Origin of the sequence: Lacticaseibacillus salsurae (assembly GCF_045862175.1) — a bacterium.
Lineage (GTDB): Bacteria > Bacillota > Bacilli > Lactobacillales > Lactobacillaceae > Lacticaseibacillus > Lacticaseibacillus salsurae.
This window is the reverse complement of record NZ_BAAFZI010000012.1, coordinates 1-57,671: the sequence shown is the minus strand read 5'-3', so window position 1 is coordinate 57,671 and position 57,671 is coordinate 1. Positions and strand designations below refer to the sequence as shown.

Below are 57,671 nucleotides of genomic sequence, written 5' to 3'. Positions count from 1 at the left end.
AAGTGCCGTGGTCACCCAGGTGTCTGGTGACGATCTGGCTCAATTGCTCAGTCGACAAAGGTTGGTAGATCAATGACGTCATCATACCGCTTCCTTCTTTAGGGATATTGGCGCATTATCAAAATGGAATTGAATGTGGCAGATCCCAAGACGTAGACTATCAGAATGATCGCCAGCAAATGGTGCATCTGTCCGAATAAAATTATCATCCTTGGCGAGAAATTGTCAACGGAAGATGTCGTTGCCACGTCGCGCGCTGAGATGCTATAATTAAGTATGCAAAAACGCCGTGCGGTCAACACGACGTTTTCGGGACAAAGAGTCCTAGCAAGATCGCAATAAGCGCGATGGTCAGTGGAATTTAAACAAACTTAAGCCGACATCTACCGACGCTAAGCGGGATGGCGGCTTTTTGTTTGCTTAGTTTCGCCAGAATTTTCTGACTTCTTCCATCAGCTGGCGTAAAGTACGCTGCGTCTTGCCACTTCGCGCGCTGAGATGCTATAATTAAGTATGCAAAAACGCCGTGCAGCCAACACGACGTTTTCGGGACAATGGGTCCTAGCAAGATCGCTTAAAGAGCGATGGTCAATTGATATTTTACAAACTTAGGCCGACATCAACCGACGAGAAAACGGGATGGCGGCTTTTCGTTTGCTTAATTTCGCCAGAATTTTCTGACTTCTTCCATCAACTGGCGCAAAGTACGCACCAGTTTGGTCGCTTTGCGAGCACTGTATTCCAGCGCCACGCAATATTGTGCGACCATATAGATGAAAGCGATGACTGCCAGGTGGTCCCAGCAGATCATAAACAAAAGAAACGGCCTCCTTTCTTTCAGGGTGATGGGCATATTCTGCCATCGCACCACCTTCTTTCAAAGATTTGGAGACCACCGCTCATATCGCTTCTTGCTAAACCATATTTTACCGGATTATCCGTTTAAAGTACATACTAGGAAAATATTGGTATGTTAATAACTGCTACTGGCATGAAATGATAAATATTTTGATGCAGTGGATAATTCAAAAGGTCATCACCCGGTGTCAATGAGGTGATGACCTTTTTTGGTTATTCCATGATCTGACTTTTCTTGGTGACGGCGTGCATTTTGTCGATCAGTGGGCGGATCGGGCCTTTCAAAAACAGTCCCAATAAGAAGAATCCGATCCCGAATGCGGCCAAGTGCCACAGATCAGACCATAAGTTCGGCCAATAGATCCCGCCGACAGGTTCGCGCAAGGCGTTGACGGCGTAAGTGAAAGGCAGCCAAGGATTGATCATTTGGAAGAATTTACCGGATAAGACAACTGGGAAGTTCCCACCGGCGCCGGAAATCGACAACACCAGAATAATGATCCCCAAGCCTTTACCGATATTGCCAAATAACGCGATCAGCGAATACAGAATCGAGACGAACACTGCCGAAAGCCCCATGGCGATGGCGATATATAGCGGTTTGTCTACCACATAAGTGCCGATCAAGACGATATTGCCGACTGCAGCGATCAACGCTTGTGCCATGCCTAACCCCACGAAGGTCAACCAGCGGGCGACGAATTGCTGTTTGACTGTGGCGGCTTTCAAGCTTTCCGGCAAGTGATATTCCGTGATCAATATCGCCCCTAGCAATAAGGCGCCGACCCAAATACATAACGCTAAGTAAAATGGTGCCGATTGTGACCCGTAGGTTGGAATCGCGTAAAGATCGGTTTCCTTTAAGGTGACTGGATCTGCTAAAAAGTTGGCTTCTTTGCCCGCGTCTCGGCGCAATAACTTCATTAAAGCTGACAGATCGATGTTTTGTTCACCTTTCTTGATCGCGCTGGCGCCTTTTTGGATCGCAACTTTCAGCGTCGGCCAGTCTGATTGGATCAAGGTGTGTGCTTGATTTAACCCGCTGACTAACACCGGCATTTTGGCGTTGGCCAAATCAAGCGAAGCGGTGAGCTCTTTTTCCATGCCAGGCAGGTCGTTTTGCACAAAAGCGGTGGCAGTGGCGAGTTTGGCTTTCAATGTTGGGAAATCGTTTTGATACAGCTGCGCCACAGTGTTGATGCCACCAGTGATCTGGCTCATATGGCCATTCAACAAGGTGTTGGCATCGGCGAGTTCAACTTTCACTGCCGGCAGCTGCGCTTGGACTTTCTTCAGCACGCTTTGCGCTTGTTGCAACAAGGTTTTGGTGTTGGCTAACAAACTTGGCAATTGCGGCAAAACATGTTGGTTGATGGCTGACAACGTGGTGTCCGCGGAGGTCAGCGCCGCTTTGAATTGGGTGATCAACTGGGTGACGCTTTGGTCCAAGCCGAGATTTTGCAACGTGGTGACGGCTTGCGTGAAGGTGTCGGCAGTCGCTTTCAGCTGGCTCAGTTGGCTTTGCAATTGGGCCGTCGTTGCTGTTGGCGCCAAGGCGGCGAGGTTTTGCGCTTGAGTGGCGAGTTTTGACGCGATCGTGCTGGTGGCGTGTAGCTGAGCAATGGCGTGATCTAGCGTCGCATCATTGGCATCTTGATGTAGCGCGTGATAACTTGATTGCAACTGCTCAAGGCTAGTCGCCAGTTTGTCGGCATTTTGCGCAGTGGCTTGTTGCCGCGTGGCGATGCCAGAAGCGATGGTGGCGACGGCTTGTTTGGCACTGGGGTCAGCATCGATTGTGGCTAAATGTTGATTCAAGGTCGTTAAATCTTGGCTTAAGCGGGTGTTGGCTGTGGCGATCAAGGTCAACCCGGCAGTGGTGGCATCATGTACTACCGTTAAACCGGATTCGATTTGTGGCAAAACTTGATCTTTGGTCGTCGCCACTGCAGCTTGAGCAGAATGGCCGAATTGGGTGAGATCTGGCAAGGTGCCATCGACGCGATCGATCACTGACAAACCTTGTTGGGTGACAGTGACGGCTTTGGCAACGCCTGATTCTAAGGCACCAAAGTTGGCATTGACTTGTTGCAACTGAGAACCCGCGGCTTGGACTTCTGGTAATTTGGCTTGCACCTGTTCAGCCAGTTGGCCGCCTTGATCAACTAGTGGTAAGTATTGTTGGGCGTTAACTAACTTATTGGCCATTTGGTTAACGGCAGGCAAGTAAGCGACCATTTGGTTGGCAGTGTTGAGTTTTTGTTGCAAGTCAGGCACTTGCGCACGCACGGCTTCGACTTCTTTGAGATAGCTTTCGATGGTCGGCAGTTGGGCGTTCGTCGACGTTACCAAGCTGGCAAAACGCCGGATCATCGGTAAGTTATCATCCAGTTGAATGCCCGCTTGGTTGAATTCAGTCATCAGCGTTTTGGCGACGGTATCGACGAATTGCGTGGAAATCGTCGACTGCAACGTGGTAGCCCCGCTGGCGGTGATTTTTGGGGCAATGGCGTTGATTTTTTCATTCACGTAATAATCGAGTTTTGGCTTTTGCACTTTGCCTTGCACGATGGTCAACAGATCTTTGGAAAAGGATTTCGGCACCACGATCCCCGCATAATATTTGCCAGAGCGCACGCCTTTGGTGACGGCTTGTTTGGAGTGCACGAAGCGCCAGCCGAGTTTCTTGTTTTGGTGGAGTTGATCGACAAGCTCTGAGCCGATGGCGATTTGCTTATGGTTGAAAGTCGTCGCTTGATCTTGTGAATACACGGCCACGGTCAGCGCTTGGGTGTTGCTATAAGGATCCCACAGCGCCCAGACATTGAACCAGCAATAAAGACTCGGGATCACGACTAACGCCAGCACCAATAAAAAGGCTGGTGGACTTTTCACCAACCGGCGCCAGTCCAATGAAAACAATTTCCCAATATTTTTCATGTTCACCCTCCGATTTATTAATAAATATATCATGAATAATGAGGCGAAAACAGGCGAATATCGATAAAAAGCGCTTGTAACATTCATAAATAAGAATATAGTCATGGAAAATGAGTATCTGCGCACAAAAACAGCGCCGACCCAGGCTTTTTACCTGAGTTGGCGCTGCATTGAGGCATTATTTTTTCAATAACCGCACGCGATATACCGCATCGATGGCTTGTAACTTTGCCACCACGGCGTCAAAATCAAATTCGTTATTGGTGTCGATAATGGAATACGCTACTTTGTCCCGCGCGGCATTGGACATCGATTCGATGTTGACGTTGGCGCCAGCAAGGAGTGTGGCGATCTGCCCGACCATGTTGGGGATATTTTGGTGCATGATGGTCAAGCGATACTTCCCAACAAAAGGCACTTCCAAACTCGGCAAGTTCACCGAATGCATCACGTTGCCAGTTTCTAGGAAAGTCATGATCGTGTCGGCGCCTTGCACGGCCCCATTGGCTTCTGCTTGCAAGGTGGAGCCGCCGATATGTGGTGTCACCAATACGTCTTGGCGGTTGAGGATCTCCGGTTCGCCAAAGTCGGTCATGTAACGCTTCAAATGGCCGGCATCAAGCGATTCACATACAGCATGGTTGTCGACGATCCCGCCGCGCGCAAAGTTCAACAACACTGCGCCTTTTGGCATCAACGCCAGTTCTTTGGTGGAGATCAAAGCGATGGTGTCGGCATTTTTGGGCACATGCACCGACACGTAATCGGCGTGGACCAACGCTTCAGCTAAGGTAGCGGCGCGCTTGGTGGTGGTAGGGATGTGCCAAGCATCATTAGCGGATAAATATGGATCATAGCCGATCACGTGCATGCCTAAAGCCCCAGCGGCAGTGGCCACGCGGGCGCCAACATGGCCGACGCCGATCACGGCTAAGGTTTTGCCAGCCAGTTCCGTGCCGTTGAACTGGGCTTTTTCGCGTTCCGTTCGGGTGGAAATGTCGGCGCCAGAGTTTGCCGCCGCATAACGCGCCGCAGAAAATAAATTCCGGCTGGCAATGATCAACATCGCCACGACTAATTCTTTGACCGCATTGGCGTTAGAGCCTGGGGTGTTGAACACGGCAGTCCCGTTGGCAGTGGCGACATCTAGCGGAATATTGTTGAAGCCGGCGCCGCAGCGCACGATGGCTTTGAGGTTTTTGGGGAAAGGATAATCATGCAGATCCACCGACCGGATCAAAAAGGCATCGGCGTCATCGGTTTGGTTAAGTTGATAGCCAGGGCGGAATTCATCTAGGCCAGCTTGGGCGATGGCATTGAAAGTTTTAACGTTATACATTAGACGTGCTCCTTTTCAAATTGGGTGAGAAACGAGATCAACGCTTCAACGCCAGCTAGTGGCATCGCGTTATACAAACTGGCGCGCAACCCGCCGACTGAGCGGTGGCCTTTGAGATTCATCAACCCGCAAGCTTCAGCCGCATCGACCACTGCTTGGTCCAAAGTGGCGTCGCCGGTATGAAACACGACATTGGTCAATGAACGGTCAGCTGGCAAGACGTCATTGTGAAATAATTTGGACTGATCCAAAAAGTCATAAAGCAGGCGAGATTTTTCTTGATTGCGCTGTTGCATCGCGTCCACGCCGCCAAGGTCTTCTAGCCAACCTAGCGTCAAATTCAACGCGTAAATGGCAAATACTGGCGGGGTGTTATAAAGCGAATGCTTTTTATCAAACAAGCTGTAGTCTAAGGCGCTAGGAACCGCTTGAACGTCGCTTAGCAATGACCGCTTGACGATCACCACCGTGACGCCAGCAGGGCCGAGATTTTTCTGCGCGCCGGCAAAAATCATCCCAAAATCTTTGACGTTGTAGCGCTGGGCACAAATGTTAGACGACATATCCGCCACTAATGGTGTATCGCCATGTGCTGGCAAGGTGGTATACGCCGTGCCTTCAACGGTGTTGTTCAAGCACACATGCAAGTAGTCATAAGTGTCAGCTGCCAGGGCTTTTGGCAAGTGCGGCAAATGGCGGTAATGGTCGGCTTTGGTGGTGGCCAACACGTCAGCGGGGATGCCTAAGCGATCCGCTTCTGCGGCAGCGCGCGTCGCCCATTGACCAGAATCAAGCACGGCAATGCGGCGATATTTGGTGGCGAGATTCAATGGGACGGCGGCAAATTGTCCGGTGCCGCCGCCTTGCATGAACAACACCGCATAATCATCTGGGATCGCCATTAAATGCCGCAAGCGTGCTTCAGCTTGTTGAATGATCGCGTCAAAAGCTTTGGAGCGATGCGAAATTTCCATGATACTCATGCCGGAGCCATTAAGCGACGGCAATTCTTGTTGGATCTGGTGAATGACAGGCTGGGGCATGACTGCTGGCCCTGCAGCGAAATTATAAACGACCATTTTTTCCTCCTAAAAGATCGTGACAGTAAAAAAACACGCCTGACAGAATGTTCTTCTGTCAGGCGTGAATAGAAGCGATCACGGTCTCACAGAAGTTCTGTGAGACCACTTGGCGTCAAGCAAAGTTTGGTCTACACAGATAAGGTAGTAGACCAGGATGATGATTTGCGAATGTGATTGAATTTAGCCATTGCAATTCTCCTTTGCTTCGTTGTTTACTAAGATAGCACGCACCGAATATTCCGTCAAGATTAAAAAAAGATGAAAAGGAGTAATTCTTGCCAATGACCACTTTTTATTTTGTTCGCCATGGCCAAACCACTGCCAATGCCACTGGCTTAAAACAAGGCACGATCAATGATGCCCGTACCCACCTTACGAAATTAGGGCATGCCCAAGCGGCGCATTTGGCTGATCAATTCGATTTGTCGCCAATGGACGCGCTATTTGTCAGCCCGCTAGATCGCACTCAAGAAACCGCGGCGCATTTGCATACTGAGCTGACGCCACAATTAGACCCGCGTTTATTAGAGATCTCTTACGGCTCATGGGATGGCCAGCTAAACGCTGATCTAGAGGCGCGCTACCCGCAAGTCTTTGATCCAACGCTGCATGACGTGTTGCCAACATACACCCAAGTCGCTTTAGATGGGGAAACGTTTACGCATGTGCAAGCGCGCGTCGCTGATTTCATGACTGACGTTGAAAGCCGCTACCCGCAAGGCCATGTGGTGTGTGTCACCCATGGTTTTACCGTGAAATCAGCGGCTTTAGTGGCGCTGCAAGCGCAAGATCCCATGACGTTGCCAGAGCCAGATAATACGTCAGTGACCAAGTTGAGCAAAGTCGGCGACCACTATTATTTGTGGTATTACAATCGCTTTGACGCCCAAACTTACTGACTTCTGACAAGACAATCTCGCACAATTTTCATTGTGCTTTAAATCTTTCTCATCAAATTTCAATTAAACTGTTGACAAGTCACATTGACGGCGGTAAGCTCAATTCAACAATTCAGAAAGGATCTCGATGATATGACTCAAAACGTCTTTTATGCCTGGTATGCGTATTTTCTCTAGCGAGTAGGAGCACTCGAATGTGTCCTTACTCGCGAGGGATACATTCGTCTGCATACCAGGGATCATCGAATCACACGGTAAGCACACGGATGAAGCAATTTCAGCCGGGTGCTTTTATTTTTCCCCAGGGGAAATGAACGCTATCGGCTGACCGATAGCGTTTTTTCGTGCCTTACCTGTCCAGGAGGATAATATGAAATTTGATGCAATCGACCAACAAGCAGTTAACACCGTGCGAATGTTAAGCGTCGCGCAGATCCAAAAGGCCAACTCTGGTCACCCAGGTTTGCCACTAGGCGCTGCGCCAATGGCTTACGTGTTATACCGCAATTACTTGAACATCACGCCAAAAGATTCTCATTGGTTCAACCGCGACCGCTTTATTTTATCGGCTGGGCATGGCTCGGCGATGTTGTACAGTTTGCAACACTTGGCAGGGTTCAATGTCACCAAAGACGATTTGATGCATTTTCGCCAATTCGGTAGCCGTACCCCAGGCCATCCAGAATACGGGGTCGTCGACGGCGTTGAAGCCACCACTGGGCCTTTAGGGCAAGGCTTGGGGATGGCGGTAGGCATGGCGATGGCTGAACGCCACATGGCCGCGCGCTTCCAGCACATGGTCGATCACTTCACTTACGTCTTATGCGGCGACGGGGATTTGATGGAAGGTGTTTCCCATGAAGCCATGGGGTTGGCCGGCCACCAAGCATTAGGCAAGTTGATCGTGTTGTTTGATTCCAATGACGTGTCGCTTGATGGTAACAAATCCCGCGCTTTTGGAGAAGACATGCACAAGCGCGCCGAAGCAGAAGGCTGGACTTACCAAAAAGTCGAAGATGGCAATGACCTTAACGCTATTGATCAAGCCATCACCAAGGCCAAACAAGACCTTGACCATCCTTCGATGATCGAAGTGCGCACGGTGATCGGCTTTGGGGCTAACGGCGCTGGTACCAATGCGGTGCATGGCAAGCCATTGGCCAAAGAAGACTTCGCTGCGTTGAAAGTGACGTTAGGCTGGCATTTGCCAGACTTTGAAGTGCCGAATGCGGTGCGTCAGCGTTTTGCCGAAACTGTTGGCCGGCGCGGCAACACCGCCCATGCGGCTTGGGTCGCTAAAACCCAAAGCTTAAAGCCATCAGAATCAGCAGCCTTGACGCGCGCGGCGGCCAACTTGTTGCCGCAATTGCCAGAACAGCCAAACACCTTGATTCCAGAAATGTGTTCCGGGCGTGATGCCGGTAAGATCGCGATGAACGCGTTTGCCAAGTTGGCCCCAGAAATGTGGGGCGGCGCCGCAGACCTAGCGTCATCCACCAAAACGGTCATCGACAACTCACCATTGTTCACGCCAGAACATCCTGAAGGCCGCAACATCGCCTTTGGGGTGCGGGAATTCGCCATGGGTGCGGCGCTTAACGGCATGGCGCTACATGGAGGATCGCGCGTATTTGGCAGTACTTTCTTAGTATTTTCTGACTACTTAAAACCTGCGATCCGCTTGGCAGCGATGCAACATTTGCCAGTGACTTTCGTGTTCACCCATGACTCGATCGCTGTTGGCGAAGACGGGCCGACGCATGAACCGATCGAACAGCTTACCATGTTGCGCTCGATCCCCAATACCGTGGTGTTGCGCCCAGCAGATGGTCAAGAAACAGCTGCCGCTTGGCGCGTGGCGTTGACGCGGCAAAACGGGCCAACTGTGATCGTGTTGACCCGCCAAGATCTGCCGCAACTGTCTCACAATGTGCCACCAGTCAACCGCGGGGCTTACGTGGTATCGCCAGTGCCAGAAGGTAAACGCCAAGACGGGATCTTAATGGCCAGCGGATCTGAAGTGCATTTGGCGATGCAAGCGCAAACTGAGCTGGCCAAATCTGGTCGCTTTGTCTCAGTGGTGTCGATGCCATCGTTTGAACTGTTTGCCCAACAATCGCGCAGCTACCAAGAAGCCGTATTGCCGCGGGCGATCACTCACCGCGTGGCGATCGAAATGGCCAGCCCATTAAGTTGGGGCCGCTTTGTTGGTTTAGACGGTACGGTGGTCGGCATGGAGACTTTCGGGGCTTCTGGCGATCCGGATCGGGTGATGATGCATTTTGGTTTCACCCCGCAACATGTCGCTGATGTTTACTTGCAACTTGATTCAACGGTGCTTAAGCGCGCCGCTTCACAGTTTTAACTCACATCCCACTCAATTTAAAGGAGAACTTACACTTATGATTATTCAATTCAAAGAAAACTCACCATTGATCCAACAAGTCGCCGAAAAGCTTCGCGCCGTTCCTGCCCATGTCGAAGTCGTCGGCACCCATTTAGCCGCGATCGGTGTGAAAGCTTACACGCCAACGGATGAAGAAGCGGCAGTGATCTCAAGTATCACCACTGATGACAAGTCTTTTGTGTTAGGCTCATTGGAATTCCAACCAGAACCGACGATCATTAAGTTGCCACATACCACGATCGGCGCTGGACATTTTGTGATGATGGCAGGGCCTTGCTCCGTTGAATCAGAAGAACATGTGCGCCGCATGGCCAAAGTCGCCAAACAAGGCGGCGCGACGGTATTGCGTGGCGGGGCGTTCAAGCCGCGCACGGTGCCATATTCTTTCCAAGGCTTGGAAGAAGACGGGTTGCGCTTCTTGCGTGAAGCCGCAGATGCAGAAGGCATGGATGTGATCACCGAAGTGATGGATGTGCCGCATGTGGAAATGGTCGGCAAATACACAGACATTTTCCAAATCGGCGCCCGCAACATGCAGAACTTCTCCTTATTAAAAGCCGTGGGTAAAACCAAGATCGCGGTTGGGTTAAAGCGCGGGATGTCAGCGACGATCGATGACTTGTTGAACGCCGCTGAATACATTCGCGCCAACGGCAACCCGAATGTCTTCTTGATCGAACGCGGGATCCGGACGTTTGACAACAAATACACTCGCAACACCTTTGATCTGGCGGCGATCCCAGTGCTCAAGAAGTTGACTCACTACCCGATCATCGCTGACCCAAGTCATGCAGTCGGCGTCCGCGATTTGGTCACCCCAATGGCAGTGGCAGCGGCAGCGGCTGGTTGTGATGGGGAGATCGTCGAGATCCATGATGACCCAGCGCATGCATTTTCTGATGGGCCACAAGCGTTGACGCCAGATCTGTACTTAAACATGACCAAAAAAGTCAACGCCGTGCGGCAGGCTTTGCAATGAGTACGGTACATGTTGGGTTAGCCGCGCATCCCTATGACATTTTGATCGAATCAGGCAGTGTGGCCCACTTAGGCACGCTGGTGGCAGGCGTTTGGTCACCGCGCAAGATCATGGTGGTGTCTGATTCCAACGTGGCCCCGCTGTATTTGGCGCAGACTTGCCAAAACCTAGAAGCGGCTGGCTTTACCACTGCAACGACTGTGATCCAAGCCGGTGAAGCCAGCAAAACCCTGACTGGTGCCCAACAAGTGTATACCGCCTTGATCAAAGCCGGCTTTTCCCGCTCTGACGGGGTGTTGGCGCTAGGCGGCGGGGTAGTTGGTGACTTAGCCGGGTTTGTGGCGTCGACCTTCATGCGCGGCTTGGCTTATATCCAAGTGCCAACCAGCTTGTTGTCGCAAGTGGACTCGTCTGTCGGTGGCAAAACTGCCGTTGATTTTGGCTCTGGGAAGAATTTGATCGGGACGTTTTATCAACCAGACTTAGTGGTGATCGACCCTGAACACTTGCGCACGTTGTCCCAGCGCAACTTAGTCGAAGGTTACGGTGAAGTGGTCAAAATGGCTGCAATGTCTGACAAGCCGGCATTTTGGCAATTGATCCAGCGCATCGATCACCCTAAAGACTTGTTATTACATGCCTCAGAATTGTCGCAGTTTGCCATTTCAGCAAAAGCGGCTTTGGTGGTGGATGATGAACGCGACACTGGCGCAAGGCGGCTGTTGAACTTCGGCCACACGCTAGGTCACGCGGTAGAATTGTTGCGGCCAGACACGTTGCATGGTGAAGCCGTGGCGATGGGGATGATCGCCATCACCAAATTATGCGAGCGCCACGGGTTGACGCAAGCCGGCACCGCTGAGGCGATCACAGATCGGCTCAAAGCGGTGGGATTGCCCACTGAATTTCCTGATTATTCGATCGATCAATTAGTCGCGCAGATCCGCATGGACAAAAAAGTCAAAAACAACACCGTGGTTTTAGTCACCTTGCCTAAACTTGGGCAAACGCGGCTTTACCCAGTGGCGTTAGCTGATCTGCCAGCATTTTTAGCCAAGTGAAAGGAACCACACGTGAAATTCGTCCAAGCCTTGCAACAAGCAAAACCCGCCATTGCGGTGCCGATCTCGGCAGCAGACCCAACAAGTTTTCTCACGCAAATTGATGCCATCAGTCAAAATGCGGCAGTGCAAATCGTTGAATGGCGCGTGGATACTAGCAATACGCTACCAGATGCCACGGTACAGCAAGGTGTCGCTCGGCTACATCAAGCAGGCAAGCTGTTATTGCTGACGTTGCGCACGAAGGCTGAAGGCGGGGCGTTTGCTGGGGATGGTCAAGCCTATTTGGCAAAATATTCGCACTTGTTAGCGTTGATCACCCCAGATGCGTTGGATGTGGAAGCCAGCTTAGCGTCTTCAGTGCGTGAAACTTGTGTGCAGTTGGCCCACAAGCAAGGCATTGCCGTCGTCGCCAGTGCCCATGATTTTCAACACACGCCAAGCTTGGCTGACGCCAAAGCGGCGTTGCGTGCGCAAAGTATTTGGGCGGATGTGGTGAAATTAGCGGCAATGCCACAAACGACAGCTGACACCTTGAATCTGTTGGCGCTGTCAGCTTGGGCGCGGGCGAACTTGTCGCAACCAGCGATCGTGATCGGCATGGGCGCTTTAGGCCAGCTGACGCGCGTGGCTAGTGGGGCGTTTGCACCAGGATTGACATTTGCCACATTGGGGCAAGCTTCAGCGCCTGGACAACTTAGCGTCCAAGTGATCCACCAACTTCAGGAGGAATTATCATGATCGATGGTCACACCAAACTTTACGGGCTTTTGGCCCATCCTGCCGCGCATTCCCTGTCGCCGGCGATGCATAATTTTGCGTTTGACCAACAGCAACTTAACGCCCGCTACTTGGCTTTTGACGTCACATTAGCCACTTTGCCTACCGCCGTTGACGCGATCCGGGCGCTACATATCGGCGGCGTGAATTTATCCATGCCGCTTAAACAAGCAGTGATCCCGCTACTAGATCATGTGTCGGATTTTGCCCAAAAAGCGCATTCCGTCAACACTATCGTCAATCGCGATGGGGAACTTTATGGCTATTCCACAGATGGCGTTGGTGTCGTGCAGGCGTTGCGCACGCATGTCGAGCTGCCACAAGCCAAAGTCTTGATCTTTGGGGCTGGTGGGGCGGCAGAGTCGGCAGCTTTAGCCTTAAGCGACGCTGGCGTTGGCCAGTTGACTTTGTGCAATCGCCATGTGGCTACGGCACAAAGTCTCGCTGAGCGTTTAGGCGGATCTGCCCAGGCGCTGGCGTTAGCGGATGAAGATGCAGTATGTGAAGCGGTTCGCATAGCTGATGTGGTGATCAATGCCACTAGCTTAGGGATGCAGCAACAACGAGCGCTCACACCGCTGCCAGCAAAAGCTTCGCTACAAGCGGATCAAGTGGTGTTGGATATGGTATATGACCCGTTGACCACCACATTTTTGACTCAAGCCCAACAAGCCGGCGTCAAAACTTGTTTGAATGGTTTGTCGTTGTTAGTGGCGCAAGGCGCTGCCAGCTTTGAGTTATGGACAGGTAAGCAAATGCCTGTGGCGCAAGTTGAAGCGCTGTTGGCCACGTTATTGTAAAGCGGACAACAGCTGGCTGATCAGACTTATGATTGGGATACGCAAAAGAGGCAACGACAAATGATGTCGTTGCCTCTTTTTAAAACGGTGCGCCGGAAACTAAGCCGGTTGCAAGTCTTTGTTGTCAGCTTCCGCGTTAGCTTTTTCTTGTTTCGCTTTTTCGTCAGCGTCTTTTTGCGCTTGCAGTTCTTCGTCTGTCATCATGTCTTTAACCGTCAATTTCACGGCGGTTACATCCATGCCAGTCATTTCTTTAACGTTTTTACAAATGGCATCGGTGACTTGGTCGAATACTTCTGGCGCTTTGGTGCCATATTTCATGATCGCGTCGAGCTCGACGGTGACGCGTTTGTTGTCTTCGATATCGACAGAAACGCCTTTTTTAAGGTTGTCAGTTTTGCGGAAGCGGTCAGTCATATCTGAAAAAATGTTTCCAGATAAGTCCATCACGCCGTCGATTTCACTGGCAGTTTTGCCGGCAATTTTTTGTAGCACACTGTCATCAAACAACAGATCTTTCTTGATCTCCGGTTTTGCCTCTGGTTTTGGCTTGGTATCATTGGGACGGTGCAGGTTTTGGTTATCCATGTTTACCTCCTGGTATCAGTCATCACTAGCGATTTAGTTGTTGCCATTCGCGGCGCGTCAACACGTCAGCGACATGCAAGTTGAGCTCGATGACTTGCAAGCCGGTCATGCGGTTGACGGCTTGGGCAACTTTGGCGGCTAAGACATCGTAGAGCTTTTGGGCGTCGGCGTCGTATTCGATCACTGCCGTCATGTCAATGGCGACTTGTTGTTCACCGACTTCTACTTTGATGCCTTTGGAAATGCGTTCATCACGACCCAGCGTTTCAGACACTTTGTCGACCACGTTGCCATCCATGGATAAAATGCCTTCAGTTTGTTGGGCACAGATCCCCGCGATTTTTTGGATCACATAGTCGTCAAATGTTAAGCGACTGTTGGCTTTTAAAGTTTCTAATTGGTCAGTTGGCATTGGTTCACCTCCGATCAAGATCTGTCTTTAAGTTGTTGCTTGCCTTGGCGTAGCCAGGCAAGCAAGTCAGTTTTGTTTGGTAGCAGCCAGCGTTCGATCAAAAACCCTGCAATCGCCAAGATTGCGATCAACAAAAGGCCTAAAAAGCCCCACTGTAAAATCGCCGCTGCCAAAAGCGCGCCAATCAGCGCGCCGGTTACTCCTAGTGGCATCAAGATCCTCCTTTACAGCTAAAGCACTTTGGCGGCATTGTTCGACGTGGCTGTGGCTGGATGCAACCTCACATGAACGCTTTTCGTGGCAATGCCCAGTGTTTGCGTCAGCTTTTGCTTGGCGGTCGCTTCAATGCGCGCCGCTTCTTGTGTTAAGTCGCGGTCATTGAGACTGTTGGCTTCAACAAACACCGTGGCGGCTTGCTTGCGCTTGAGCATTTTGACGTCGACGTTGACGTTTTTGACGGGATGCTCACGCGCCACCGCTTTGGCTACGGTGTTGGCGACTGCTTGGCGCGATAGCGAAAGGTTGCCTTGATCTGACTTCACAGTCAGATGCGTGGTGGTGGATCGGCGCAATAACGCGACCAACAACATCCCGATAAAAGTCAACAACACGACTGCTGTTAAACCCAATAATCCCCAGCGTAAATACTGGTTGCTTGCCAGCAGCCAAGTGGCAAACGGGTCAAGCGGCCAGGTGATCGCCGCGACTAACAAAGCTTGCAAGATCCCGAGAATCGCCACAATGCTCAGCGCCATTTTGGTGATCGGCCGCATAGTTTTCCCTCCTCACTTAGGCGCGACGGGTTTTGCCCATGGCACCGATCACCAGTGAAACGATGAAAACTAAAACGACCGCACCGATGATCGATGGCAATACTGCCATCCCACCAATGACTGGCCCCCAGCTTCCCAGCAGACTGCCGCCGATCCAAGCCCCGACTAAACCAGCAATGATATTACCGACCCAGCCGAATGGCATATCCCGACCAACGATCAATTGACCAATTACGCCGATCACGGCACCTACGATCAAAACCCAAATCAGGTGTAGCATGTTGAGCACTCCTTTCAGTTCAGAGCAGTGTTTTTAACCGACGAGTACAAGGGTGTAGGTCACATCACATCCTAGGATGACACGTGTATGATGTAACCGCTATCCCCTTATATTAAGCATAACGAATTGGCCAAATAACTGTCAAATGTGAGTCCCAAACGCCGCTATGACGCCAAACCTGGTCATGAAAAAAGCACCTGAGGCAATAGGCTCAGGTGCTAAAGTTAAACTTAATCACGATTTTTGGCAACACTAGTCGCCAGCCGCATGATCAAACCGAATGCCAGCAAGCCGCCAACGATTTTCCAAGTTTTGGTCGGCACAGCCTCGATCGTTTCTTTGATCGCCTCTTTGGATGGTAGCATTTGCATTCACTTCCTTTCTACCTTAATCATATCAACTTGATCCATTCACTGACAAATTTCAGCCCCTCAATTGACTTGTTGGGGGGTCAAATTGGCGTGGTGTGGGGGCAATGTTGTATGCTTAAGATAAGGGAGGTGACAACGATGGCTGACTTGAAATCAACGAAGGACAAAGCCCTTGGCAAGATCCAAGAAACCACCGGGAAGTTGCTGAAGGATGACCAAATGGAAGCAAAAGGCAAGGCGAAACAACTGAAAGGCGAAGTAGAAGCCAAGGTTGATGACGCTAAAGATACAGTTGCTGGCAAAGCCAACGACTTGATCGACGACCACAAATAGTGTCAAAGGGGGCTGACTAAAATCAGCCCCTGTTTTTGTGTGACAGCCTAAAAAATAGGCACTGATTCAACGTTTGGTTGAAAAAGTGCCCACTGACCCAATTTAGGTGCCTTCAAATTCGTTTGTGAAGTGTGACCTCAAAGCAAGGTCACACGTTGTCATGCCCGTGGGCACTCGAACAGCCACAGCACAAAACTCACTGTGGGTAAAACGGTGGCGCAGGTGGATCCCGGGTTTTGCACAATCCGACGCGTCGTGATGAGGTTGTTGCGATAAAGATCAGAGATCGATCGGACGAAACTGGGCGACAGTTGTCTCGATGATCCACTGATCCGTCGCGAAATGCTCAAACACGGCGGGCCGCTTCTGTGACTCACTTTTGTCGAAGTGATAGCTGACAATTTTCTTCGGTACCCCAGCGACTTTTTGCCCACGGAATGCGCATCCCCACGCTTCGACGCCATGGGGATGTTTGCTGCCACAAAGCGCAGACGATGTACCTAACCGCGCGGCTTTGCTTCGTGCTGTTGCCAACAAAAGCCAGTCCTGACACTTACTTTTTGTTGGTGAATGAAGCATAACACCGCCGGTCAAAAAATGCAAGCGCTTTTTTAAATTTGCCAAGAAACCGCCTGCAAAGCCAAAAAGTCCCTCACTGCCAACGGCAATGAGGGACGAGCTGATTTAATATGTTTTCATCTGCGTTAATGGCCAATAGCGCCACACGACGACGGATTGGATCGAAGATTTTTTGATAAAGCCAAAAGCACGGCCGTCATGGGATACGAAGCGGTTGTCGCCCATGACAAAGTATTCGCCTTTGGGCACGCGCTGCGATTGCGTGGCTTTATTGGTTTTAAGATCGAAATCTGACGTGAATTGCACGCCGGTGGTGTTTTTGTTGTACGCTTTGCCCCAATCCATGATCTCTTTGGCCATAAAGCTGGATTTCAAGTAAGGCTGAGGGGTGAGCTTGCCGTTGATGTACAGTTTCTCGTTTTTCACGGCAACGCTATCGCCTGGCATGCCGATGACGCGTTTGATATATAACTCACCAGCCACGTCAGGCGCTTCCAAAACAACGATATCATTGCGTTTAATGCTGTGGTGGCGCAGGGAGATCAGTCGATTTTTGTCATTTAACGTCGGCTGCATCGAATCACCGGAAACGGTGTCGTTGGATAACACTTGGGTCATCAACAAGCGCGCTCCGGCAAAAGCGACCACCATGATCAATAAAAGTTGTGCGAACCATGGGATTTTTTTCATTGCTTGTCCTTCAATAAGTCGCGGATCTCAGTCAACAACGCTTCTTCTTTGGTGGGACCAGCAGGGGCGGCAGGTTTTTTAGGCAAAAGCTTATTGGCACCTTTCACCATTAAAAATACCACAAAAGCCACGATCAAAAAGTTGATCACATCATTGATAAATGCCCCGTAAGTAAACTTGGCACCAAGTAACGTCACGCTTAGGCTTTGTAAGTTAGAACTTTGGGTGAACAAAGCCAAGATCGGGTTGATCAAGTTTTTGGTCAAGCTGGTCACTAAGCCGGTGAAGGCACTGCCGATGATCACGCCTACAGCTAAGTCTAAGACGTTGCCGCGCATGATGAATTGTCGAAATTCTTTCCACATAAGTTGTTGACCCCCTTTTGCAATCAGTATATCACAGCCACTGCACGCCCATCACACCCAATGCCAACAAGGCGATCAGGCCAAACACGATCAAATGCCGGCGCTTGTGCAACACCACTAACGCCAAGTATTCGCGGATCACCGCATTGGGCAAAAAGTAAAAACTCGTCGCCGCACCTTTGCCATTAGCGTTTAAACCGGCTTGTTTGGCATAGATCCCAGCGCGAAACAGGTGATAGTTATTGGTGAAAAATGCGACCGATCCGCCACCTTGTTGGTCGATCAATGCTTTGGAGAAGCGCATATTTTCCAAGGTGGTGGTGGAGCGGTCTTCGACTAAGGTGTCTTCAGCGGCGACTCCTTGGCTTAAAGCGTATCGTTGCATCGCCAAGCCTTCAGGTAACTTCTCGTCGCCGCCTTGGCCGCCGGAAAACACTAACTTTGGCGTGCGCCCTTGGGCTTTTTCTTGGCGGTAGAATTTGATCCCCGCATTGATCCGCGCCGCCAGCAATGGGCTGACTGTGTCGCCATTGATCAAGCCGGCGCCTAATACCACCAAGAAGTCTTTGTTATGCCGCAGTGGCCGCAAGTTGTAAAGCACCAACACGGTCAAAAAGTTGTACAGCGACACCAGCACATAGCCGATACTTAAGGTAAATAATACTGCTAAGCCGTTATACAGTGGGTCAGGCAGAAACTGACGGCCGAAGCTGGCCCCGATCTCCAGCAGAAACAAAAATACTGCCAATAACAGCGTCAACATATTCCCCAAGCTGTGGCCTTCGCGCCGCCATACCACGATCGCGTTCCATGCTAGCCACAATAAGTGTAAGGCGAAAATGGCCAAGATCACCAGCAAGAAGATCAAAAACAGCGTGGCAAAAACGGCGATCAACAAGCGATTTTTGGAACTTAAGATCATGATCGCTGCAGTGGCAGCCAGCAAGATCAGCCAAATGTTAAACAAGACACCGTTGAATAAGCGGCGCGGTTCAATGGTAAAGCTGGCGATAAAGACCCCAGTCATCACCAGCAATGGCAGTGATACCGCTAAAAGGGCAGTGGTTTCCAAACGAGCACTTCCTTACTTGAATTGCATTTTAATTAGGGTATAATGAGAAAAAATCGGAATTTTAACTTGGGGGATAACAACAATGGCACATGATCCAGTGTTTGGTACCAAAGATCCCACGCTTGATTATCACAAGCGTGTCGGCGTTTACGCCGTGATCCCAGATGCCAGTGGCAAACGGCTTTTGATCTTAGGGGCGCCAAATCACGCGTTATTTTTGCCTGGTGGTGAAGTCGAACCTGGTGAAACTGATGAAGAAACCATCAACCGCGAATTATTAGAAGAATTCGGCGTGACGGTTACCATCGGCGAAAAGCTAGGCTCAGCGGCAGAATATTTCTATTCCCACCATCGCCAAACGGCCTATTACCACCCAGCGACGTTCTACGCTTGTACCGACTTGAAGAAAGTCGCCGAACCATTAGAAGATTTCAACACCTTGATGTTGATGCCGATCGCCGAAGCCGCCGCGCAACTCAAACGCCCAACCCATCGCTTCGGCGTCGCCCAGTGGTTAAAATTACAAAGGCTGTGACATCAAGCGCTTTTAGCCCACAGTACAGGCGCCTTGGGACCCCGATTCGCATTTTGAATCGCGGTTGCAAGGCGTTTGTACTGCTGGGCGTTGCTTGCTGGAACGCAACTAAATCAGGCTGTGATATCAAGCGCTTTTAGCCCATAGTATAGGCGCCTTGGGACCCCGATTCGCATTTTGAATCGCGGTTGCAAGGCGTTTGTACTGCTGGGCGTTGCTTGATAGAACGCAACTAAACCAGGCTGTGACATCAAGCGGTCTTAGCCCAACGCATAAGCACCTTTGCGCCTCGCATTCGCATTTTGAATGCGTGGTGCGAAGGTGTTTTGTTTGCTAGCTCAGCCACCTGATTAAAAGGCGTATTCCTTGATGGCTTTGGCCACGCCGTTTTCGGCGTTGGTGGCAGTGATCACTTGGGCATGGGCTTTAACTTCTGGAATCGCATTGCCCATGGCCACGCCACATCCGGCAGCTTGGATCATCGGCAAGTCATTGGCTTGATCGCCAATGGCCATCACGTCATCTAAACTGTAGCCGAGCTTTTGGGCGAGATCTTTGACGGCGTTGCCTTTGGAGGCATTCTTGTTTAAAGCTTCTAAGAAGAAGGGCTCAGAGTTGACGAAATAATAGCGGTCAAAATAATCTGCTGGGATCTTGGCTTTGGCTGCAGCTAGCAAGTCTGGTTCATCGATGAACATCACTTTGGCAAATTGCTTGTCATGCGGGAATTGGTCTGGCAAGCGATAAAACATCGGCATGTTGACAAGGTATGATTCGCGCACAGAATATTTGGAAATATCAGCGTTTGGTGTGTACATGTAATTGGCGTCTTCAGCGTGAGAGTGGACGTTAAGGCGCTCAGCTAGTTGGGTCAAGTCAAGAAAATCGGCGTAACTTAATGAATGTTGCAACAAGATCTCTTTGGTGTCGGCGTGTTGGACCATGGCGCCGTTATAGGTGATCGCATAATCGCCTGGGTCAACTAAACCAAGTGGGGCGAAGAATTGTTCCAGCCCAGTCAAAGGCCGGCCGGTACATAACACGATTTTAATACCATGGGTTTTGGCCGCTTTGACGGTTTCGATCGTTTCTGGCGTGAGTTGTTGGTTAGGGTCAAGCAAGGTGCCATCCATATCGATGGCGATCATTTTAATCGACATAAGTATCCTTTCTTTAGCGCGGGTTGATCAGCGCGCCATTAAGCAAGTAGTGTTGGAATTTTCGATCAGTCGGAACAAATAAGTTCCCACTGGTTTGAAGCATCGCTTTAGGGAAGTAGAAGCGTTTGTCGCCAGTCATCCGCCCAGAGATCGCCGCCACCAAAGGCGATAGTGTGGATAATTCTTCCAGCGACCCGTCTAGTTGCATGATCTCGATTTGGGTTTTAGGGTTGGCGCTTGATGGGTCATACGCATCATAAGGCAGATCAAAGGAATCATTTTCAGCGGTGTAATACTCAGGATCAAAGCCAGCTTGGGAAACTAACGCTTTGAGCTCTGGCAATAAGGCTTGGGTCGCTTTGGTGAAGGTGACAGATTTCAGCGGACGCCTTGATAAGAAGCGATTGGCGAAATCTTGCAAGATCGGATCTGGATAATCCAGCCAGTAAGTGAAGTAAGTGTCCAACACGCCATCGTCGAGTTTGAGGTAGTCTTTAAGATCAAACTTCCCTTCAAAAAACGGGATCAACAAGCGTGGGTTATACGCTGCGTCAAAACGGCCAGCTTCATATAATGCTTTGGCGCGTTTGAGCAAGTGCATCAACACCACTTCCATGCCGCGAGATACTGGATGAAAATAAACTTGTTGATACATTTGAAAGCGACTGACGATGTAATCTTCAACCGCATGCATGCCGTTGGCTTCAAAGGCGATCCCGTCAGCGTATGGCCTCATCACCCGCAAGATCCGTGTTAAGTCAAACAAGCCATAGTTGGTGCCAGTGTTATAAGCATCGCGCAACAAGTAATCCATGCGATCGGCGTCGATTTGACTAGAGATCATTTGCACCACTTGCGGATTGGGATAAGTGTGATCGATGACACTGGCGACTTTTTGTGGAAAATCAGGGGCGACACCTTTTAACACGTGGTTGATCTGCGTGGAGTCATCGCACAAGATCCGTCGGGTGATGGCTTCATGATCCGTGTGAAAAATATGCTCAAACGTATGTGAATACGGGCCATGCCCGACATCATGTAATAACGCGGCACATAACGCCACTAAGCGCTGTGAGTCATCCCATTGATCTGGATAGTTGGCTTCAAAGGAATCGCAGATCTCGCGGGTGATCTCATAAACGCCAAGTGAATGGGTGAAGCGCGAGTGTTCGGCGCCTTGAAACACGGTATTGGCCACGCCGAGTTGTTTGATGCGGCGCAGGCGCTGAAATTCAGGCGTATTGATCAAGTCCAAGATCACTTGATGGCGCACGTGGATATAATTGTGCACGGGATCGCGGAAGACTTTTTCTCTTGGTAACATCGTGTTCACGGCATTTCCCCCTAAATGATAGTCACTACTGGCATATTTTGGCCAACAGTTTGGATGACTCTATTATACAATAGTAGGCGAAGTTTTTTGCCAAGCGTTATAATAGGATGAAAACCACTGAAAGGAAGGATCGCATGGACTTATCACGCGGGATCCCAGTTTCGATCCACTTAGAAACTTATGTCACCCAAGAAGGGGACACCGAAGAACATGTCTTCAACGAGCCTGGCAGTATCGTCGAGCTCAACGACACGTTATACATTCGCTATCACGAGATCAACGAAGAAGAACACACCGACTATCCAGTGACGTTGAAGTTACGCAGCGACGGGGATGTGCAACTCAGTCGAGGCGGCAGTAGTGACGACATGCAGTTACGGTTACATTTTGCCAATGAGAAACGGATCTTGACGCAATATCGCACGCCGTATGGGATGATCCCAGTTGAAACCATTACGCCGCGCTTAGATGTGCGCATCACCAATGAACCGCTAGCCGGCGAGATCTATATTGAGTATCAGTTATTTGCCAATGGCGAAACCTTGGGAAATTATCGAATGCGATTGCTTTTTAAAGCTTAAACGGGTATGATTTGAAATAGACTGTGGAAAGGGCGTGTACCGGTTGAAACTAGACGAAGTATTTGCCGACGCGATTAAATCAGAACTGTCCATGATCGAGGTGGCGCACGCCATTCTCGAACAAAAAGGCGAAACGATGGCTTTTGTGGACATCGTTAACGAGATCCAAACCTATTTGGGTAAAACCGATAGTGAGATCCGCGATCGTTTGTCCCAATTTTATACGGATTTAAACGAAAACGGGGCCTTCATTTCTTTAGGCGACAACGTTTGGGGCCTGCGCGCTTGGTACCCATACGAATCTGTCGATGAAGAAGTCAACCAACATGACGATGAAGAAGACGCACCGCGCCGCAAAAAGCGCAAGAAGGTCAATGCCTTCTTGGCTGATGCTGGCGACGATGATGATATCATCGACTACAACGATGACGATCCAGAAGACGATGACTTTGATGACGACGCTGACGATGACGCGGCTGACGACTTCGATGATGACGAAGACGCTAACGCAGACGGCGACGACGAAGAAGACAGCTTGCCAGACGGGATCGAAGGCCAATTGGCTGAATTCTCTGATGACGATGACGATGATGACGACGCCAGCACCCCTGACGTTGCCACTGACGACGATGATGACGACGAATAAAACAATTGCCTGACTGCTTGCAGTTGGGCTTTTTTGTTGCGCAAATTGCTGGCTCAGGCATGCTTGTCGCTTCAAGTGCTTGATCATGTTCGATTTTTCGGCTCGGCTGATAGATAAAATGACGTGCCACAAAAACTCAGGTACAATCAAGTAAGCGATTACACGATCTTGGAGGGATGGGGATGACAAGGCGTCGACGCATTGTGGTGGGATTTTGGGTACTGGCGTATTTAAGCGATTTTTTGGTATTGCCGGCGTTGTCAGTTCCTTATGGGTCAAGTCGCTGGGCTTTAACCAATGGGATGTTTGCGCTGGTGGTTGCAGCGATCTGGTATTTTGGAATTCGTCGCCTTGCTGCCAGCACGCATGACTCGAAGCTGATGCAAGGCGCGCACAAAGCGGCAGAATATTGGGTCGTATTGAATGTCGGCTTTGCTTTGCAATTTGTAATTGGGCATTTTGTTGATCCCAGTAGCCGGATCTGGGTCCGCTTGGTGATTTTAGGGATATTGCTGATCTGGTTATGGCGTTCTCTTCGCGTTAAGCTGTCTTAGCACAAATGTTTTCGCCGAGCTTGAAGAAGTTTGGCATGATTAACAATATCGCTTGACGCAAGTGGGGATTTTAGTTATTATACTGCTTGGGCGCTTTACGATTCGTCGTAAAGCCAAAACGGTTACAAGCTCCCTATCGATCGATGGGGAGCTTGTTTTTGTTTTTTCCCGTCAACTAAAATAAAAGGAGTTATCACATGACCAAGTATATTTTTGTTACCGGTGGCGTTGTGTCTTCACTTGGCAAAGGGATCGTCGCAGCTAGTCTTGGACGACTGTTGAAGAACCGCGGCTTGAAGGTAACGATCCAGAAATTTGATCCTTACATCAACGTCGATCCAGGCACGATGAACCCATACCAACACGGGGAAGTCTTCGTTACCGACGATGGTGCCGAAACGGATCTTGACCTTGGCCACTATGAACGCTTCATCGACATTAACTTAAACAAATATTCTAATGTCACGACTGGGAAAATCTATTCTGAAGTTTTAGACAAAGAACGCAAAGGTGAATACCTTGGCGCCACGGTGCAAGTGATCCCGCATATCACCAACATGCTCAAGGAAAAGATCACCCGTGCCGCTAAAACCACTGACTCTGACGTGATCATCACCGAAATCGGTGGGACGGTTGGGGATATCGAATCGCAACCATTCTTGGAAGCTATTCGCCAAATGAAAAACGATGTTGGCGCTGAAAACACCTACTACATTCACGCCACCTTGGTACCATACTTGCGTGCCGCTGGTGAAATGAAAACCAAGCCAACGCAACACTCTGTCAAAGAATTGCGTAACATCGGCATCCAGCCGAACATGTTGATCTTGCGGACGGAAAAGCCGGTAACGGAATCCATGAAGCAAAAAATTGCCTTGTTCACTGATGTTAAAGAAGATTCCATTATCGAATCTCGCGATGCCAAATCCTTGTATTCCATTCCTTTGGCCATGCAAGCACAAGGTATGGACCAACGCGTCATTGAACATTTTGGCTTAGATGTGCCAGCTGCTGACATGACCGAATGGAGCAACTTGTTGCACAAGGTTCAAAACCTTGACCACAAAGTCAAGATCGCTTTAGTCGGCAAGTATGTGGCGTTAAAAGATGCCTACATTTCAGTTGCAGAAGCGCTGAAGCATGCCGGCTACTACTGGGATTCTGATGTTGAGATCGCGACTTTCCAAGCTGAAGATGTCACCGATGACAACGTCGACGAATTATTAGGCGATGCAGACGGTATTTTGGTTCCTGGTGGTTTCGGTGATCGCGGCCTTGAAGGTAAGATCGCAGCTATTCGCTATGCCCGGGAAAACGACGTGCCATTCTTAGGCATTTGCTTAGGGATGCAAATGGCTTCCATCGAATTTGCCCGCAATGTGCTGGGCATTAAAGATGCGGCCACTGCTGAAGTGGATCCAGATTCCAAAAACCCTGTGATCTGGTTGATGCCAGACCAAGTTGACGTGACTAACCTTGGTGGGACATTACGTTTGGGCTTATACCCTTGCGAATTGAAGGCAGGCTCTGTGGCGGCTGCCGCTTATGACAACGTGCCAGAAGTGCAAAAGCGTCATCGTCACCGTTATGAATTCAACACCAAGTACCGCGAAGCCATGGAAAAAGCTGGCATGGTATTTTCCGGTGTTTCTCCTGACAACCGGTTGATGGAGATCATCGAATTGCCGAAAAACAAATTCTTCGTGGCTTCCCAATATCACCCTGAATTCCAATCTCGTCCCACTAAGCCAGAAGGTTTGTTCAAGTCCTTCATCCAAGCGGCTGGCGACTTTAAATAACACCGCGCATTCAATCAAAGGCACCTGCCGAGCAGATCCTAACAGATCTGCTTGACAGGTGCCTTTTGTGTCAAGATGTGGGGGATTCAGGCGCTGAAACTTAACGAAGTCCCAAGAATTGCGAATATCTCTAAGCAAGCGCATGATTTCGCTAATCACTGCTTGTTTTTTGCCCGTAATTTCATTAGAATTAAACGATGAATGTGTTTTAATTGTCGGCGGATAAATTTTTTCGAGCCGACGCCTACCAGTGAACGATATCAGCGTACCAATACGCTATGAAGCCTAAATGTGGTCAGCTTCAGCCAATTTGATAGTGAACGCGCAAGTGAGGAATAAATTACATGAAAAAAATGCTGATTCATGGGGGCAAAAAGCTCTCAGGTTCGGTGGTTATCGGCGGGGCAAAAAACAGTACAGTCGCTTTGATCCCAGCGGCTATTTTGTCGCGGACCCCAGTGACCTTAGATTCAGTTCCACAGATCCAAGACGTTTACAACTTAATGGACATTCTTGAAGCGATGAATGTCCATTCCACGTTCGAAGATTGTGTGCTTCACATTGATCCCACGCAAATTAAAGAAGTGCCGCTACCAGAAGGTAAAATCAAGTCACTGCGGGCGTCTTATTACTTTATGGGGGCACTGCTGGGGCGTTTTGGTAGCGCCAATGTGGCGTTGCCTGGTGGTGATGATATCGGCCCACGCCCGATCGACCAACATATCAAAGGCTTTGAAGCGCTTGGTGCCACAGTGGCCAATGAACATGGCGCCATGGTGATCCATGCCCCTAAAGAAGGCTTGCATGGGGCGCGGATCTACTTAGACATGGTTTCAGTGGGCGCGACGATCAATATCATTTTGGCTGCAGTCACTGCCAAAGGCCAAACTGTGTTGGAGAATGCCGCCAAAGAACCTGAGATCATCGACTTGGCGACGTATTTAAATAACATGGGCGCGACGATCCGCGGGGCTGGGACTGACGTGATCCGTATCGAAGGCACGCCAGAATTGCATGCCCATAACGCGCATACGATCATCCCAGATCGGATCGAAGCTGGCACATATTTGTCGATGGCCGCAGCGATCGGCGATGGCGTGAACGTTAAAAACATCATCTCTGAACACTTGGATTCCTTCTTGGCGAAACTAGAAGAAATGGGTGTGGTAATGGATGTCGGCGAAGACAGCATTTTTGTGTATCCATCAGGGGACTTGCGCATGGTGCAGATCAAAACCATGCCATATCCGGGTTTTGCCACTGACTTGCAACAGCCGATCACGCCATTGATGCTTAAAGCCCAAGGCGAAGGCATTATCGTGGACACACTTTATCCCAAGCGCGTGCGCCATGTCCCAGAATTGATCCGCATGGGCGCTGATATCACGGTTGAAAATGATGTGATCATTTTGCATCATGCCGACAAGCTACAAGGTGCCGAAGTCGCCGCTACCGAGATCCGCGGTGGGGCGTGCTTGATGATCGCCGGTTTAATGGCAGAAGGTGATACCACCATCACCCATGTCGGGCACATTCTGCGTGGCTATGACCGTGTGGTGCAAAAACTGCATGGTTTAGGTGCTGATGTTGAGATCGTCGATGATGTCAGTGCAGATGAACCGATGAACGTGTGAATTGGTTGCAATCGCGCTTTTGGCATGCTATAATTTTGCGGTTGACTATAAACAATATCTCTCTAGGTCAGGCAATGGCTTAGGGCAAAGGAGAAAAACATTATGAAGCAAGGTATCCATCCAGATTATCACGCAGTTGTATTCATGGATTCTTCAACTGGGTTCAAGTTCTTGTCTCGCTCAACTGTTTCTTCTGCAGAAACTGTTGAATGGGAAGACGGCAACACTTACCCATTGATCCGTGTTGAAACTACTTCCGATTCCCACCCATTCTACACTGGCAAGCAAAAGTTCAACAAAGCCGATGGCCGTGTGGATCGTTTCAACAAGAAATACGGGCTTACCAACAAATAAAGACCGCTTTGCCACCATGCCAACGCGTTTGGCGGGGTGACCACGATCTTCAAATTTGGCTTAATAGCAAGGCACTTGGAATTCATGCGAATTCTGGGCGCCTTTTTGTTTTGGCTGAGTATTTGATGAACATCGGTGGCAGGTGGCTTTGGGACAAGCCGCACTTTTGAATATGATAACCAGGTATATAAGAAAGGTTTTTCACGCCTTGCCGTTGGTGTGGCGGCTTAAGCGTCCTGAAATAGAATATTAGCGACTCAACACAAGTGACATCAAGGGTTTAGTTTGGATTAGGACTTTCAAACTTCAGTCAACAATAAGTGTCGTACTTGTGCTGTAACGATGGTTAAAAGGCACGTTCTTGCTTGAACGCTGTAGCCTCAAGCTCAAAGTTAAGGCGTGGATAAAAGTTCATTGCGCTTGGTGCACTAAGCAAGACGATCGAAATATTTTCTCCAAGTTCTGCGTGGAGCACCTTAAGTAAATTAGAACCAATACCTTGGCGTTGGTATTTGCGGGCAACCGCTAAGTCGGAAACAAAGGTACAGTAAGACATGTCTGACACGCCGCGTAAAACGCCGACTAGCGCTTGCCCATCCCAAGCACTCAGCAAAACGTTGGCATTGTTAAGCATTCGCTGCATGCGATCAATATCCTCGGTTGGTCGCTGGATACCCGATGAAACGAATAATTCAGCGAGTTGCTTGCCTGTGATCTTTGTATGCTTGATTTCAATCATGGTTAGGCCTTTCTGTGGATGCGATACATATTGTTAGCCGAATGGATGCCCAACTTTTGATAAAACCCAGTTGCCTTAGGATTAGCGCAAAGGGATAAGGTGACTCGTGAGCCAAGATAATCTTGCAAAGTCGTGACCAGTTGACGGCCAATTCCTTGGTGTTGATATGCCGGTAAGACGAGCAAGTCACTCAGGTAGCAGAAATATTCGAAATCTGTTAAACAACGGGCCATGCCCACTAACTGATCCTCATCAAATGCAGAGACAACAAGCGGGGTTTGGCCGATCATGGTCGCCAAGCGTGAATCTGAAGACACAGGCTTGCCAAAATCTGTGTCGAGGTACAATCGGCGGACTGCTTCGAGACTTAATGTTGCGTTGACTTTGATCACGATAGACAAGTGGATCACTTCCTAAACTAAGATATGATGTCGTGACAATGAATCACGATACTGCGCTGTTGAAATTCCCATCCGTTCCAAAATTTGCAACGAATCCGTGACTTGTTGGCGGCCAATGATGGGGTGTGTGCCGTCGAGAATTGCTAATGTCCCTTGCAGGTATTGGCACAACACTAACCCAAAGACGCTATGTCGTGAAGTCGCTTTTGTCTGGGCTTGCTTGAGGGCGATGCGGGCGTGTGCAAGGTCACCATAATTGACGAAACACTGAGCAGTGTTGATAAACATATAGATCAAGTCTCCGCCAAATGCAGGATAATCGGCAAACGATTGCCAACGTTTTGCTGCAATCGTACTTAATTCGACCAAGACCTCTGGCGTGTAGAGATACAAGGTGTTGGTGTATAGCCGTAATTCGTATACGCCCCAAGTTTCGACGCGGATCAGATGCGCCCGCACGTTTGCCAAGGTTTTGGTGGCGGCTTTCAATCCGGCTTCTGGTGTTGTTGCCTCTTGAAGCTGGATGCACGCAGACGCAAGTGCTTGTAAGTGCTGATCTGCTGGCGTTGGCTGAGGTAGACTGGCAAGCTGTGCGCCAAGCGAGCGAATGGTATCGAAGTCACCGATATTATTAGCGGCAGTTAGGGCTTCACGTATCCTAGTTTGCTGATCCATTTGATAGCCATTGGCGATAAACAAGAATTCATCAGGGCTGACGTTGATTTTTGCTAGCAGTGTAAAAAATGTGTCAACGCCTAGCGTGGTCACGCCACGCTCAAATTTTGAAAGTGCAGACTGGGTGAATCCACCATCACATAATGATGCTTGAGTGACGTGGCGTTCACGGCGTAATTGACGAAACACTTTACCATAGGCTTGCATTGACTTTACCTCGAAAAAATTGATTGCCTTTGATAATAGTCGGATTCGACTATTTTGTCGAGATAACGTGAGATTGTTGCGGGGACATCAAGGCTGAATGTTGCTCAGTTTTGAGTTTCTTTGCAGTAGGCAGGAGTCGTTAGAGCAAGCTTTGTAAGACAATTCGGGATCAATCCGCGTTTTAGTTTGATTTGAAATGTCAGGCAGATTGACGAGGATTTCATAAAAGAAGCGATGTTGAATTTGAAAACAGCCGGATGGGATCGAGTTGCCACCGCGCGTGGCAAAGGCGTGCTGGAAGATGATTCCTCATCACGAGGGTTAGGCCCTTTTAGATAACAAAAAGGCATCTAAGCCTCCTCGTGTTATGCTTTCGGCGGCTAAACCAAAGATAAGCGAGGGAGGAATAGATGTCTTCGTGTTAAACAATGATCAAGCAGAATACGCAGAACTTTTGGCGACATCTGGCACGGTACTCGGATTCAGTTGGGCAAACCGTTCAAGTGCTTGGTTAAACCGGTCGATGTAAGCAGGAAACGAGAACTTGGCCACGCTGTGGATGATTTGCGGCTGTTGCAAGCGGGTAAACAACTCAGGTTGATCAAGTAGTGTGGTCAAAGCCTCAGGGTCGCTTGCATCAAACAGTTGACCGTTTGTGCCAGGTTCAACCAAGTCGTCAGAGCCTGATGCCAGGTGAGGACAGATCACTGGCAGTCCGCGTTTTAATGCTTCTAGCAAAGCCATGGGGAAGCCTTCGAACTTGGAAGTCAGCACCAAGGCATTGGCGCAGTGGATATGTGCCCAAACATCGTTGACCCAGCCGTGAAAAGTGACTTGAGCAGCAATGTGCAAGCGGTGTACCAACAGCTTAGCTGCAGGTAATTCGGGTCCGCCGCCGTACACGTCCAGGTGGATCGGTGCAGTGGTTTTGGCCAAACTGTTGAACAGGTAACTTAAATTTTTTTGGCCATGTAGCTGAATGCGACCGACATAAACCAGTTTGAAAACAGGCGACTGGTCTAATGCGACGCGCTGAGTGGTTCGGTCTGTGGGGTTATAGGTGAGGCCGATGCGATTAGCAGGCACGCCTAAGCGTAAGTATTCATCTTGGATCCCGCTTGAAATAGCGATGTGGGCATCGGCTTTGAGCAGATCATGAATGTGTACACTTGGCGCATCTGACAGCGAGAAGTGGATCCAAGACACCACGCGGTAAGTTTTGTGCAACAAGGCGCGTAGGTGAGTAGCCAACTTGATGCTGTAGGAGTCAACGGCGATCACGATATCGGCGTCACTGTGCGCTAGCCGCCAAGCATAAAGCGGCTGCCAAGGGGCACCAGCGCGCATGCCGCGCAAGATCTTGACGCGCGGATCGATACGCTGCAACCAAGTCTGGTCGGCTGAAGCGATGCCTTGCACAAACGTCATGTCATTATCTTTGGCCAAGCCGGCAAAAGTTTTGGTCATGACGGTTTCAGTGCCGCCGTTGCCTGATTGATACTTGGTAATAAATAGAAGCTTCATAGAATCCCATCCTTTCGAGGCGATGGGCGCGGCTATGCAGCTGGGAAAATTAAGACGCTCAGAGTTCGGGCGTCCATCGTGGGTTTAGCTTAACACATTATGTTAACTTCATCTCTATTCTAACACTGTAAGTTTGAATGAGACAGGATCGCCTTAATCCGATACACTTTCTAGGAATTGTTGGGCACCATCCCAATAATTTTAGCGTTTCAGCGCTTTAGTCGAAACACGAAACGTTTGGTTCGCACATTTGACGTTTTGGTGATGCCGAAGTCTGGTAGGAAACGCTTTGATGGCCTGATGATGACCAGTAGATTCCGCCTTTACACAAAGCTGTAAGCCTTGCGGGGCAAGGGCTGCAGAAAGTATAGATGTTTGCGGTAGATTGCATTGACACACTTGTAAATTAATGTTTTAATGGGAGCGTAAGATAATGTAAATTAAATATAAGTATTAGATTTGATTGTTTGGTTAATGGCCTGAAATTAGCGGGTCATCGCTTGGGGGCAAACAAATATGAAACGCAAAAATAACCGTCCAGACGTGGAAACAAAGCTCCATTACAAGTTATACAAAGATGGTAAAAATTGGGTCACAGCGACAATTGTGACTGGGGTCATGATCCCAGTAGCATTGTTTTCTGCGGCCTTTTTGATGCCTCAACAAACCACATATGCGGGAAGTAGCGATGCGAACTACCAATATCCTGCAGGCGCCAATGCCGAAGAGGTCCAAAAAGCTCTTACGGATGGCACTTTTGTTGATAAAACCGCTGGTGGTACGACCAGTGTGCAAATCGGCAATGGCCAACTTGACGCGATCCGTGCGGCAGGCATGCGCTTGACCACTGATGGTAATAAATGGATGATCAGTCCAGCGGCAGGGTATCAGTATGCCGATGCCAATGCAGTATTAGCCCAAGTTGGCTTCCCTTCAGCGGCAGAACTGGCGGCGCCAACTGATCCGGCCAACATGCAAAAAATCTTGACCTTCTTGGCAACAGAATCGACCATCACAATGAATGGTGGTAAAACCAATGGTAGCCAGTCGACTTTCAACAAAGGTTTGATCACTGGGGGCAGTATCGACGCGTCTGCGGCCGGCCAGATCAGTGGGAGCAATGCCTTATTGACAGGGGCGGGTTATGGCGATTTGATCGCCGGTTCTTTGACCATTGATAGCCAGTCGTTTAATGCGCCTTCAAGCGATAACGCCAAAGTGATGTTAACAGATGGCGGCTATTTGAAAGGGACCGATGCCCTGCCTTGGGGCGTCACCAATGATAGTGGTCTTTCGAAGTTTGTCTTTTCCAAGGACTCTTTAGTAGCCAAAGTCCAACAGTTGAAGGCGGCTGTTACCCAGATCAATCAGGCCTTTGCCGATAATGCTGATGAGGCAAATGCAGCCAAGACCCATGTGATGCCGCAAAACGATCCTGGCTTTACGTTTGACTTTAAAAACGCTAAGCATGTTGGCGATTCGTGGATTTTCACGGTAAACGTCAGTGATTGGAATCAGTCTGCTAAGTATATCAACACGTTTGCCAACCAAGATCTGTATCACGGCGGGAACATCGTGCTTGATTTTGTCGGTAGCGGCGCTTTGGATATGAGTACCCAACCTGATGTCTTCAACAAGTCAGTCAACTTTATTCAAAATGGCAATTTGGTGATTTCTGCGCCGAATGTCACGGATTTGAGTGTACTTAATGCTGACCATCCAACAGATGTGCATGTTGACATTTTGGCTCCGATCGCCAATGTCGAATCCAACGAAGCCAACCTTGGGGGCTTCTTTGGTGCGATCAACGGGGATGGGTCAGGCAATGGCTACACCGCGCCTAATGATCCGGATAACCCTGATCAAGGACCGACGACGACGCCGGTTAGTCAGACTATCACCAAGACAATCCATTATGTTGATGAAAATGGCCAACCGATTCGAGATGGAAATGGCCAGCCACTGGTTGATACCTTCAGTGGAACAGCGACTGCAGAGAAAAGCACAGATGGCACACTGACCCCTAAACAGCCTGCTATTTTGGGTCACCCACAGACGCCTCGGACAATTTCTGGCTATACTGCTAAAACGCCACTTCCTCAAGAAGCGACCAGCGATACCACTGTCGCATATGGACAGCCAAACATTGACGTGAATGTGACGTATACGAAAGATCAGCCACAACAAAAGCAGATCAAAGTCACTCGAGTTGTAAATGCCAAATATGGCAAAGATGTTGACGGCGACACGAGCAATTTACCAAAAGAGACCACAGAAACTGCCACTGCTACCATTAACCAAGATGGCACGGTTTCTTTGGACAAGCCTATTGACGATTTAACCGATATTGATGTGCCACCGATCGCGGATAGTATCGATGCCAATGGTGAACCGGTATCCTATTATGGCACCGTGGATAATGAAGGCTTAGACAATCAAACGATCACTGATGGCATTTTGGCTGCGGCTAAGAGCAACACCGACTATGAATACACCATCAGTATGGTTTATTATCCGTCCAGTTCCAGTACTGTTAAGCATGTGACAGTGGATAAATATGTCGATTATGACTTTGCTGAAGACGACTATGATAGCGATCCGTCAATTTTGCCACAAAGTCACATCGTTACCGCTGACTTTTCTTATATCCAGATCACATATGCAGATGGTAGCAAGACCATTGACCCAAAGAGTTGGAAGATCGAGTCCGACTTCCCGACAATCACTGCACCAGAGCTTAAAGGCTATACCGCTAACGTTGATGACGACATCGACGCGAATGGGGCTTTGGCAATGCTGAAGCAAAACGGCCCGATCCAGCCGGTTCTTGAAGCTTTGGTCATTTACACCAAAGATGCGCCTACAGTTGAAAAGGATACTGTCAACAAGACCGTTACTTATAAGACTAAAGACGGCAAAGTTTTAGGTGACTTTACCGATTCTGTCACCTTCACTAAGACGACTGATGCTGTGACTGGTGAAGCTACTGTGACGGCTAAAGATGGCGATGCTACTTTGGCTGGGAACCCAGATCCAGTTTACGTAGGCTACCATGTTGTGCCGGATTCTGATGAAGCAAAAGCAACATCATCACAGCCGGTTTCCTTTGGCGATCCTGACGAAAACTATACAGTGGTTTACGCTGAAGATGCGCCTAAAGTTGAAAAGGATACTGTTAACAAGACCGTTACTTATAAGACCGCAGACGGCAAAGTTTTAGGCAAGTTTACTAATTCTGTCACTTTCACCAAGACGACTGATCCTGTAACTGGCAAGGCGACTGTGACGGCAGACAACGGCGACGCTACTTTGGATGGGAACCCAGATCCAGCATACACAGGCTACCATGTTGTGCCAGATTCTGATGAAGCAAAATCAACAACATCCCAGGTGGTTTCCTTTGGCGACGCTGACGAGAACTATACGGTGGTTTACGCTGAAGATGCGCCTAAAGTTGAAAAGGATACTGTTAACAAGACAGTTACTTACAAGACCACAGATGGCACAGTTTTAGGCAAGTTTACTAATTCTGTCACTTTCACCAAGACCACTGACCCTGTAACTGGCAATGCGACTGTGACGGCAGACGATGGCGACGCTACTTTGGATGGGAACCCAGATCCAGCTTACACAGGCTACCATGTTGTGATGGATTCTGATGAAGCAAAAGCAACAACATCCCAGGTGGTTTCCTTTGGCGACGCTGACGAGAGCTATACGGTGGTTTATGCTGAAGATGCGCCTAAAGTTGAAAAGGATACTGTCAACAAGACAGTTACTTATAAGACCGCAGACGGCAAAGTTTTAGGCAAGTTTACTAATTCTGTCACCTTCACCAAGACGACCGATGCCGTGACTGGTGAAGCTACTGTGACGGCAGACAACGGCGACGCTACTTTGGATGGGAACCCAGATCCAGTTTACGCAGGCTACCATGTTGTGCCAGATTCAGATGAAGCAAAAGCAACAACATCACAGCCAGTTTCCTTTGGTGACGCCGACGAAAACTATACAGTGGTTTACGCTGAAGATGCGCCTAAAGTTGAAAAGGATACTGTCAACAAGACAGTTACTTATAAGACCGCAGATGGCAAAGTTTTAGGCGAGTTTACTAATTCTGTCACTTTCACCAAGACGACTGATCCTGTAACTGGCAAGGCGACTGTGACGGCAGACGACGGCGACGCTACTTTGGATGGGAACCCAGATCCAGTTTACACAGGCTACCATGTTGTGCCGGATTCAGATGAAGCAAAAGCAACAACATCCCAGGTGGTTTCCTTTGGTGACGCCGACGAAAACTATACAGTTGTCTATGACAAAGATGAGTTAAAGACGCAGACTGCGACGATCACGAAGACTGTTCGCTATGTTAATACAATGGGCAAGTCGATTGCGCCTGATCAAAGTGTTGATACTCAAGTCGCACAGACAGTTGACACGTATACAGGCGAAGTGGTGGACGCACCAACCGCTACCTTGACTGCGATCACAGATCCAGATGTTAAAGGCTACCATGTGATGATCGATTCTCCAGAAGCTACCAGTTCACAAACTGTTCGTTATGGAGATTCCGATCAGACTTACAAGGTGGTTTATTCGAAGAACGATTCTACGCGTGAAACGGACACCGTTACCAAGACTGTCACCTATAAGACCACAGACGGCAAAATTTTAGGCGATTTCACTAACAAAGTTACCTTCACCAAGACCACTGATCCAGTGACAGGTGAGAGCATCGTCACTTCTGAAGACGGTCATACTTTGGCTGGCAATCCAGACCCAGTTTACAAAGGCTACCATGTTGTGACAGATTCCGATGGCGCGACAGCTTCGCAAAACGTTTCCTTTGGCGACCCTGATGAGAACTATGTAGTCATTTATGCCAAAGACGCACCTAAAGTTGAAAAAGATACTGTCACCAAGACGGTCGTTTATAAGACCACAGACAACAAAGTCTTAGGTAACTTTACTGACACTGTCAACTTCACGAAGACAACTGATGCCGTAACTGGTGAAGCTACTGTGACGACCGAAGACGGTGATACTTTGTCTGGCAATCCAGATCCAGCCTACAAAGGTTACCACGTCATGATCGACTCGCCAGAAGCAAAAGCTTCACAGACGGTTTCATTTGGTGACGCTGATGAAAACTACACAGTCGTTTATTCGAAAGACGATTCCGCCCGTGAAACCGATACTGTCACCAAGACAGTTACTTACAAGACCACAGACGGCGCAGTATTAGGCAACTTCACTGATGAAGTGAACTTCACCAAGACTACCGATCCAATGACAGGGGAAAGCGTCGTTGCCTCTGAAGATGGTCATACTTTGGCTGGTAATCCAGATCCAGTTTACAAAGGCTATCATGTTGTGACAGATTCTGATGGCGCGACAGCTTCGCAAAACGTTTCCTTTGGGGACCCTGATGAGAATTATGTCGTCGTTTATGCCAAAGATGCGCCTAAAGTTGAAACCGATACTGTCACCAAGACGGTCGTATACAAAACCACAGACAATAAAGTCTTAGGTAACTTTACTGACACTGTCAACTTCACGAAGACAACTGACGCCGTAACTGGCGAAGCTACTGTGACGACTGAAGATGGCGATACCCTGGCTGGCAATCCGGATCCAGTTTATAAGGGCTACCATGTCATGATCGACTCGCCAGAAGCAAAAGCTTCACAGACGGTTGCCTTTGGTGACGCTGATGAGAACTACACCGTTGTTTATTCGAAGGACGATTCCGCCCGTGAGACTGATACTGTCACCAAGACGGTCACTTACAAGACCACAGATGGCAAAGTTTTAGGTAACTTCACTGATGATGTCACCTTCACCAAGACCACTGATCCAGTGACAGGCGAAAGCATCGTTACTTCTGAAGATGGCCATACTTTGGCTGGGCAAGCAGATCCAAACTATAAGGGCTACCACGTCGTGACGGACTCTGAGCCGGCGAAAGCTTCTCAGAACGTTTCCTTTGGTGACCCTGACGAAAATTATACGGTTGTCTATGCCAAAGATGCGCCAAAAGTTGAAAAGGATACTGTAACCAAGACAGTTACTTACAAGAATACTGCCAACAAGGTATTAGGTACCTTTACTGACACCGTCAACTTCACGAAGACCACTGATGCCGTTACTGGCGAAGTTACTGTGACGACTGAAGATGGCGATACTTTGTCTGGCAACCCAGATCCAACCTACAAGGGTTACCACGTCATGATCGATTCACCAGAAGCAACAGCTTCACAGACGGTTTCCTTTGGTGACGCTGATGAAAACTATACAGTCGTTTATTCAAAAGATGATTCTGCCCGTGAGACTGATACTGTCACCAAGACAGTTACTTACAAGACCACAGATGGCACAGTGTTAGGCAACTTCACTGATGAAGTGAACTTCACCAAGACGACCGATCCAGTGACAGGTGAAAGCATCGTTACCTCTGAAGATGGTCATACTTTGGCTGGTAATCCAGATCCAGTTTACAAAGGCTACCATGTTGTGACGGATCTTGATGAAGAAAAAGCAACAACATCACAGGCGGTTTCCTTTGGTGACACCGATTTGAACTATACGGTTGTCTATGCTAAGGATGCACCAACAGTTCAAGGTAGTACGATCACTAAGACCGTTCATTACACTGATGAAGCTGGCCACACCATTGCCCCTGATCAAAAAGTCGAGGCAAACGTTAGTGCGTCGACTGACGCCGTAACAGGTGAAGTCACCTATACCGATGGCACTTTGGCAGGGATCGCAGATCCAGCGCCGAAGGGTTACCACGTATTGACTGATTCTCCAGAAGCGACGAGTGCTCAAACTGTCCGTTACGGTGCTGCGAATGAAGAGTACACGGTTACCTATGCCAAGGATGCGCCAACGGTTCAAAACGACACGATCACGAAGACCGTTCATTATACTGATGAAGCTGGCAACACCGTTGCCCCTGATAAGACCGTACAGACAGATGTTAGTGCATCTACTGACGCCGTAACAGGTGAAGTCACATACACGGATGGCACTTTGGCAGGGATCGCAGATCCAGCGCCAAAGGGTTACCACGTATTGACTGATTCTTCAGAAGCGACGAGTGCTCAAACTGTCCGTTACGGTGCTGCGAACGAGGAGTACACGGTTACCTATGCCAAGGATGCGCCAACGGTTCAAAACGACACGATCACGAAGACTGTTCATTACACTGATGAAGCTGGCAACACCGTTGCGCCTGATAAGACCGTACAGACAGACGTTAGTGCATCTACTGACGCCGTAACAGGTGAAGTCACATACACGGATGGCACTTTGGCAGGAATCGCAGATCCAGCGCCAAAGGGTTACCATGTTGTAACTGATTTTCCAGAAGCGACGAGTGCTCAAACCGTTCGATTCGGCGATGCGAACGAAGAGTACACCGTGGTCTATGCCAAGGACGCACCGACTGTTCAAAACACTACGATCACAAAGACCGTTCATTACACCGATGAAGCTGGCAACACCGTTGCGCCAGATCAGACCGTACAGACAGATGTTAGTGTGTCGACTGATGCTGTAACAGGTGAAGTCACGTACACCGATGGCACTTTGGCAGGGATCGCAGATCCAACACCAAAGGGTTACCACGTATTGACTGATTCGCCAGAAGCAACGAGTGCTCAAACTGTCCGTTACGGTGCTGAAAATGAAGAGTACACGGTCACCTATGCCAAAGATGCACCAACAGTTCAAACCGGTACGATCACGAAGACCGTTCATTATACTGATGAAGCTGGCAACACCGTTGCGCCAGATCAGACGGTAAGCACACCAGTAAGTGCATCGACAGACGCGGCAACAGGTGAAGTCACGTACACCGATGGCACTTTGGCAGGGATCGCAGATCCAGCGCCAAAGGGTTACCACGTATTGACGGATTCGTCAGAAGCAACAAGTGCTCAAACTGTTCAATTCGGTGATGCGAACGAAGAGTACACGGTCACCTATGCCAAGGATGCACCAACGGTTCAAAATGGCACGATCACTAAGACTGTTCATTATACTGATGAAGCTGGCCACACCGTTGCGCCAGATCAAACCGTAAGCACGCCAGTAAGTTCGTCGACAGACGCCGTTACTGGTGAAGTCACCTATACCGATGGCACTTTGGTCGGGATCGCCGATCCAGCGCCAAAGGGTTACCACATATTGACTGATTCGGCAGAAGCGACGAGTGCTCAAACGGTCCGTTATGGTGATTCCAACGAAGAGTACACAGTGGTCTATGGCAAGGATACGCCTATTAATACCAACACTGGTACGCCAACGAATGGCGGCGGTACGACTAATACGAATACCGGCACGCCAACGAACGGCGGTGGCACGACAAACACCAACACTGGTACGCCAACAAATGGCGGCGGTACGACAAACACGAATACGGGCACGCCAACGAACGGCGGTGGCACGACAAACACCAACACTGGTACGCCAACAAATGGCGGCGGTACGACAAACACGAATACGGGCACGCCAACGAACGGCGGCGGTACGACGAATACCAACACTGGTACGCCAACAAATGGCGGCGGTACGACTAATACGAATACTGGTACGCCAACAAATGGCGGCGGTACGACTAATACGAATACTGGTACGCCAACAAATGGCGGCGGCACGACAAACACGAATACGGGCACGCCAACGAACGGCGGCGGTACGACGAATACCAACACTGGTACGCCAACGAATGGCGGCGGTACGACCAATACGAATACCGGTACGCCAACAAATGGCGGCGGCACGACAAACACGAATACCGGTACGCCAACGAACGGCGGCGGCACGACAAACACCAACACTGGTACGCCAACAAACGGCGGCGGTACGACGAATACCAACACTGGTACGCCAACAAACGGCGGCGGTACGACGAATACCAACACTGGTACGCCAACGAATGGCGGCGGTACGACGAATACCAACACTGGTACGCCAACAAATGGCGGCGGTACGACGAATACGAATACCGGTACGCCAACAAACGGCGGTGGTACGACTAATACCAACACCGGTACGCCAACGAATGGTGGCAACATGACGAATACGCCTACGCCAATCGCGACGACCCCAGCGCCGAATACGCCAAATAGCCCGTTGACCGCTCAGCCAACAGGTAACGGGATCAATGAGCAAACGCCTACTACCGATACCACCACGACTAATCCAGATGGTACTGTTTCTCGGACGGTCACTTATGTTGATGCCACTCAAGCACCAACGACAGCAGCTGACGCGACGACAGATACTGGCGATCAGCCAGGTGATGCCAATACTGATGTGGCCAAGCCAAACGCCATCGCTCCAGTTATGGATGGGCTGAACACAAATATCGTGAATGCACCGAAACTTGACGATCCAAGCAACTCGGTTTCGCAAGTGGTCGATGTGATCAACGATAATGCCAAACTCACTCACGGCAACATTTTCATCGCCGGTGGTGCGCCTGGGATGGCGGATTACACGTTCTTCTCTCAACCAGTGATGAACACGGCGACGAACAGCGTTGACCATTATGAACTGTTATTGCGGGTTTGGGATTCCAAGCAAGGTGGCTGGCACTTACCAGCTAGCTTCGCGATCCCAGCTTCCATGGAAGCTCATTTGGTCGCACGTGCGGTGGCTCAGTTGGATGTGAAGAACGCGTCGATCAACTTGACTGATGCACAATTCAGCGATCCAGACACGCAAAAGGCGGTCGTCAAACTCGCCCAAAGCGACGGTATGGGGCAACTCACAATTGAACTTGGCAGCATTCCAGATGCGTCAACGTTGAGTGCTAACATCAAGACTTATCATGATGCTGGGATCAACGTCACGTTGGATAATTTAGGTAGCCACACTGATGGCACGCAATTGGCCAAAGCCGCTGACTTGGTCGACACGCTGAAAGTTTCCATGCGCGGCATGCGTCGCGACGGCAGTAACTTGAACCAGATCGCCACGCAACTTGGCGCATGGCAAAAAGCCGCAACAGCGCATCACGATAGCTTGGTCGTTGAAGGTTTGGAAACCAGTGATGAACTGGCGATGACTAACGGCTTAGGGATCAACGCAGTGCAAGGTTACTACTTCAGCCGGCCAGCAATGCCAGGCACGCGTGCAGATCTGATGTAAATAGCTTCGCAAAAATGAAACTATCCGTAGTTTCATTTTTGTCTATTAATCAAGAAACGTCGACGGGTACGCCGACTGGGGGGATAATCGCTTGATCACATACACCTACTTCACGCAAGCCGTGATGGACACCACCACGCAACAGCCGTCAGGTTATGAGCTGCTGTTGCGGGTGTGGGACGCCAAGCAAAATGTTTGGCTGTTGCCTGACAACTTTGATATCACGGTGAAAATGCAAATGCGCATGATGCGCCGCGTGTTGCGCAACTTGCCCAACAAAAACGTGTCGATCAACTTAACTGGCGAACAATTTGCCTCACAAGACACGATGCAACAATTGATCACTTTTGCCGCGTCCAGTCCAGATCTGGGGCAGTTGACTGTCGAGTTGACGCAAGCGCCGACTTTAGCGCAAGTCATGGGTATCGGCCAACAGTATCGCAAAGCTGGCATCAAGCTGGCGATCGATGATGTCGGCACGGATATCGACGACTATGAGTTGGTGCAACAACTGGCGCCACATGTGGACATGTTGAAATATGCGATGCAAAATCTGCGTGAACTAGGCCGTGGCGCTGAAGCAGATGAGCAGATCAGCAAATGGCAGCACTTAGCAGATGAAGCTGGTATCGCGTTCACACTGGAAGGCTTGGAGTCGATCGAAGACGTCCAATTGGCCATGAAACACAACATCCGTTGGTTGCAAGGCTTCTACTTCAGCAAACCAGCAGAAGAACTACAAACAGCGCAAAATACACCGCTATTTAAATAGTCCAACACGCAAAAAAGGTCTCCAGTTTGGAGGCCTTTTTGTGATGGCATGAGAAAGTTACGTGAGCAATCAGCTTGCGATCACCCAAATTCCCAGGCGCGTGACGGGCTTGATCAAGCACTCAACAACGCAGATAGTGTTGGCAAGTCGTCCAGACTGATGGTTTGATCGGCATGGCGCAAAGCTAACGGGCTGCCATGTTGCAAGCCGACTGCTTGCGTGGCTTGGGCAAACATCGGCACCACTGAAAAACCGTCGCCTAACACTGTCAGCGTGAGGGCTTCAGGCAATTCGGCTAAGATCGCGGCCAAGGCTTGGGCTTTATGGTTCAACACCGGCAAAATGCGAAACGCGCCGTCTGCGATGCGGATCAAGAATGCTTGGTCACCTAAAGCTTGATTCAACGCGGCGCAGCTGGTATTTAACGTGAGGGGCTCACCAGTGATCACCGCAGAAACGACTGCCGTTTGATCAAAGTTTGGCGCAAGTGGCGCGTCTGCTGATTGAATCTGTTGATGGCGATCATACAACAGCGTTTCTAGGCTAAAGTCGGCGGCAAAGCGGCCAATCTGTTGGTAATAAGCTTGCGGTAGCGTTTGATTGAACAGTATCTTGCCACTGACGGTTTCGACAGTTTGGCCGCCATTGGTGATCACCAAGGCGGAATCTGGCAGCTGTAACTGGGCCAAATACGACTGGGTCGCAGGTAAGCTGGCGTTGGTACATACCACCACGGTCAAACCCGCTTGCACTTGTTGTTGCAGTAAGTGGATCACTGCTGGTTGATGAGTAAGCTGATGCGTGATGTGGGTGCTATCAAGATCAATGACGCAAACGTGTTTTGCCATGGGATGACCGCCTTTCGATACGTTTTTGTAAACCCTTACATTAATTTTATCATGGTCAGTGGCAGAAGAGAAGAAATCTGTGCAGGTCGTCACGCGATCGCCGGAAAACCTTGTCAAATCAGGCTTTCAACAACTTTGTCTACAAGATCATGGCAAAATTGCACAAATGTGTCGGCAAGCACTTGATCACGCGTCAAAATTGTCAGATCTGCAGATCCAGGTTATCCTACCCATGCGTTGACACAAAGGGGGGATCGCAATGTTTAATTTAATGCTGCTGATCGTATTGAGTTTGTTGATCGCCGGGATAATTGGGGTGATCGTGTTGGTGATTTTTGAGATCCGCAAGCAAAACCGCTCGTGAACGCAAAAAAGTCGGCTGGCCAAAGATGCCAGTCGACTTTTTTAGGCGTTGAGGTACGTTTGCATCGCGGTGAGTTGGGCTTTGGCGTCGGCCATTCCGGTGGCGTGCAACGCTTGTAGCTTGTTGGTGTCGCGTTCTAAACGGCCGACCGTCACCGGTAGCGCTGGGGCGATCACAAAAGCGTCACCGGTCGCTTCCATTTGTTGTAATTGGGCAGCTTGGCGGTTGTACATGGTTGGCCGCGCGATGGCTGTATCCACAAAGGCTGGATAGTGGCTGAACACTTGATGATAGGCCCGCTTTAACACGGCGCTGGTTGGATTTTTGCGGTAAGTGCGTTCGCGAGTGCGGATCACGACGATTTTGTCATAACCGTTGGCTTGCGCATATTCAAACGGGATCGAATCAGCGACGCCACCATCTAAACATAAGCCGTAGCCAGTATAAGCTGGCGCAGAAATAAACGGCATGGCTGAGCTGGCTTTCAAATCGGCGACTAAGTCTTGGCCTTGAGGAGAGTGGAAGTAAACCGCGCGGCCTTTGACCATTGACGTAGCGACCACCACAAATTCCATAGGGCTGATGCGATAAGTCAGCTCATCGAAATTTTGCCAATCACCTGTATGGGGTTCAAATAAATAATCCAGATTGATAATATCTTGGCGGCGCAGCGCCCGCCGCAAAGAAATATAGTTGCGATCCATGCGGTGGCCAACATTGACGGCATTGGTGCGCCCGATTTGATGCGAGATATAGTTGGTGCCACTTAATGCGCCAGCAGACACGCCAATCACGGTTTTAAACTGAATGCCTTGTTGCATGAAAAAATCTAACACCCCGGCAGTATACTGGCCGCGCATGGCGCCGCCTTCAAGCACTAATGCTGCATTATAAAGCATGAGCCACCTCTTTTGGGACCACGGCTTCATTAGCCGTAAACTTTGGTTGGACTTGAAGTTGGGCGATGCGATCTTCGCCCCATTGACACATGGCATCAATGATCGGCATCAATGAATGACCGAGTTCGGTGATCGCATAGCTGACTTTATTTTGCCCATTGGCGGCCACCTTGCGCGTGATCAGCTGGTCTTGTTCCAGCTCGCGCAGTTGATTGGTTAACACTTTATGGGTGATCGTCGGCAGCAGCCGGCGCAACTCATTGAAGCGATAAGCGCCATGTTCGTCTAAATGGCAAAGTAAAACCAACTTCCATTTGCCAGAAAACATTGCCAATGTCAGTTCTTTGGCACAAGAGAAATCACCATTTTCAAGGCGGGTGAGGGCGTCTTTGCGCACGATATCAGTCATGTAACATCCTTTCAGGCACAAAATAGTGCGTGCTAGTATCTTTTAGGTTCCAAGTATAAAATAGATACCGTAAAGTTTCAAATGAGGAGGCACTTATGAAATTTCGTCAATTTGGTAAAACCGGCTTTAAGATCTCAGAAGTTTCGTTAGGCACTTGGCAACTCGGTGGCAAATGGGGCGCACCTTACAACTTGAAAGATGCTCAAGACACCTTGCAAGCGGCTTATGATCATGGGGTCAATTTCTTTGATACCGCTGATGGCTACCAGAATGGCGCCAGTGAAAAAGCCGTCGGGGCCTTTGTGCGCCAGCACCCAGACGTGCACTTCACCACTAAGATTGGCCACAAAGAAACGCCTTATTCGATCGACCACTTCAACCCAGAGCACTTGCGCAAATACGTCGATGACTCGTTGAAAAATATGGGCGTTGACGCATTGGATTGTGTGTTGTTGCACTGCCCGCCAACTGACGCGTATTATGATCCGGCGATTTTTGCGGCCTTAGATGACTTGAAGCGCGAAGGCAAGATCTTGAACTATGGCGTTTCCGTTCAGCGCGTGGAAGAAGCGATCAAGGCCTTAGATTATGATATTTCTGCCGTGGAGATCATTTTCAACATGTTCCGCTTGCGCCCAGCTGAAGTATTTTTTGATCTGGCCAAGCAACACAATGTTGGCATTTTGGCGCGGGTGCCGTTAGCGTCAGGTTTGTTATCTGGCAAAATGACTGCCGATACCACCTTTGCCCCTACGGATCAGCGCACCGCCAACCGGCATGGCGAATTGTTTGATAAAGGCGAAACGTTCTCTGGAGTAGACTTCTTAACTGGGGTGCAAGCAGCCGATGAGCTCAAACAGCGCTTAGGGACGGATAACTTAGCTGGGGATGCGTTGCGCTATATTTTGATGTATGACGCGGTGTCTGCGGTGATCCCAGGGGCATCTAATCCTAACCAAATCGAACGCAACACCAGCGCATCGGATCTGCCAGCGTTAACGGATGAGCAAATGCAGATCGTGAAATCTGTCTATGATGAAAAAATCAAAGATCCAGTGCATTATCTGTGGTAGGCAACAACTAAACCGATCCACTCGAGGCCTTTATTTCGCACATTCAGTTGATGAATGCGCAGGATAAAGGCTTTTTGGGTCACGTATATTGTCTTTACACGATTGCGACAAAGGTTTTACGCCAAAATGGCTTGATTTTTACAACGTGTCTTTATCCTGAAGGTGTTTTTCAAATGGCACATGTCAGGAGGAACGAATAAATGAAAAGAAAGTCACTGTTAGGATTGGTTTTAAGCGCGCTGGTGGTGACGCTGGTATTGGCGGGTTGCAAGTCAGCCAATAAGGCCACGACCACGTCCAGCCAAACGCCGGATACCAAAGTCGTGGCAGTTGGGTCTACAGCCTTGCAGCCGTTAGTGGAACAAGCGGCCCAAGCGTATACTGACGATCACCCAAATGCCAAGATCACCGTGCAAGGCGGCGGCTCTGGTACCGGTTTGTCGCAAGTGGCACAAGGCGCCGTCACGATTGGAAATTCGGATATTTTTGCTGAACAAGAATCAGGTGTGGATGCGTCCAAGCTTAAAGACCATCAAATCGCAGTGGTGGGCATGGCGCCGGTAGTCAACGCTGATGTTGGCGTCACCAATGTTACCATGCGCCAGCTGCGCGACATTTTTACTGGGAAGATCACCAATTGGCAAACCCTGGGTGGCAAGAATGAAGCGATCACAGTGGTCAATCGTGCCGCCGGTTCTGGCACGCGTGCCACGTTTGAAGCCGCGGTGATGGCTGGGCAAAAGGCGATGACCACGCAAGAACAAGATTCTAACGGCACCGTGCAAAAAATCGTTGCCGGAACGCCTGGCGCCATCAGCTATTTGGCCTTTTCATATGTCAAAGCCGATGTTCACGCTTTGTCTGTTGATGGGGTGAAGCCAACTGCTGCTAATGTCGCCACCAACCAATGGAAGATCTGGTCTTATGAGCACATGTACACCAAAGGCACCCCGGATGCGTCAACAAAAGCTTTCTTGGATTATATGAACAGTAGTGCCGTGCAAAAGAACCTGGTCACAAAACTCGGCTATATCTCGATTCAAGCAATGAAAGTGACTAAAAATGCCCAAAACAAAGTCTCACCGATCAGCAAGTAGGTGATCACATGCTAGTTATTGTGATCGGCACGATCGGGGCATTTGCCGTTACGTATTGGGCCATGAGCGATCATGCGACGCGGCGGATCGCCAGCAAACATGCCAAATAACCCACAGCCTGTCGATTTTTTCGACAGGCTGTTTTTGGGCGTGACCCTCAAATTGGCACCTGGTGCGCGGTCTTGATATGATTAAAGTAGAAACCAGGCAAAAAGGAGGAAAACCTGATGTTCAAGCGGATATTGGTACCCCTAGATGGGTCACACAATGCGTATGTGGCGTTGGCCAAAGCAGAAGAGTTAGCCAAATTGACCCATGGGAAAATCGTCTTGTTGAATGTGGTGGATTCAGATCACTATGCCACGTATGCCCGTGATGTGAATTATTATGATGTGTACCACCAGCTCGCTGACGTGGCCACCGGTATGTTGGCTAATGCGGCCAAAAAAGTCACTGCCGATGGCATCGAGGTGCAAACTGTGGTGATGCAAGGCAACCCCAAGTCCACGATCGCAGTTGACGCGCCAAAAGATTATGCGTGTGACGTGATCGTGATCGGCAAATCCGGGACCAATGCGGTAGAGCGGTTCTTGACTGGCTCGATCACCGCTTATGTGGTACGGCGCAGTCCGGTGAATGTGTTGGTGATCAACGACGACCAAGATGTGGTAGTCGGCGGCTACTAAAAGTATAGTTGTTATTGAAAGATGTGCTGAAAACACCCATGATTTAGGTAAATAATGGGTGTTTTACCGGTAGTTAAAGGCAGGTACCAATTCAAAATAAATAAAGGTTTTTTATTAATCATGACATGAACACATTGAATTCCCGATTATAATAAGAACCATAGTAAGGCAACGGTAGTCAGCCTTATGCTTACACATTAACTTACACTCCCAAAAAAGTTCCCCCAAACTTTTCCGTCAGCAATGGCGGTTTTTTTTTGCCCAAAGCGAAGCAAAGCGTTTTTAGCGGCTGATATAAGTTGGGATGACGCAAAGGCGTTCTTTGCCTTGGCGGTGTCACGAGTGATATCTCGCCGCGTTGCTTTGCGCAGCTCGATGAAGTCACCACAGCAGATAAAATCTAGCTGATTTTGATCAAGTGAATTTACTGATGCAGGCATCATTGATTCAGTCTTCAGTCCCTTGCAACGCCTGCCGCGAGTCGTTAGACTAAACTCATATGAGGAGGTCGGCTGATGCAAAAGTTATCTCGTGGGTTATTGGCGATCAATGTCGTTGGCGCCGTACTATATTTGATCATTTGTGGTAGCGCGTTGGCGATGGGGCATGCCATTTATCCTGGACAAGCGATGTTATTAGGCCAAGTGGTATTTGGAATCGCCTTGGCGATCGCACCGAGCTTGATCGGCAAGTGGCAACATTTTAAGTTTCCATTGTTACTATTGGTGTTGTGGGAAGCCTTTATTTTAGGGGCAGTATTGCTAGGCACAGGAATGCAGTTTTACAACATTCCTTATTGGGATAAATTCTTGCATCTATTTTCTGCGTCCATGTTGGCTGGTTTAGGGCTGGCAATTTTTGGCGCGTTGACGCCTAAAGCCCAGTTACAAGCCACCAAGCCACTATTGCTGGCGATCGTCGCGGTGGCGTTTGGCACCATGTGTGGCGTTTTGTGGGAATTTTACGAATTCACCGGCGACGGGCTGTTAGGGTTGAACATGCAGCGGACTATGGCACATGGCGTCGGACTAGTTGGACGCTTGGCGTTGATGGATACCATGGGCGATCTATTGGCAGACTTCTTAGGCTCTTTGGCGTTAGGGGTGTGGTGTTATCTTGGCGTCAGCCGCGATCGCAAGTGGTTGGACACGTTTATGTTTACCAAATAAAAAAGCCGCCTGCAGTGGGCGACTGTTGGGATCAAGCTTTAAGTTGCTGCTGTTGTCGCGGTGTCAATGGTAAGAAATCTAACGCAAAGGTGATCTCTTCATTGACCACTGCTGGAAATTGTTGACGTAACGCCTTGAGCCACTGAACGTATATGGACCAGTCGTGCTGTTCACGCAGAATTTCTAGCAAGGCGGGCAAGCTGTTGGCATCGGCGACCAGTAATGCATGCGCCAAGGCTTGTTGGCTAAAAGGCTCGGTCAAAATAGGCTTTCGCCACTCAAGTTGTTGGGCGAAGTCATCCCAAGTATCGCCGACTTGCAATTGTTGATCAACTTCAAGGTCTCGATAAAAGATCCGGCCTTGATCATCCACGGCAAAAATCTGCTCACCATCTTGGGCGATCGGCCACCAATTGGTTGGCAACTGGGCAATGAGCGTTGCCGGTCCTGGTGTGGCTAACGCGTGGATCGCCACGCCGTCAATGGCGTCGCTGGTGGGTTCTAAGGTGTGAAGCCAGTAATGATGTGGCCAGCGTCCTTGAGCCACTGCTTGCCAATAACTAGCAGGAAGTGGTGCTGAAGGTGCAATGGTGATACTGGCAGGTTCTGGTGTACTGAGCGGCCAAGCGATCATGACAGGTCCTTTCTATGGTAGAAAAAAATTGGGTCAGCAGATTTCTTTTGTTTCACCATACCATTCTTTGAGCACAACGGCTCATTTTGAAGTATAATCGTGACTGTTAATATAGGAGGTCCATCGTGCGCAATTCTGTGATCTATGTCCATTACGAGCCGCTTGCTCATATGTTTTTAACGGCGGGTATTTCGGCGAGTGATGTGTTAAAGGCGACACCCAAGCCGATTCGGCATTTGTTGTTGTTGCCGCCCATTGACGAAGACGAGTTCATTGATCCACACACCGGATTCAACGAGATCTCAGGTTCAGAAGCCGTCGCCAACTTCCTACGCAGCAAAGACGCGCGCAATCGTTCGTGGTTGGATTACCAACATGGCACTTATTTGCGCGAGTTGATGCCAACAGAGATCGCTGAGCTTTTATACTTAGGTCATGCCAAAACGCATATTCAACCACCATTTTATTATAAGTTACAAAACAATCTGGTGTTTTTGCCATTGCGTAATGATATGGTCACCATGTATTGCCGCCAAGTCAGCTTTTTCTCCAACACCTTAGCTGAAGCGTTGGTCAAACACTTGCGCTGGGCGGCCAATGATCAACCGTTTTGGTTGCGGCTGCGGCAGCAACATTTCAAGCCGGTGCCGGAATCTGTGTTAAGCGATCTGTTTCCAAGTTTGGAAGATGGGGTCTTGTTTGATTTTTCTGGTGGGATCTTCAGTCGCGATACGGTGCGCATTCCGCTGTGGACGCTAGCTGATCGCTTCGTGCCAGATCAGCCAGCTGATCTAGAATCCGCCACGTCGATTGGGGCGTTGAGCTTAGATCGCAAAGCGGATGCTTGGCGCTTGGAATTGAAATAAGTGGCAACCAGGAATGGCTTGCGCTACAATAGTCACGCAATAGCGTTGCTTGCAGTTTTGGAGCAACGCGTTAATGTGTAAGGAGTTCATTCACAATGAAAATGAAGTTATCCGAAATCGCCCGCGTGGTCGGCGCAGATTGTCCATTGGCAGAAGGGGACTGCCCGACGATCACTGGTGTGGCTTTTGATAGCCGCAAGTTAAAACCAGGCGACTTGTTTGTGCCATTAGCTGGGGAGCGTGATGGTCATCAATTTTTGACGTCAGCTGAAGCTCATGGCGCCGCGGCGACGTTTATCGCGGAAGCCAAAGCGCCGCTCACAACTAATATTCCACAATTAGTCGTGGCTGATCCGCTGAAAGCTTTGCAAAAATTGGCCAGTTATTATTTGTTGATGAAGGTCAATCCTAAAGTCGTGGCCATCACTGGCTCTAACGGCAAAACCACCACCAAAGATATGACGGCGGCGATTTTAAGCAAGCAATATCATGTGGTGAAAACCCCAGAAAACTTCAACAATGAAATCGGTGTCCCCGTGACGATCTTATCTATGGATACCAACACTGAAGTCTTAGTGGTGGAAATGGGGATGGACCGCCCAGGCCAGTTGACGGCTTTAAGCGCCTTGGCTGAACCTGATGTGGCAGTGATCACCATGATCGGTGAAGCCCATATCGAATTCTTCAAGACCCGCGATAAAATCGCCGATGCCAAAATGGAGATCGTGTCTGGATTAAAAGAAGACGGTTTATTTATCTATAATGGTGATGAACCACTGTTGCGAGACCGTGCTCAAACAGTCGAGCAACAAACCAAGACCTTTGGCTTAGATCCGGATAACAACTTATATGCCCGCAACATTCAAGCTTTTGAAGATCATACCGAATTTGACCTGTCCAAGTGGCCTGACTTGCACTTCACCATCCCAGTGATGGGTGAATACAATGTGTCTAATGCCTTAGCGGCGATTTTAGTTGGTCGGCGGTTCCATGTGAAACCAGAAGCAATCCAATCGGCGTTGAGCCATTTTGACATTACTGCCAACCGTACCCAATGGTTAAAAGGGGATGCTGGCGAATCGATTTTAAGCGACGTGTACAACGCCAACCCTACCGCCATGAAAGCTGTGTTGCGTGATTTTGCTGAATTTCCTTGCAAAGGTCGTCGCATTGCCGTGTTAGGCGATATGCTCGAGCTAGGCGCGGCGTCTGGTGAGCTGCATGCGTCAGTGGCACCGGCGTTGGATCCAGATAAAGTCGCAGAAGTCTACTTATATGGCGATGAGATCGCGTCTTTGCGTGATGCGTTAGCTCAGCGTTATCCGGCATCGGCTTTGCATTACTTCAAAAAAGGCGATCAGCAAGCGTTGATCAACGCCTTACAAGAAGATGTTTCTTATCAAGATATGGTGTTGTTGAAAGCCAGTCACGGCTTACATTTGGAAAATGTCCTCACGGCGCTGCTAGATGGCGACCGCGGTTAAATTAATTTTGATCAGCTCTTGCAGGTCTGTTTCTTAATTGAAATGGCTTAACAAGGGCTTTTTTGATAGAATTTTTGGCGCTTGATCAGGGACTGCGACCACATTTATCTGGTGATAAAAAATCAGGGAGTTGAATTCTCGTTAGTTTAGTGGTACTGTATTAAAGATGCTGTTTTCAGAAAAACAGTCACGTGACCGAGATTTGCAAGGCAGACTCCAGGATTGCTCTGTAAATCAGGTGTTACACAATCCAAGGAGGAAACCATTTGAAGTTTAAAGAACTCGGTTTAGATCATGATTTACTTAAGGCCATTACCCGTGCAGGATTTGAAGAAGCGACTCCGATCCAAGCGGAAACGATCCCGTTAGCCTTAGAAGGTAAAGATGTGATCGGTCAAGCGCAAACTGGTACTGGTAAAACGGCTGCGTTTGGCTTACCTGTTTTACAAGATATTGATTTTGCGGATCGCGCCGTCCAAACGTTGGTCATTTCCCCAACGCGTGAACTCGCCATCCAGACGCAAGAAGAATTATACAAATTAGGCCGCGACAAAAAAGTCAAAGTCACAGCCGTTTATGGTGGTGCTGATATTCGCCGCCAGATCCGGCAATTAGCTGATCACCCACAAATCGTGGTCGGCACCCCAGGTCGTTTGCTCGACCATATCAACCGCCACACTTTGAAGTTGGAAAACTTAAAGACGTTGGTGCTTGATGAAGCTGACGAAATGCTTGATATGGGCTTTATCGAAGATATTGAATCTATCGTTAAAACGGCCCCAGCCACTCGCCAGACCTTGCTGTTTTCCGCAACGATGCCAGCGCCGATCTTGCGTTTGACCAAGAACTTCATGCATGACCCGATCACCGTGCAGATCAAGTCCAAAGAATTGACTGCAGACACGGTGGATCAATATTATGTTCGCGCCAAAGACTTTGAGAAGTTTGACGTGATGACGCGCTTATTCGACGTTCAAGCCCCAGAATTGGCCTTGATCTTCGGTCGAACTAAGCGTCGTGTCGATGAATTGACCCGCGGTTTAAAAGCGCGTGGTTATAAAGCTGAAGGCATTCACGGTGATTTGACCCAACAAAAGCGCATGAGCGTTTTGCGTCAATTCAAAGCCGGCGAATTAGACTTCTTAGTCGCAACTGATGTGGCTGCGCGTGGGTTGGATATCAACAACGTCACCCATGTTTATAACTACGATATTCCGCAAGATCCAGATTCTTACGTGCATCGTATTGGCCGTACTGGCCGTGCCGGGAAATCCGGTGTGTCTGTGACCTTTGTGACGCCTAACGAAATCGGCTACTTGCGCACCATCGAAGACTTGACCAAAAAGCGCATGATGCCTTTGAAGCCACCGACTGCCCAAGAAGCCTTCTTAGGTCAGATCTCCACTGGCTTATCCACGGTCAAAGAACAAGTGGCTTCCGATGATTTGGAAAAGTACGAACCAATGGCAGAAAGCTTATTGGAAGAATACACCCCATTACAATTGGTTTCCGCTTACTTGAAAGCCATCAGCCCTGATGACGCCTCAACGGTTCCTGTTAAGATCACCCCAGAACGCCCATTGCCTAACCGCGGTGGTCACCGTAATGGTAATGGTGGCGGCGGTTATCGTGGCGGCTACAAAGGCCATCGTTCGAATTCCGATCACCGTGGCAACGGCGACCATCGTTCAAATGGCGGCTACCGTGGCCATCGTGATGGCGGCAACAAAGGCGGTTATGACCGTCAACGTCGCGAAGGCGGCAAAGGCCGCGATTTCTCCGGCAAACGTAGCTACAAAAAAGACTAATTTTTGCTAGCGTTAAGCTCTGCGATCATTGTGATCGTGGGGCTTTTTGTTTATGCGCTGAAAAATCGATATTTTTATATGTATCAAATGGCGTCATTTTTGCGTAATTAATCTATGCTGGTAGATTTGTAACGGATAAAAGGAGCTGTTAAAATGAATGTCGTCTTGACATTGATTCGACTAGACCAACAGGCTTGGTGGGTAGATTTCAAGGAATTGTTAGGGTTGTTAGGGACGCTGATTGCGGCAATTTCTTTAACCATTGCGACTTTCACTTATCGACGCAATACCAATGTCCGTGCGCAGGATGTGAAAGCTAATAAAATTAAACGTACGCATGAACTGATGATCAGTTATCCGGGTGATGTGCGCGAAAAAGTGTTATTGGTGACAAACCATTTACGTGAAGGTGCCAGTGTGATTCAAGAAATGCGACAGCGAGGTGTTGATGAAGAACGGATCGAGCGTTTCGCTGTGGCATTAGTGATGAAAACCAAAGTGGTTGAACTCATGCATGTCCTTGACTCGTTTGGATTTTTGTTAAGTTATCCAGATTATTTGTTCGTTGACGAAGCCTTGAGTACTTTTGCTTCAGAAGTCGAACGTGTTTTACTTGACGATGACTTACAAGATGCTTTTAACGAGGTACTAGATACGTCATCGATGAGAGGAATTACGCGTTTACAAAAAGAATTGCGTCGGCAACGCGAGCAAAGAAGGAGATCAGTATGACAGAGAAATCATGGTTAGACAGCCCTGAAAGTATGCGGGCATATGCCTTTGAATTGGTCCAACATCCGTGGACAGTTGAAGACAACTTAAATGCGATCAATGAACTGCGCGCGCTGTCAGGTGATCGCCCGTTGAGTTTGGCACGATATTTGGAAAATCGCGAAAATCTCAAACGCGGGATCTATTCTTGGGATGACCCTGTCCCCAAAGGGTTCTTTCACCGCCTTAGTCATGCGCTCAAGCAAAGCAAAACTGCTTTTGTTAAAGCCATGAAGAAGCATTGAGATAATAGATTCGATCAGCCGTTGCTGGTCGTTTTTTTTCGTCAATTTCTTACCGCTTCATGCCGGCATGATGAGTTTTCATGGCTACCAGGCAATATTTTCGGTAAATCGGGGCTATAATGATACAATGTGATTAAACAGGAGGAAGCCTCATGATCTATGGCATCGGCGTCGACATCACAGAAATTGCCCGCATCCAAGCTGCCCAACAAAAGCGTTCAGATTTTGCGCAAAAAGTGCTCACTGCGGCTGAATTGGCGAAGTTTGCCAGCTTTGATGGCAAACGCGCTGCTGAGTTTTTAGCGGGGCGCTTTTCGGTGAAAGAAGCGTATGCCAAAGCCTATGGCACCGGACTTGGCGAAGTAGGCTTGCAAGATGTTGAATGCTTAGATAATGACCGCGGCAAGCCTGAGATCACCAAACATCCTTTTGCTGGCAAAGCGCATGTGTCGATTTCGCACACCGATACGCTGGTCATGACAGAAGTAATTTTGGAGGTAACCCAATGACGATGGTCACAGCAGACCTGCGCCCAACCAAGGTGCTGGTATCAAAACAAGCGATTACGCATAACATTCAACACGCTTTAGCGCGCTTAGACGACAACACGTGCTTATTTGCCGTGGTGAAAGCGGACGCATACGGGCATGGATTGTTGAATGTGGCACAAATCGCCCAAGAAGCTGGGGCTAGCGGCTTTTGTGTGGCAGTGTTAGAAGAAGGATTGGCGTTGCGTGCGGCGCACATCACGTTGCCGATTTTGGTGTTGGGGATCGTGCCGCCTGAATTAGCCCCATTGGCGGCGGTTCACGACATTGCTTTGCCAGTTGGTGACTTGGCTTGGATGCAACAAGCTGATCAAGCATTGGCGCAAACGCCTGATGTCCCAGCTTTGAAAATTCATTTGGCGGTGGATTCTGGCATGGGACGTATCGGCTTTCGTGAACCTGAGGTGATCAAACAAGCCGCTGAGTTTGCCCAAAATTGCGAAACGTTAGATGTTGAAGGCATTTTTACCCATTTTGCCACGGCAGATGAAGCAGATACCAGCTACTTTGATGAACAAAGTGCGCACTTCAATGCGATGCTTTCGGCGTTGCCGAAGCGGCCGCGGTATGTGCATGTGGCTAATTCTGCGACTAGTATGTGGCACACGGCGACGCATTCGGATATGGTGCGCTTTGGGATCACGATGTATGGGTTGAATCCTTCTGGGCGCGCCTTGACGTCGCCTTATCCACTAGAGCCGGCGATGCAAGTCGTGTCCAAGCTCAGCTTTTCCAAGTTGTTGCCAAAAGGCGCCGCGATCTCTTATGGCGCGACTTATCATGCCAAACAAGCGGAATGGATCGGCACGGTGCCGATGGGTTACGCTGACGGGTGGCAACGCCGCTTGCAAGGCTTTCACGTGTTAGTTGATGGCCATGAATGTGAGATCGTCGGGCGCGTTTGCATGGACCAATTCATGATCCGCTTGCCGCACGAATATCCAGCCGGCACAGATGTCGTGTTAGTCGGAAAAAGTGGTGACGCCGAAATCACGCTGCAAGATGTTGCTGAATATGCTGGCACCATCCACTATGAGATCGCTTGCGGCTTGACAGAAAGAGTCCCTCGGGTCATGATTGATTAAAGCATTTTGTTATTTTCATGTTGTTTTCTTTTGTTCCTGTGGTAGGATAAATCATGAATACAGCCACGGGAGGGCGCAACATGGCACAAGCACAATTTTTAAAAGTTAGTATGACAGAGGCGCTGCGGGCACGGCTCGACAGCTATTGCAAAACATGCGTAACGGATCCAAGCGAATTGATCGATAGCATTTTGGCGGACTTTTTGTCACGTGAAGAACAATCCGAAGCAGATCTGGCAAATGGCTATCAAGAAATGGCATCCTTGAACCAAGAGATCTGCCATGAATTCGTCGCTTGTGAAAACGAGGCTTATGCCCAGATCCGCTAGCTGTTGGATAGGGGCAGATTATGGACAGCATTGTTAGGCGTGGGGATATTTTCTTCGCCGACCTCTCACCCGTGGTCGGTTCGGAGCAAGGCGGCATGCGACCGGTTTTGGTGATCCAAAATAACGTGGGCAATCGATATAGCCCCACTGTGATCGTCGCGGCGATCACCAGTCGTATCAACAAGCCGAAAATGCCGACACATGTTGGTCTCAAAGCAGGCGTTGATGGCGTCGAGCGCGATTCGGTGGTGCTGTTGGAACAGATCCGCACCATTGATAAACAGCGCTTGTCAGATAAGATCTCAGTGCTTGATCCGCTGAAAATGCGCGCTGTTGATAGCGCATTGGCGGTGTCTATCGGCCTTAAACCAATTGGAAAATAATGTTGAAAGTCTGGCCGCTGTGGTCAGGCTTTTTTGATTGCGGTCCGAAGATCTGGGGGTTGCGGTCAATTGGTACCACTGCGGAAAATTGGCCAAGTTACCGTGCGGCCGGCTTTAGAAATCGGCAAAGCCCGCCGATGTTTTGACGCCTAAGTTTTGTCCCGTTATGCCAATTCACCTGCGCCTTTAGATCTTCTCGAGTAGTTAAGTTGACTGAATGATCAGGTTGCCACTAGTAGGTATTGCATACTAGTGCCAAGCCACATCAAGATGTTGTCAGTTATCTGCGGTCATTTGAATATGGCAGACTAGTTTCCTCACCATACCGCAGTGCTTAGCCAGAGTTCTAAATTCAAACGACTACCACACCAGAGTTTTTTGTGCGTTGGGCTTTTGTCTGCTATACTAGGACATCGTGGTTCGTGATCCATCCCACGTAAAAAAACTAGGAGGCAATACAATGCAACAATCTCGCACGAAAACATTGGTGGTCAGCGCTTTGATCGCCGCGCTATATGTGGTGCTCTCAGTGGTGCCAGGAGTATTCAATTTGGCCAGCGGCGCGATCCAATTTCGGATCTCTGAAGGTTTGAATCATTTGGTGGTATTTTCCAAAAAGTATGTCTTCGGGGTCGTGATCGGCGTGGTCATTTTCAACGCGCTGTTCAGCTCGCTAGGCTGGATCGACGTGGTATTTGGCGGGGGACAAAGCTTGATCGGCTTAGTTGCTGTGGCTTACATCGCGCCGCACTTGCCGAAACTTTGGCAAAAAATGACCTTGAACATTGTCGTGATGACTGTCACGATGTTTTTGATCGCGATCGAAATCGTTTGGACTGGGCATATGTCCATGAGCCACGCGTTCTTAGGCATCTATGGGAGCTTGATGTTGTCAGAAGCGATCATTATGGCGATTACCGCGCCGATCATGGCCGCGCTTGATCGGGTGTTACACTTTAGCAAATTAATGGCATAATCGAAAACACTTCGACCATCATCTTAGTCGAAGTGTTATTTTATTGGGAAAGTTTCATGGCGTTTGGCTCAAATTCAGCTTACAATATGTAGGTAAGCTATTGCTTGCAGGAGGAACATATGACTTCAAAAAAATTGATATTACCTAAATTTGGCTTAGGCACCAATAAAGTCGGCGGGCATATGTAGTGGCTGGTGAATAATTTGTCCAAGTTATCTGTAACAGCTCCTTAACCCGTTATCGTTGTATAATAGATGCATAGGAATTCCCGGTATTCCGTCAATCCCCATGCACTTTACACAACCCTATCG

At 49.2% G+C, this 57,671-nt stretch carries 56 protein-coding genes and 1 riboswitch (1 of these 57 running past the window's edge); of the genes, 30 read left to right on the top strand and 26 right to left on the bottom strand.

The genetic code is table 11. The features are described 5' to 3' along the window. From ACKTSG_RS05835 to serC, 5 genes are all read right to left on the bottom strand, one after another. On the bottom strand, positions 1–85 hold the 5' end (the start) of the coding sequence (locus ACKTSG_RS05835) for a phosphotransferase family protein (protein ID WP_407892862.1). 884 nt of this gene lie to the left of the window's left edge; the window shows 85 of its 969 coding nt (coding positions 1–85); its start codon is at positions 83–85; the stop codon falls past the left edge of the window. Between the two features lie 523 nt (positions 86–608). Next, on the bottom strand, positions 609–863 hold the full coding sequence (locus tag ACKTSG_RS05830) for a hypothetical protein (protein WP_407892860.1): 255 nt from the start codon (positions 861–863) through the stop codon (positions 609–611). Between the two features lie 208 nt (positions 864–1,071). Further along, entirely contained in the window at positions 1,072–3,798 is a 2,727-nt protein-coding gene (locus ACKTSG_RS05825; protein WP_407892859.1) for a YhgE/Pip family protein, read from the bottom strand. Between the two features lie 178 nt (positions 3,799–3,976). Next, positions 3,977–5,137 carry a phosphoglycerate dehydrogenase gene (locus ACKTSG_RS05820; RefSeq protein WP_407892857.1) on the bottom strand — a complete coding sequence of 387 codons (1,161 nt, stop codon included), beginning with the start codon at positions 5,135–5,137 and terminating at the stop codon, positions 3,977–3,979. Beyond that, complete coding sequence (gene serC, locus ACKTSG_RS05815; RefSeq protein ID WP_407892856.1) at positions 5,137–6,216, bottom strand: 3-phosphoserine/phosphohydroxythreonine transaminase; 1,080 nt, start codon at positions 6,214–6,216, stop codon at positions 5,137–5,139. Before serC ends, ACKTSG_RS05820 begins: the two co-directional genes overlap by 1 nt. A 284-nt stretch (positions 6,217–6,500) precedes the next feature. On the opposite strand from serC, the gene ACKTSG_RS05810 reads away from it, so the two are divergent. The 6 genes from ACKTSG_RS05810 to ACKTSG_RS05785 all read left to right on the top strand — a co-directional run bounded on the left by ACKTSG_RS05810 (position 6,501) and on the right by ACKTSG_RS05785 (position 13,145). After that, complete coding sequence (locus tag ACKTSG_RS05810) at positions 6,501–7,118, top strand: histidine phosphatase family protein (RefSeq protein ID WP_407892854.1); 618 nt, start codon at positions 6,501–6,503, stop codon at positions 7,116–7,118. A gap of 370 nt (positions 7,119–7,488) precedes the next feature. Next, a complete protein-coding gene (gene tkt / locus ACKTSG_RS05805) occupies positions 7,489–9,483 on the top strand; it encodes a transketolase (RefSeq protein WP_407892853.1) in 1,995 nt (664 codons plus the stop codon). Positions 9,484–9,520: 37 nt separating this feature from the next. Then, positions 9,521–10,504: a 3-deoxy-7-phosphoheptulonate synthase gene (gene aroF, locus ACKTSG_RS05800; protein ID WP_407892851.1), complete on the top strand. Its 984-nt coding sequence runs from the start codon at positions 9,521–9,523 to the stop codon at positions 10,502–10,504. After that, on the top strand, positions 10,501–11,565 hold the full coding sequence (gene aroB / locus ACKTSG_RS05795) for a 3-dehydroquinate synthase (RefSeq protein WP_407892849.1): 1,065 nt from the start codon (positions 10,501–10,503) through the stop codon (positions 11,563–11,565). The genes aroF and aroB overlap by 4 nt, the downstream gene beginning before the upstream one ends. A 12-nt stretch (positions 11,566–11,577) precedes the next feature. Beyond that, entirely contained in the window at positions 11,578–12,306 is a 729-nt protein-coding gene (gene aroD, locus ACKTSG_RS05790; RefSeq protein WP_407892847.1) for a type I 3-dehydroquinate dehydratase, read from the top strand. Further along, the gene (locus ACKTSG_RS05785) at positions 12,303–13,145 is read left to right on the top strand and encodes a shikimate dehydrogenase (protein WP_407892845.1); all 843 of its coding nucleotides are present in this window, start codon (positions 12,303–12,305) and stop codon (positions 13,143–13,145) included. The genes aroD and ACKTSG_RS05785 overlap by 4 nt, the downstream gene beginning before the upstream one ends. Before the next feature lie 99 nt (positions 13,146–13,244). Here the strand turns inward: ACKTSG_RS05785 and ACKTSG_RS05780 are convergent, their stop codons facing one another. The 6 genes from ACKTSG_RS05780 to ACKTSG_RS05755 form a co-directional block, all read right to left on the bottom strand. Next, on the bottom strand, positions 13,245–13,733 hold the full coding sequence (locus ACKTSG_RS05780) for an Asp23/Gls24 family envelope stress response protein (protein ID WP_407892843.1): 489 nt from the start codon (positions 13,731–13,733) through the stop codon (positions 13,245–13,247). Positions 13,734–13,758: 25 nt separating this feature from the next. Then, the gene (locus tag ACKTSG_RS05775; protein WP_407892841.1) at positions 13,759–14,145 is read right to left on the bottom strand and encodes an Asp23/Gls24 family envelope stress response protein; all 387 of its coding nucleotides are present in this window, start codon (positions 14,143–14,145) and stop codon (positions 13,759–13,761) included. 14 nt (positions 14,146–14,159) lie between these two features. After that, positions 14,160–14,357 (bottom strand): hypothetical protein, encoded by a 198-nt coding sequence (locus ACKTSG_RS05770; protein WP_407892840.1) that lies wholly within the window; start codon positions 14,355–14,357, stop codon positions 14,160–14,162. Positions 14,358–14,375: 18 nt separating this feature from the next. Next, on the bottom strand, positions 14,376–14,918 hold the full coding sequence (gene amaP, locus ACKTSG_RS05765) for an alkaline shock response membrane anchor protein AmaP (protein ID WP_407892838.1): 543 nt from the start codon (positions 14,916–14,918) through the stop codon (positions 14,376–14,378). Positions 14,919–14,934: 16 nt separating this feature from the next. Then, entirely contained in the window at positions 14,935–15,198 is a 264-nt protein-coding gene (locus tag ACKTSG_RS05760) for a GlsB/YeaQ/YmgE family stress response membrane protein (RefSeq protein WP_407892836.1), read from the bottom strand. 230 nt (positions 15,199–15,428) lie between these two features. Then, complete coding sequence (locus ACKTSG_RS05755; protein WP_407892834.1) at positions 15,429–15,563, bottom strand: hypothetical protein; 135 nt, start codon at positions 15,561–15,563, stop codon at positions 15,429–15,431. 144 nt (positions 15,564–15,707) lie between these two features. Between ACKTSG_RS05755 and ACKTSG_RS05750 the strand changes: the two genes are divergently transcribed. Next, positions 15,708–15,902, top strand: a complete 195-nt coding sequence (locus ACKTSG_RS05750; RefSeq protein WP_407892832.1) for a CsbD family protein — start codon at positions 15,708–15,710, stop codon at positions 15,900–15,902. A gap of 279 nt (positions 15,903–16,181) precedes the next feature. Here the strand turns inward: ACKTSG_RS05750 and ACKTSG_RS05745 are convergent, their stop codons facing one another. From ACKTSG_RS05745 to ACKTSG_RS05730, 4 genes are read right to left on the bottom strand one after another with little or no spacing between them, the layout of a single operon-like run. Beyond that, positions 16,182–16,526, bottom strand: a complete 345-nt coding sequence (locus ACKTSG_RS05745) for a hypothetical protein (protein ID WP_407892830.1) — start codon at positions 16,524–16,526, stop codon at positions 16,182–16,184. 60 nt (positions 16,527–16,586) lie between these two features. Next, a complete protein-coding gene (lepB, locus tag ACKTSG_RS05740; RefSeq protein WP_407892872.1) occupies positions 16,587–17,186 on the bottom strand; it encodes a signal peptidase I in 600 nt (199 codons plus the stop codon). Beyond that, the gene (gene mscL / locus ACKTSG_RS05735; protein WP_407892828.1) at positions 17,168–17,536 is read right to left on the bottom strand and encodes a large-conductance mechanosensitive channel protein MscL; all 369 of its coding nucleotides are present in this window, start codon (positions 17,534–17,536) and stop codon (positions 17,168–17,170) included. The genes lepB and mscL overlap by 19 nt, the downstream gene beginning before the upstream one ends. Positions 17,537–17,567: 31 nt before the next feature. Then, positions 17,568–18,563 carry a YdcF family protein gene (locus ACKTSG_RS05730; protein WP_407892870.1) on the bottom strand — a complete coding sequence of 332 codons (996 nt, stop codon included), beginning with the start codon at positions 18,561–18,563 and terminating at the stop codon, positions 17,568–17,570. Between the two features lie 127 nt (positions 18,564–18,690). Between ACKTSG_RS05730 and ACKTSG_RS05725 the strand changes: the two genes are divergently transcribed. Then, on the top strand, positions 18,691–19,143 hold the full coding sequence (locus ACKTSG_RS05725; protein ID WP_407892826.1) for an NUDIX hydrolase: 453 nt from the start codon (positions 18,691–18,693) through the stop codon (positions 19,141–19,143). Between the two features lie 350 nt (positions 19,144–19,493). On the opposite strand, the gene yidA is transcribed toward ACKTSG_RS05725, so the two are convergent. Both yidA and ACKTSG_RS05715 read right to left on the bottom strand, forming a co-directional pair. Further along, positions 19,494–20,303, bottom strand: a complete 810-nt coding sequence (yidA, locus tag ACKTSG_RS05720) for a sugar-phosphatase (protein WP_407892824.1) — start codon at positions 20,301–20,303, stop codon at positions 19,494–19,496. Positions 20,304–20,316: 13 nt separating this feature from the next. Beyond that, positions 20,317–21,627, bottom strand: coding sequence for an HD domain-containing protein (locus ACKTSG_RS05715; RefSeq protein ID WP_407892868.1), 1,311 nt, complete (start codon positions 21,625–21,627; stop codon positions 20,317–20,319). A 143-nt stretch (positions 21,628–21,770) separates the two neighbouring features. Here ACKTSG_RS05715 and ACKTSG_RS05710 point away from each other — a divergent pair, with 143 nt between their 5' ends. The 6 genes from ACKTSG_RS05710 to ACKTSG_RS05685 all read left to right on the top strand — a co-directional run bounded on the left by ACKTSG_RS05710 (position 21,771) and on the right by ACKTSG_RS05685 (position 27,204). Continuing rightward, positions 21,771–22,217, top strand: coding sequence for a YwiB family protein (locus tag ACKTSG_RS05710; protein WP_407892822.1), 447 nt, complete (start codon positions 21,771–21,773; stop codon positions 22,215–22,217). Positions 22,218–22,308: 91 nt separating this feature from the next. Further along, entirely contained in the window at positions 22,309–22,863 is a 555-nt protein-coding gene (gene rpoE, locus ACKTSG_RS05705; protein WP_407892867.1) for a DNA-directed RNA polymerase subunit delta, read from the top strand. A gap of 182 nt (positions 22,864–23,045) precedes the next feature. Then, entirely contained in the window at positions 23,046–23,417 is a 372-nt protein-coding gene (locus ACKTSG_RS05700; protein WP_407892820.1) for a hypothetical protein, read from the top strand. Between the two features lie 197 nt (positions 23,418–23,614). Then, the gene (gene pyrG / locus ACKTSG_RS05695) at positions 23,615–25,216 is read left to right on the top strand and encodes a CTP synthase (protein ID WP_407892818.1); all 1,602 of its coding nucleotides are present in this window, start codon (positions 23,615–23,617) and stop codon (positions 25,214–25,216) included. Positions 25,217–25,560: 344 nt separating this feature from the next. Continuing rightward, positions 25,561–26,850 (top strand): UDP-N-acetylglucosamine 1-carboxyvinyltransferase, encoded by a 1,290-nt coding sequence (gene murA, locus ACKTSG_RS05690; RefSeq protein WP_407892816.1) that lies wholly within the window; start codon positions 25,561–25,563, stop codon positions 26,848–26,850. Between the two features lie 102 nt (positions 26,851–26,952). Continuing rightward, on the top strand, positions 26,953–27,204 hold the full coding sequence (locus tag ACKTSG_RS05685; protein ID WP_407892814.1) for a type B 50S ribosomal protein L31: 252 nt from the start codon (positions 26,953–26,955) through the stop codon (positions 27,202–27,204). Positions 27,205–27,550: 346 nt separating this feature from the next. On the opposite strand, the gene ACKTSG_RS05680 is transcribed toward ACKTSG_RS05685, so the two are convergent. The 4 genes from ACKTSG_RS05680 to ACKTSG_RS05665 all read right to left on the bottom strand — a co-directional run bounded on the left by ACKTSG_RS05680 (position 27,551) and on the right by ACKTSG_RS05665 (position 30,750). Next, positions 27,551–27,943, bottom strand: coding sequence for a GNAT family N-acetyltransferase (locus ACKTSG_RS05680; protein WP_407892812.1), 393 nt, complete (start codon positions 27,941–27,943; stop codon positions 27,551–27,553). A 2-nt stretch (positions 27,944–27,945) separates the two neighbouring features. Then, positions 27,946–28,344, bottom strand: a complete 399-nt coding sequence (locus ACKTSG_RS05675) for a GNAT family N-acetyltransferase (protein ID WP_407892810.1) — start codon at positions 28,342–28,344, stop codon at positions 27,946–27,948. A 12-nt stretch (positions 28,345–28,356) separates the two neighbouring features. Beyond that, positions 28,357–29,226 carry an Rgg/GadR/MutR family transcriptional regulator gene (locus ACKTSG_RS05670; protein ID WP_407892808.1) on the bottom strand — a complete coding sequence of 290 codons (870 nt, stop codon included), beginning with the start codon at positions 29,224–29,226 and terminating at the stop codon, positions 28,357–28,359. 432 nt (positions 29,227–29,658) lie between these two features. Continuing rightward, positions 29,659–30,750 (bottom strand): glycosyltransferase, encoded by a 1,092-nt coding sequence (locus tag ACKTSG_RS05665; protein WP_407892806.1) that lies wholly within the window; start codon positions 30,748–30,750, stop codon positions 29,659–29,661. Positions 30,751–31,266: 516 nt separating this feature from the next. On the opposite strand from ACKTSG_RS05665, the gene ACKTSG_RS05660 reads away from it, so the two are divergent. Together ACKTSG_RS05660 and ACKTSG_RS05655 are read left to right on the top strand one after the other, a co-directional pair. Further along, entirely contained in the window at positions 31,267–40,914 is a 9,648-nt protein-coding gene (locus ACKTSG_RS05660) for a mucin-binding protein (protein WP_407892804.1), read from the top strand. Positions 40,915–41,005: 91 nt separating this feature from the next. Further along, complete coding sequence (locus tag ACKTSG_RS05655; protein WP_407892802.1) at positions 41,006–41,686, top strand: EAL domain-containing protein; 681 nt, start codon at positions 41,006–41,008, stop codon at positions 41,684–41,686. Between the two features lie 113 nt (positions 41,687–41,799). Here ACKTSG_RS05655 and ACKTSG_RS05650 read toward each other — a convergent pair whose 3' ends face one another. From ACKTSG_RS05650 to ACKTSG_RS05640, 3 genes are all read right to left on the bottom strand, one after another. Next, positions 41,800–42,534: an HAD hydrolase family protein gene (locus tag ACKTSG_RS05650; protein WP_407892800.1), complete on the bottom strand. Its 735-nt coding sequence runs from the start codon at positions 42,532–42,534 to the stop codon at positions 41,800–41,802. A gap of 405 nt (positions 42,535–42,939) precedes the next feature. Next, positions 42,940–43,797, bottom strand: a complete 858-nt coding sequence (locus ACKTSG_RS05645) for a patatin-like phospholipase family protein (RefSeq protein WP_407892798.1) — start codon at positions 43,795–43,797, stop codon at positions 42,940–42,942. Further along, positions 43,787–44,206 (bottom strand): winged helix-turn-helix transcriptional regulator, encoded by a 420-nt coding sequence (locus ACKTSG_RS05640; RefSeq protein WP_407892796.1) that lies wholly within the window; start codon positions 44,204–44,206, stop codon positions 43,787–43,789. The genes ACKTSG_RS05645 and ACKTSG_RS05640 overlap by 11 nt, the downstream gene beginning before the upstream one ends. Positions 44,207–44,301: 95 nt before the next feature. Between ACKTSG_RS05640 and ACKTSG_RS05635 the strand changes: the two genes are divergently transcribed. The 3 genes from ACKTSG_RS05635 to ACKTSG_RS05625 all read left to right on the top strand — a co-directional run bounded on the left by ACKTSG_RS05635 (position 44,302) and on the right by ACKTSG_RS05625 (position 47,062). After that, positions 44,302–45,279 carry an aldo/keto reductase gene (locus ACKTSG_RS05635; RefSeq protein WP_407892794.1) on the top strand — a complete coding sequence of 326 codons (978 nt, stop codon included), beginning with the start codon at positions 44,302–44,304 and terminating at the stop codon, positions 45,277–45,279. Between the two features lie 200 nt (positions 45,280–45,479). Then, positions 45,480–46,376, top strand: a complete 897-nt coding sequence (locus tag ACKTSG_RS05630; RefSeq protein ID WP_407892792.1) for a phosphate ABC transporter substrate-binding protein — start codon at positions 45,480–45,482, stop codon at positions 46,374–46,376. 227 nt (positions 46,377–46,603) lie between these two features. Further along, positions 46,604–47,062: a universal stress protein gene (locus ACKTSG_RS05625; protein WP_407892790.1), complete on the top strand. Its 459-nt coding sequence runs from the start codon at positions 46,604–46,606 to the stop codon at positions 47,060–47,062. Positions 47,063–47,259: 197 nt separating this feature from the next. Here the strand turns inward: ACKTSG_RS05625 and ACKTSG_RS05620 are convergent, their stop codons facing one another. Then, positions 47,260–47,505, bottom strand: coding sequence for a hypothetical protein (locus ACKTSG_RS05620; protein ID WP_407892788.1), 246 nt, complete (start codon positions 47,503–47,505; stop codon positions 47,260–47,262). 72 nt (positions 47,506–47,577) lie between these two features. On the opposite strand from ACKTSG_RS05620, the gene ACKTSG_RS05615 reads away from it, so the two are divergent. After that, entirely contained in the window at positions 47,578–48,231 is a 654-nt protein-coding gene (locus tag ACKTSG_RS05615; protein WP_407892786.1) for a DUF2238 domain-containing protein, read from the top strand. 31 nt (positions 48,232–48,262) lie between these two features. Here ACKTSG_RS05615 and ACKTSG_RS05610 read toward each other — a convergent pair whose 3' ends face one another. Next, positions 48,263–48,865, bottom strand: a complete 603-nt coding sequence (locus ACKTSG_RS05610) for an SMI1/KNR4 family protein (RefSeq protein ID WP_407892784.1) — start codon at positions 48,863–48,865, stop codon at positions 48,263–48,265. Between the two features lie 125 nt (positions 48,866–48,990). On the opposite strand from ACKTSG_RS05610, the gene ACKTSG_RS05605 reads away from it, so the two are divergent. The 10 genes from ACKTSG_RS05605 (at position 48,991) to ACKTSG_RS05560 (ending at position 57,360) form a co-directional block, all read left to right on the top strand. Continuing rightward, a complete protein-coding gene (locus ACKTSG_RS05605; protein ID WP_407892782.1) occupies positions 48,991–49,731 on the top strand; it encodes a hypothetical protein in 741 nt (246 codons plus the stop codon). A gap of 95 nt (positions 49,732–49,826) precedes the next feature. Then, the gene (locus ACKTSG_RS05600; protein WP_407892780.1) at positions 49,827–51,215 is read left to right on the top strand and encodes a UDP-N-acetylmuramoyl-tripeptide--D-alanyl-D-alanine ligase; all 1,389 of its coding nucleotides are present in this window, start codon (positions 49,827–49,829) and stop codon (positions 51,213–51,215) included. Between the two features lie 266 nt (positions 51,216–51,481). Then, positions 51,482–53,023, top strand: coding sequence for a degradosome RNA helicase CshA (gene cshA / locus ACKTSG_RS05595; protein ID WP_407892778.1), 1,542 nt, complete (start codon positions 51,482–51,484; stop codon positions 53,021–53,023). 153 nt (positions 53,024–53,176) lie between these two features. Next, positions 53,177–53,755 (top strand): hypothetical protein, encoded by a 579-nt coding sequence (locus tag ACKTSG_RS05590; protein WP_407892776.1) that lies wholly within the window; start codon positions 53,177–53,179, stop codon positions 53,753–53,755. Next, a complete protein-coding gene (locus ACKTSG_RS05585; RefSeq protein ID WP_407892774.1) occupies positions 53,752–54,039 on the top strand; it encodes a hypothetical protein in 288 nt (95 codons plus the stop codon). The genes ACKTSG_RS05590 and ACKTSG_RS05585 overlap by 4 nt, the downstream gene beginning before the upstream one ends. A 152-nt stretch (positions 54,040–54,191) precedes the next feature. Next, on the top strand, positions 54,192–54,548 hold the full coding sequence (acpS, locus tag ACKTSG_RS05580) for a holo-ACP synthase (protein ID WP_407892772.1): 357 nt from the start codon (positions 54,192–54,194) through the stop codon (positions 54,546–54,548). 2 nt (positions 54,549–54,550) lie between these two features. After that, positions 54,551–55,672 (top strand): alanine racemase, encoded by a 1,122-nt coding sequence (gene alr, locus ACKTSG_RS05575; RefSeq protein WP_407892866.1) that lies wholly within the window; start codon positions 54,551–54,553, stop codon positions 55,670–55,672. An 80-nt stretch (positions 55,673–55,752) separates the two neighbouring features. Then, complete coding sequence (locus ACKTSG_RS05570; protein ID WP_407892770.1) at positions 55,753–56,001, top strand: hypothetical protein; 249 nt, start codon at positions 55,753–55,755, stop codon at positions 55,999–56,001. 20 nt (positions 56,002–56,021) lie between these two features. Continuing rightward, positions 56,022–56,384, top strand: a complete 363-nt coding sequence (locus ACKTSG_RS05565) for a type II toxin-antitoxin system PemK/MazF family toxin (protein WP_407892768.1) — start codon at positions 56,022–56,024, stop codon at positions 56,382–56,384. A 409-nt stretch (positions 56,385–56,793) separates the two neighbouring features. Then, a riboswitch (PreQ1 riboswitch) is annotated at positions 56,794–56,839 on the top strand. Positions 56,840–56,844: 5 nt separating this feature from the next. Further along, entirely contained in the window at positions 56,845–57,360 is a 516-nt protein-coding gene (locus tag ACKTSG_RS05560; RefSeq protein WP_407892766.1) for a QueT transporter family protein, read from the top strand. Positions 57,361–57,671: the final 311 nt, after the last annotated feature.

What these genes read in the sequence shown, in the direction of transcription:
- ACKTSG_RS05830 (WP_407892860.1), bottom strand. Translation starts at nt 863, where the DNA reads ATGGCAGAATATGCCCATCACCCTGAAAGAAAGGAGGCCGTTTCTTTT.
- ACKTSG_RS05825 (WP_407892859.1), bottom strand. Translation starts at nt 3,798, where the DNA reads ATGAAAAATATTGGGAAATTGTTTTCATTGGACTGGCGCCGGTTGGTG.
- ACKTSG_RS05820 (WP_407892857.1), bottom strand. Translation starts at nt 5,137, where the DNA reads ATGTATAACGTTAAAACTTTCAATGCCATCGCCCAAGCTGGCCTAGAT.
- serC (WP_407892856.1), bottom strand. Translation starts at nt 6,216, where the DNA reads ATGGTCGTTTATAATTTCGCTGCAGGGCCAGCAGTCATGCCCCAGCCT.
- ACKTSG_RS05810 (WP_407892854.1), top strand. Translation starts at nt 6,501, where the DNA reads ATGACCACTTTTTATTTTGTTCGCCATGGCCAAACCACTGCCAATGCC.
- tkt (WP_407892853.1), top strand. Translation starts at nt 7,489, where the DNA reads ATGAAATTTGATGCAATCGACCAACAAGCAGTTAACACCGTGCGAATG.
- aroF (WP_407892851.1), top strand. Translation starts at nt 9,521, where the DNA reads ATGATTATTCAATTCAAAGAAAACTCACCATTGATCCAACAAGTCGCC.
- aroB (WP_407892849.1), top strand. Translation starts at nt 10,501, where the DNA reads ATGAGTACGGTACATGTTGGGTTAGCCGCGCATCCCTATGACATTTTG.
- ACKTSG_RS05785 (WP_407892845.1), top strand. Translation starts at nt 12,303, where the DNA reads ATGATCGATGGTCACACCAAACTTTACGGGCTTTTGGCCCATCCTGCC.
- ACKTSG_RS05780 (WP_407892843.1), bottom strand. Translation starts at nt 13,733, where the DNA reads ATGGATAACCAAAACCTGCACCGTCCCAATGATACCAAGCCAAAACCA.
- ACKTSG_RS05775 (WP_407892841.1), bottom strand. Translation starts at nt 14,145, where the DNA reads ATGCCAACTGACCAATTAGAAACTTTAAAAGCCAACAGTCGCTTAACA.
- ACKTSG_RS05770 (WP_407892840.1), bottom strand. Translation starts at nt 14,357, where the DNA reads ATGCCACTAGGAGTAACCGGCGCGCTGATTGGCGCGCTTTTGGCAGCG.
- amaP (WP_407892838.1), bottom strand. Translation starts at nt 14,918, where the DNA reads ATGCGGCCGATCACCAAAATGGCGCTGAGCATTGTGGCGATTCTCGGG.
- ACKTSG_RS05760 (WP_407892836.1), bottom strand. Translation starts at nt 15,198, where the DNA reads ATGCTACACCTGATTTGGGTTTTGATCGTAGGTGCCGTGATCGGCGTA.
- ACKTSG_RS05755 (WP_407892834.1), bottom strand. Translation starts at nt 15,563, where the DNA reads ATGCTACCATCCAAAGAGGCGATCAAAGAAACGATCGAGGCTGTGCCG.
- ACKTSG_RS05750 (WP_407892832.1), top strand. Translation starts at nt 15,708, where the DNA reads ATGGCTGACTTGAAATCAACGAAGGACAAAGCCCTTGGCAAGATCCAA.
- mscL (WP_407892828.1), bottom strand. Translation starts at nt 17,536, where the DNA reads ATGTGGAAAGAATTTCGACAATTCATCATGCGCGGCAACGTCTTAGAC.
- ACKTSG_RS05730 (WP_407892870.1), bottom strand. Translation starts at nt 18,563, where the DNA reads ATGACTGGGGTCTTTATCGCCAGCTTTACCATTGAACCGCGCCGCTTA.
- ACKTSG_RS05725 (WP_407892826.1), top strand. Translation starts at nt 18,691, where the DNA reads ATGGCACATGATCCAGTGTTTGGTACCAAAGATCCCACGCTTGATTAT.
- yidA (WP_407892824.1), bottom strand. Translation starts at nt 20,303, where the DNA reads ATGTCGATTAAAATGATCGCCATCGATATGGATGGCACCTTGCTTGAC.
- ACKTSG_RS05715 (WP_407892868.1), bottom strand. Translation starts at nt 21,627, where the DNA reads ATGTTACCAAGAGAAAAAGTCTTCCGCGATCCCGTGCACAATTATATC.
- ACKTSG_RS05710 (WP_407892822.1), top strand. Translation starts at nt 21,771, where the DNA reads ATGGACTTATCACGCGGGATCCCAGTTTCGATCCACTTAGAAACTTAT.
- rpoE (WP_407892867.1), top strand. Translation starts at nt 22,309, where the DNA reads ATGATCGAGGTGGCGCACGCCATTCTCGAACAAAAAGGCGAAACGATG.
- ACKTSG_RS05700 (WP_407892820.1), top strand. Translation starts at nt 23,046, where the DNA reads ATGACAAGGCGTCGACGCATTGTGGTGGGATTTTGGGTACTGGCGTAT.
- pyrG (WP_407892818.1), top strand. Translation starts at nt 23,615, where the DNA reads ATGACCAAGTATATTTTTGTTACCGGTGGCGTTGTGTCTTCACTTGGC.
- murA (WP_407892816.1), top strand. Translation starts at nt 25,561, where the DNA reads ATGAAAAAAATGCTGATTCATGGGGGCAAAAAGCTCTCAGGTTCGGTG.
- ACKTSG_RS05685 (WP_407892814.1), top strand. Translation starts at nt 26,953, where the DNA reads ATGAAGCAAGGTATCCATCCAGATTATCACGCAGTTGTATTCATGGAT.
- ACKTSG_RS05680 (WP_407892812.1), bottom strand. Translation starts at nt 27,943, where the DNA reads ATGATTGAAATCAAGCATACAAAGATCACAGGCAAGCAACTCGCTGAA.
- ACKTSG_RS05670 (WP_407892808.1), bottom strand. Translation starts at nt 29,226, where the DNA reads ATGCAAGCCTATGGTAAAGTGTTTCGTCAATTACGCCGTGAACGCCAC.
- ACKTSG_RS05665 (WP_407892806.1), bottom strand. Translation starts at nt 30,750, where the DNA reads ATGAAGCTTCTATTTATTACCAAGTATCAATCAGGCAACGGCGGCACT.
- ACKTSG_RS05660 (WP_407892804.1), top strand. Translation starts at nt 31,267, where the DNA reads ATGAAACGCAAAAATAACCGTCCAGACGTGGAAACAAAGCTCCATTAC.
- ACKTSG_RS05650 (WP_407892800.1), bottom strand. Translation starts at nt 42,534, where the DNA reads ATGGCAAAACACGTTTGCGTCATTGATCTTGATAGCACCCACATCACG.
- ACKTSG_RS05645 (WP_407892798.1), bottom strand. Translation starts at nt 43,797, where the DNA reads ATGCTTTATAATGCAGCATTAGTGCTTGAAGGCGGCGCCATGCGCGGC.
- ACKTSG_RS05640 (WP_407892796.1), bottom strand. Translation starts at nt 44,206, where the DNA reads ATGACTGATATCGTGCGCAAAGACGCCCTCACCCGCCTTGAAAATGGT.
- ACKTSG_RS05635 (WP_407892794.1), top strand. Translation starts at nt 44,302, where the DNA reads ATGAAATTTCGTCAATTTGGTAAAACCGGCTTTAAGATCTCAGAAGTT.
- ACKTSG_RS05630 (WP_407892792.1), top strand. Translation starts at nt 45,480, where the DNA reads ATGAAAAGAAAGTCACTGTTAGGATTGGTTTTAAGCGCGCTGGTGGTG.
- ACKTSG_RS05625 (WP_407892790.1), top strand. Translation starts at nt 46,604, where the DNA reads ATGTTCAAGCGGATATTGGTACCCCTAGATGGGTCACACAATGCGTAT.
- ACKTSG_RS05620 (WP_407892788.1), bottom strand. Translation starts at nt 47,505, where the DNA reads ATGATGCCTGCATCAGTAAATTCACTTGATCAAAATCAGCTAGATTTT.
- ACKTSG_RS05615 (WP_407892786.1), top strand. Translation starts at nt 47,578, where the DNA reads ATGCAAAAGTTATCTCGTGGGTTATTGGCGATCAATGTCGTTGGCGCC.
- ACKTSG_RS05610 (WP_407892784.1), bottom strand. Translation starts at nt 48,865, where the DNA reads ATGATCGCTTGGCCGCTCAGTACACCAGAACCTGCCAGTATCACCATT.
- ACKTSG_RS05600 (WP_407892780.1), top strand. Translation starts at nt 49,827, where the DNA reads ATGAAAATGAAGTTATCCGAAATCGCCCGCGTGGTCGGCGCAGATTGT.
- ACKTSG_RS05590 (WP_407892776.1), top strand. Translation starts at nt 53,177, where the DNA reads ATGAATGTCGTCTTGACATTGATTCGACTAGACCAACAGGCTTGGTGG.
- ACKTSG_RS05585 (WP_407892774.1), top strand. Translation starts at nt 53,752, where the DNA reads ATGACAGAGAAATCATGGTTAGACAGCCCTGAAAGTATGCGGGCATAT.
- acpS (WP_407892772.1), top strand. Translation starts at nt 54,192, where the DNA reads ATGATCTATGGCATCGGCGTCGACATCACAGAAATTGCCCGCATCCAA.
- alr (WP_407892866.1), top strand. Translation starts at nt 54,551, where the DNA reads ATGGTCACAGCAGACCTGCGCCCAACCAAGGTGCTGGTATCAAAACAA.
- ACKTSG_RS05570 (WP_407892770.1), top strand. Translation starts at nt 55,753, where the DNA reads ATGGCACAAGCACAATTTTTAAAAGTTAGTATGACAGAGGCGCTGCGG.
- ACKTSG_RS05565 (WP_407892768.1), top strand. Translation starts at nt 56,022, where the DNA reads ATGGACAGCATTGTTAGGCGTGGGGATATTTTCTTCGCCGACCTCTCA.
- ACKTSG_RS05560 (WP_407892766.1), top strand. Translation starts at nt 56,845, where the DNA reads ATGCAACAATCTCGCACGAAAACATTGGTGGTCAGCGCTTTGATCGCC.